This is a genomic window from Rossellomorea sp. GQ25, from assembly GCF_059758515.1.
The window spans coordinates 1,034,936-1,085,783 of sequence record NZ_JCAXEQ010000001.1 but is presented as its reverse complement, the minus strand read 5'-3'; the positions used below and the strand labels follow the sequence as shown (position 1 = coordinate 1,085,783).

Genomic DNA, 50,848 nt, shown 5'->3' with positions numbered 1-50,848 from the left:
ATGTCCAGCTCCAGGGGCTAGAGGCTCGAGGTCATTTCTGAAAAATCCCCAAGGCAAAAGGCGCCTTCAGGAATTTCCCAGAAATGCTTGTCGCCTCAGGACGAGCCCCTTCCGCTTTTCTAAATGTCCTGCTCCGGCGGCTAGCCCCTCGAGGTCATAAGTCAAATCAACCAAAAAGGCAAAGAACGCCTTTCCGGTTGATTCGTCTTATGCTTGTCGCCTCTGACCAAGCCGCCTCCGCTTTTCTTGCTGTAAAGTATTTTTTCTTGAAAGGTTTTAATTGTAGTATTGCATTATAGAGAGTTGTGTGATAAATTATTAAAGTATCTTTATGATAATAAGCGAAATGTGGAACTGAAATTAACTTCAGCTTCTTGTTAGTGAGGAGGGAATATATTATGGCAAAACAATGCGTAGTAACAGGCCGTAAAGCTAGCTCAGGTAACGCTCGCTCTCACGCAATGAATGCGAACAAGCGTACTTGGGGTGCAAACCTGCAAAAAGTTCGAATTCTTGTAGACGGAAAGCCTAAGAAAGTATGGGTTTCTGCAAGAGCGTTGAAATCTGGTAAAGTTGAACGCGTATAATACTTAAAACGAGAAGACGTCTAGTTGCTAGGCGTCTTTTTTCTATCTTCTGGCGCAGTGGGGTAAGGTGATCTGCTAGACACATAGAAAATCAGAACATTTCTTGATTAAGTATCTGGAACATGACCAATCCTTTCTCTAAAACATGATTATCATCACTCACCTCACCTGAAGTATAAATGATTAATCTTTGCATAATAAGGAAAAAATAGAGGGCATGACCTAACAAATCACGTAGAGATAATAGTTTATCTTTCAAAAACAGCATACTTATAGTAAAATGTTTTTAGCCAAGCATGTAATTAAAGGGGGAAAACATTCCATGTCCATCGAATTGAAAACGCAGTACGGACAAATTGATATTACGAATGATGTCATTGCAATGATTGCTGGAGGTGCAGCGGTGGATTGCTACGGAATTGTTGGAATGGCTTCAAAGAACCAAATTAAAGACGGGTTCACAGATATCTTACGTAAGGAAAATTTCACTCGCGGAGTGATTGTTCGTCAAGATGAAGAAGAAGTACATATTGATATGTATATTATTGTGAGTTATGGTACAAAAATTTCTGAGATTGCTCATAATGTACAATCCAAGGTTAAATATACTCTTGATAAGACCGTCGGCTTGGCGGTAGATTCAGTAAATATTTTTGTGCAGGGGGTTCGTGTCACGAACCCGTAGTGAGGAGGAAGATTCGTGTCGATTACATCTTTGGAAGGAAAACGTTTTGCTGAAATGGTGATACAAGGTGCCACCCAATTATCTGCGCATGCGCAGCTGGTTGACGCGCTGAACGTTTTTCCTGTTCCTGATGGTGATACTGGAACAAATATGAATTTATCCATGACTTCTGGTGCGAAGGAAGTTCAAAACCAAATTCAAGGTCATATTGGAAATGTGGCTGCTGCTCTTTCAAAAGGGTTATTGATGGGAGCAAGAGGTAACTCAGGTGTTATCTTATCCCAATTGTTCAGAGGCTTTGGTAAAGCGATTGAAGGGAAAGAATCCTTATCAAGTGCAGAATTTGCCAATGCACTTCAAACAGGAGTAGAAACGGCTTATAAAGCGGTTATGAAACCTGTTGAAGGAACGATTCTAACGGTTGCGAAAGATGCTGCCAGAAAAGGTGTTTCTGTAGCTGAATCAGAAAATGATTTCGTAAAGCTAATGCAGGCAATCGTCGATGAGGCTCAGGCTTCGTTAAATCGTACACCTGATTTACTTCCTGTTCTAAAGGAAGTGGGAGTGGTTGATAGTGGTGGTCAAGGACTACTATTCGTATATGAAGGATTTTTAGCTGAGCTAAAGGGAGAAAAGGTTTCAAATCAAGCTTCGTTACCTTCCATGAATGATCTCGTGAGTGCTGAGCACCATAAAACAGCTCAAGATTTCATGAGTACCGAGGATATTGAATTTGGCTATTGCACTGAATTCATGGTCAGGTTTGAACAAGACAAACAATCATTTAATGAAGAAGATTTCCGTCAGGATTTAAGTGGATTCGGTGATTCTCTGCTTGTCATAAGTGACGATGAATTAGCTAAAGTACATATCCATTCTGAACAACCGGGTGATGTATTGACGTATGGTCATAAATACGGAAGCCTCATCAATATCAAGATTGAGAACATGAGACAACAACACAGTAGCATCGTTGGTGAAACAAAGCCAGTGAAAGCGCAAGCTCCTGTTGCACCAAAAGAAGTTGACTTTGCCATTGTAACGGTTGCGATGGGTGAAGGGATTTCCGAGTTGTTCAAAAGCATCGGCGCTACCGCTGTGATCGAAGGTGGTCAAACGATGAATCCAAGTACGGAGGATATCGTGAAAGCTGTTGAAGAAGTGAATGCGAAGAAAGTCATTATCATGCCAAATAATAAAAACATTATTATGGCAGCAGATCAAGCCGCAGAAGTTCTTGAAATGGAAGTAGCTGTTGTACCTACGAAGACAGTACCTCAAGGAATGGCTGCATTACTTGCTTTTAATCCATCAGCCTCTGTTGAAGATAACAAGCAGTTAATGATTGAGGCTTCGAAGCAGGTCAAAACGGGTCAAATCACGTTTGCTGTAAGAGATACGAATATTGATGGTGTTGCGATTGCGAAAGATGACTTTATGGGAATCGCAGAAGGTAAGATTGTTATTTCTGATCATAACCGTCAAACGTCGGCACAAAGCTTATTAGAGAAAATGCTGGATGAAGACTCCGAAATTCTAACCATTCTATATGGTGAAGATGTAACAGAAGAGGACGTGCATTTATTAAAAGAGTATGTAGAAGAGCATTATGAAGATGTTGAAGTGGAAGTTCATAATGGTAAACAACCACTTTACTCCTATATATTCTCAGTTGAATAAGGAATAAAGGAAGGGGGCAGCTCTATATGGAGTTTGTCCCCTTCAATTATGTTAGAATGGTTGTATAGTTTGGATGTTAAGTGAGGGGGAAAAGTCATGAAATACAAAAGTGTATTTGATATTATTGGTCCTGTTATGATTGGTCCATCAAGCTCACATACGGCTGGTGCTGCCAGAATAGGAAGAGTGGCGAGAAACCTGTTTCGCAGGGAACCGAAATGGGCGACGATATCCTTTTATGGATCATTTGCAAAAACGTACAAGGGTCATGGAACAGACGTAGCCATTGTAGGTGGAATCCTCGATTATGATACATTTGATGAACGAATTATCGAATCAATCAATGTAGCAAAACAAAAAGGGATAAAGATCAAGTTTCAAGAGGAAGATGCCATCACGGATCATCCGAATACGGCTCGTATCCGGATGGGAGATGACAAAGGAGAAATTGAATTAGTGGGTATCTCCATTGGTGGAGGGAAAGTTGAAATTATCGAACTTAACGGATTTGAGCTCAAATTGTCAGGTCATCATCCTGCTATACTGGTCGTTCATGACGACAGATTTGGGGCGATTGCATCTGTATCCAATGTCATTGCCAAACATCAATTGAACATCGGGCATATGGATGTTTCGCGTAAAGAAAAGGGTCAGATGGCATTGATGACAATTGAAGTAGATCAGCTGATTGATGAAGCTGTCATCAATGAATTAACGTCACTGCCCAATATTACTCAAGTTACCCGGATTTCCGATTGATCAATTACTATAATGATAGCGTTTACATTCAGACGAGGAGGTCATTTTAATGTTTCGAAATGTAGCAGAGTTAGTTGAACTTGCTGAAAGTCAAAATAAGAAAATTTCTGATATTATGATTGAACAAGAAATAGAATTTACAGGCAAAACCTTTGAGGAAGTATACAGTCAAATGGAGAGAAATCTTGAAGTGATGGAACAGGCTGTAGCCAGAGGGCTGGAAGGTGTGAAATCACATTCAGGTTTAACAGGCGGGGATGCTGTGCTTTTACAAAAATATATTGAGAAAGGCCGCTCACTTTCTGGGGACACCATCCTGGATGCAGTAAGTAAAGCGGTAGCAACCAATGAAGTGAATGCTGCAATGGGAACGATTTGTGCGACGCCAACTGCAGGGTCAGCAGGGGTTGTTCCGGGAACATTGTTCGCTGTTAAAAATAAGCTGAATCCTACAAAAGATGAAATGATCCGCTTCTTATTTGCGTCTGGAGCGTTTGGGTTTGTTGTAGCGAATAACGCTTCCATCTCAGGTGCAGCTGGTGGATGTCAGGCTGAGGTTGGATCTGCCAGTGGAATGGCTGCAGCAGCGATCGTTGAAATGGCAGGGGGAACACCCAGTCAATCCGCTGAGGCCATGGCAATTACCTTAAAGAATATGTTAGGTCTTGTGTGTGACCCGGTTGCGGGACTCGTTGAGGTACCCTGTGTGAAGCGGAATGCAATGGGAGCTGCCAATGCGATGGTTGCGGCAGATATGGCACTTGCAGGCATTACGAGCCGTATTCCATGTGATGAAGTGATTGACGCCATGTACAAAATCGGTCAAACAATGCCGGTGGCTCTCCGTGAAACGGCTCAAGGAGGGTTGGCTGCCACCCCTACAGGCAGGGAGCTTGAAGCGAAAATCTTTGGGGTTTCCCTGAATAAACGTGAAGACTCATAACGAAGGACTAACGATCCAGGTCATCAAGGGGATTGGTGAAGAAACAGCTGTACAGCTGAATGCAATGGGGATTTATTCTGTTCTGGATTTGTTAGAATACCTGCCTTACAGGTACGAGGATTACAGGCTTCGAGATTTGGAGGAAGTAGCCCATGATGAGCGTGTCACAGTGGAAGGGAAGGTCCATTCAGAACCTGCATTAATGTATTATGGGAGAAAAAAATCGCGTTTAACCCTAAGAATATTGGTTGGAAGAAATTTAGTACAGGCCGTATTTTTTAATCAGCCGTATTTAAAGAAGAAAATAAACCTTCACGATACGGTGACTGTGACAGGGAAATGGGATAAGAATAGGCAAATCATAACAGTTCAGTATTTTCATTCTGGACCCCACGGGAAACAGGGTGACTTTGAACCTGTTTATTCATTAAGAGGCTCTATTAAAAACAACATACTAAGAAAATTCATTAAAAAGGCTTTTCAGGACTACAGTTATTTGTTGACGGAGAACCTGCCTCATCATCTTATGGAGAAATATAAGCTGTCCAATCGAGATGAGGCTCTTTATCAACTTCATTTTCCAGATTCCGCTGGTGACATGAAACAGGCAAGAAGACGATTTGTGTATGAGGAGTTCTTGTTGTTTCAACTGAAAATGCAGGCTCTTAGAAAATTTGAGAGAGAACATTCATCTGGTGTGCAGCAGCATTATGATTTAGATAAGGTCAAAGCGTTTGTTGACTCTTTGCCGTTTCCTTTAACTGATGCACAAAAGCGCGTGGTAAATGAAATTTCAGCAGATATGAAGTCCCCTTATCGTATGAACCGCCTTTTACAGGGTGACGTTGGTTCCGGGAAGACTGTCGTATCGGCTATTGCATTATACTCCAGTGTAACAGCAGGATATCAAGGGGCTTTAATGGTCCCTACAGAAATTCTCGCAGAACAGCACGCAAACTCTCTGAGTGAATTGTTGGAACCTGTGGGCCTTTCTGTTGCCCTGTTAACAAGCTCGGTAAAAGGAAAAAGAAGACGGCTTTTATTAGAAAAATTAAAAGACGGAGAAATTGATATACTTATTGGAACACACGCACTTATTCAGGAGGATGTTCAATTTAAGCATCTTGGCCTGGTTGTAACCGATGAACAGCATCGCTTTGGGGTAAATCAAAGACGTGTACTCAGGGAAAAAGGGGAAAGTCCTGATGTATTATTTATGACAGCAACTCCTATTCCACGGACTCTTGCCATTACGGTGTTTGGTGAAATGGATGTAAGTATAATCGACCAAATGCCAGCAGGGAGAAAGGCGATTGAAACTTACTGGGCTAAAGCGGATATGTTATCAAGGGTGCTTTCGTTTATGGACAAGGAATTAGATCAAGGCAGGCAGGCCTATGTGATTTGTCCGCTGATTGAAGAGTCGGACAAACTGGATGTTCAAAATGCGATAGATGTTTACAATCAATTGCTGCACTACTTTGAAGGACGTTACAACGTAGGGTTGATGCATGGAAGGCTTCACCCCGATGAGAAGGATGAAGTGATGAGGGAGTTTAGTGCAAACCATCTTCAAGTACTTGTATCCACCACGGTTGTCGAAGTGGGTGTGAATGTTCCAAACGCTACTTTCATGCTGATATATGATGCCGAACGCTTTGGGTTGTCTCAGCTTCACCAGTTAAGGGGAAGGGTTGGACGAGGCGAACATCAATCCTATTGCATTCTTCTTGCCGAACCGAAAACCGAGGTTGGAAAAGAACGAATGAAGATCATGACGGAAACCAATGATGGATTTGTTCTGAGTGAAAAAGACCTTGAACTAAGGGGTCCAGGCGATTTCTTTGGAAGAAAGCAGAGCGGGCTTCCTGAGTTTAAAGTGGCAGATATGGTGCATGACTATCGTGCGTTGGAAGTTGCGAGAGATGATGCTGCAGGCTTAATTCAATCCGATCATTTCTGGAAGGATCCCGAATATGAACCGCTCAGGGAGTATTTATCCGGGGCGGGGATATTAGAGGGTGAAAAGCTAGACTAGACAGGCAGATTGTGAGATTATTTCTTGCAATCTGCTTTTTTTGATTATATACTACTATTAGTACCTAGTACTAATACTGGACGGTGTTGATATTGAGACTTTCAAAGAAAGAAAGACAGGGAAACCTTACAGACACGATAAAGGAAAATCCTTTCATAACAGATGAAGAATTAGCTGAACGTTTTCGAGTAAGTGTGCAGACAATCAGGTTGGATCGTATGGAATTATCGATCCCTGAACTTCGTGAACGGATTAAATATGTGGCAGAGAAGTCATTTGAAGATGAAGTGAAATCATTACCTATTGAAGAGATTATTGGAGAAATTATTGATATAGAGTTAGATCAGAGCGCGATTTCCATTTTTGATGTGAAACAAGAACATGTTTTCGTTCGAAATAGGATAGCGAGGGGGCACCATTTATTTGCTCAAGCGAACTCTCTTGCTGTTGCCGTTATTAATGATGATCTAGCGTTGACTGCCAAGTCAACGATCCGATTCACTCGACCTGTAAAGGAAGGTGAGCGTGTTGTTGCAAAAGCGAAAGTGATACATATGAAAGATCAAAAGGATCGAACAACTGTAGAAGTTCAAAGTGTAGTCGGTAGCGAACTCGTTTTCATAGGTGAATTTGAGATGTATCGCTCTAAAAATTCTGCAAAGGATGAAGCGTAGATGAAGTTAGCCGTAGATGCAATGGGCGGAGATCATGCTCCTAAAGAAATAGTTCTTGGTGTAAAACGGGCATTAAGTGAATTTAATGATATAGAAGTGGTTTTATACGGAGATGAAAACCAAATCAAACAGTACATCACACCAGTTGATCGATTGACAATCGTTCATACGGATGAAGTGATCGAGGCAACAGACGAACCTGTAAGAGCCGTCAAACGCAAGAAGAATGCATCGATGGTGCTGATGGCACAAGCGGTCAATAATGGAGAAGCGGATGCGTGTATTTCAGCAGGGAATACAGGTGCCCTTATGACAGCTGGATTGTTCATTGTAGGCAGAATTGATGGAATTGAACGACCTGCCTTGGCACCTACGCTTCCAACATTGGATGGTAAGGGATTTCTTATGCTCGATTTAGGTGCAAATGTAGATGCCAAGCCTGAACATCTGTTGCAATATGCCATCATGGGGAGCATATATGCCGAGAAAGTAAGAGGTATCAACAATCCTCGCGTAGGTTTATTAAACATCGGGACTGAAGATAAAAAAGGGAATGAATTAACCAAGAAGACCTTCCAATTATTAAAGGACGCTCCTATTCATTTTATTGGAAATGTAGAGTCCAGGGACTTACTTGAAGGTCCTGCGGATGTGGTCGTAACCGATGGATTCACCGGCAACATGGTGTTGAAGACGATTGAGGGAACGGCTCTTTCTGTTTTCTCTATGCTTAAAAAGACGTTCACAGCGTCAACAAAAAATAAATTGGCTGCAGGATTAGTGAAAAATGATTTAAAGCAAATGAAAAATATGCTTGATTATACAGAGTATGGAGGCGCGGGCTTAATTGGTCTGAAGGCACCGGTGATTAAAGCCCATGGCTCTTCAAATGAAGTTGCCCTATATAATGCCATGAGACAAGCCAGAGAAATGGTGAAACACAATGTCGCCAATACCATTAAAGATGCTATCAAGGGGAGTGAAGAATAAAATGAGTAAAATTGCGTTCATTTTTCCTGGACAAGGTTCTCAAACTGTTGGGATGGGAAAAGAATTAGCTGACAAATACCCTGAAGTACAAGCGTATTTCACTAAAGCGGATGAAAGATTGGAATCGGAATTAACAAGTGTTATATTTGATGGACCGCAAGAAGAGCTTACTCAAACGACAAATGCTCAGCCAGCTCTATTAACAACGAGCATCGCGATTCTAGATCGTTTAAAAACAGAAGGTATTACAGCAGATTATACGGCCGGACATAGCTTAGGTGAATATTCCGCCTTGGTAGCGGCGGGTGCCCTCCGCTTTGAAGATGCGGTGTATGCTGTTCGTAAAAGAGGGGAATTCATGGAAGAAGCGGTTCCGAGTGGAGAAGGCACGATGGCTGCTGTTCTGGGTATGGCAAGAGAACCACTCAAAGAAATTACCGATCTTGTAACGAAAGAGGGAAATCCAGTGGGGCTGGCAAACTTAAATTGTCCTGGTCAAATTGTGATTTCAGGTACGGTGAAAGGAGTGGAATTTGCTTCAGAGAAAGCCAAAGAAGCTGGAGCAAAGAGGGTCATTCCACTTCAAGTGAGTGGTCCGTTCCATTCTCAATTAATGAAACCTGCTGCAGATCAGTTTGTTACAATTTTGGATTCAATAACGATTGAAGATGCAGCTGTACCGGTCATTGCGAATGTGACGGCAGAACCTGTGACTGATCGAGAAGAAATCAAGCGTTTATTAATCGAACAATTATACTCACCTGTTCAATGGGAAGATTCTGTTGAGAAACTGCTTGAATTAGATGTGGATACGTTTATTGAAGTTGGACCTGGTAAAGTACTTTCAGGCTTAGTGAAGAAAGTGAATAGACGGGTGAAAACTTATGCTGTTCAAGATGAAGCATCATTGGAACAAACCATCCAAGCGTTAAAGGAGGAAGCTTAAATGAATTTAGAAGGAAAAGTTGCCCTTGTAACGGGAGCATCCCGGGGAATCGGAAGGGAAATTGCTCTTGAGCTTGCCCGCAAAGGCTGTAATGTAGCCGTCAACTATTCTGGTAGTGAAGCGAAGGCAAATGAAGTTGTCGATGAGATTAAAGGTTTAGGCCGGGAAGCCATTGCCGTACAATGTAATGTATCAGATAGTGATGCTGTTCAAGCGATGGTGAAGGAAACGATTGGCGAATTCGGTTCAGTTGATATTCTTGTTAATAATGCTGGAATCACGAAGGATAATTTATTAATGAGAATGAAAGAAGCAGAATGGGATGATGTAATCAACATCAATCTTAAAGGCGTTTTCCTTTGTACCAAGGCTGTTACACGCCAAATGATGAAGCAAAGAAGTGGTAGAATCATCAATATTTCTTCGATTGTCGGTGTGAGTGGAAACCCTGGACAGGCCAACTATGTGGCTGCTAAATCTGGTGTAATCGGATTAACGAAAACTACAGCCAAAGAATTAGCACCTCGTGGCATCACAGTGAATGCAATCGCTCCGGGTTTCATTTCCACGGATATGACGGATCAGCTTCCGGAAGATGTACGTAATGAAATGTTAAAGCAAATCCCTTTAAGCCGCTTTGGTGATCCTCAGGATATTGCGAAGGTGGTAACGTTCGTTGCATCTGAGTCTGCTTCTTATATGACAGGGCAAACTCTTCATATCGATGGTGGAATGGTCATGTAATGGCAAATAAATAATAATTTATAGATTGTTTTCGTGGATACTCTTTTCATTAGAGGTCAAAATGCTCTATAATACTTGAGGGGAGGTGACAAAAATGGCAGAAGTATTAGATCGTGTAACAAAAATTATCGTAGATCGTCTAGGTGTAGATGAATCTCAAGTAACTCTTGAAGCTTCTTTCAAAGAAGATCTAGGAGCTGACTCCCTTGATGTAGTTGAGCTGGTTATGGAACTTGAAGATGAATTTGACATGGAAATCTCTGACGATGATGCTGAAAAAATCGGCACAGTAGGTGATGCTGTGAACTACATAAAAGCAAAAGCTTAATCGTTAGATTGAATTTCAAGATAAGCACATGCTGATCTTTTATTCAAAACCATTTAAAACTTGGTAGAGGTCTCACTTCTACCAAGTTTATTTGTGTTCTAACATGCGCAAGAAACTTTTGCGTAATTGCTTTTTTTAGCATAAACTTGATAAGTAGAAAAAAGAGAACATATATAGCAAGGTGGAGTGCCTTATGCGGAAGCAAAGTAGAAACAAAATATCCAAACATAAAAATGATAGTAAGTTTAAAACGTTTCAAGGTGAAATCGGAATACAATTTGATGATGAAAAACTACTTAAACAAGCTTTTACTCATTCATCCTATGTGAATGAGCATCGTCGTAAGCCTTATGAAGACAACGAACGCTTAGAATTTCTTGGAGATGCCGTTTTGGAATTAACGGTTTCTCAATTCTTATTCAAGAAGTACCCAATGATGAGTGAGGGTGAACTTACGAAGTTAAGGGCAGCCATAGTATGTGAGCCTTCCTTGGTTAAGTTCTCGATAGAAATGAATTTCGGTGAACTCATCTTACTTGGTAAAGGTGAAGAAATGACAGGCGGTCGGGAAAGACCAGCATTACTCGCAGATGTCTTTGAGGCGTTTATCGGAGCGGTATATTTGGATCAAGGGTTAGAAACAGTGATTTCAATCCTTGAAAAAGTTGTCTATCCAAAAATTAACGTCGGTGCTTTTTCTCATGTGATGGATTATAAGAGTCAGTTACAAGAGCTGGTCCAACGAGGCAGTGCAGGGATGATTGAATACAGCATCCTTGAAGAAAGCGGGCCTGCCCATAACCGGCAGTTTATTTCCCGAGTCAGTTTAAATGACGAAGAATTAGGTATTGGAAAAGGCCGATCGAAGAAGGAAGCTGAACAACAAGCCGCACAGAAGGCTCTTGAGAAGCTAAAACAAAAGCTAGACGCTAAATAGGGGGAAAGAAGATGTTCCTCAAACAACTAGAAGTAATGGGGTTTAAATCTTTTGCAGAAAGAATATCCGTGGAGTTTGTCCCGGGTGTTACAGCTGTTGTGGGACCAAACGGCAGTGGAAAAAGCAATATTATAGACGCGATTCGCTGGGTACTGGGTGAGCAATCAGCGAAAAGTCTGCGTGGATCAAAAATGGAAGATGTTATATTTGCCGGGAGTGATTCAAGAAAAGCCCTCAACATAGCAGAGGTAACCCTTGTCTTAGATAATGAAGACGGTACCCTTCCGATCGATTACAGTGAAATCAGTGTTACAAGACGAGTGTATCGCTCTGGAGATAGTGAGTATTTACTTAATAAGCAACCTTGTCGATTGAAAGACATCATTGAATTATTTATGGATTCGGGTTTGGGGAAAGAAGCGTTCTCCATTATCAGTCAGGGGAAAGTGGAGGAAATCCTAAATAGTAAGCCTGAAGAACGAAGAACCATATTTGAAGAGGCAGCCGGGGTATTGAAATATAAAACACGGAAGAAAAAGGCGGAGAATAAGTTATTCGAAACACAGGAAAATCTTAATCGTGTGAATGACATTCTTCATGAGTTGGAAGGGCAGGTAGAACCCCTTAAAATTCAAGCTTCGATGGCACGTGATTATTTGGAGAAAAAAGAAGAGCTGGAGAAGTTCGAGGTCGCATTGACGGTCTATGATATTGAGGATTTACATAAGCAGTGGGAAAAGCTCAGTGAAGAATTTGAACATCATGGAAAAGAAGAACTGGCCTTTTCCACGCGCATACAAAAGAAAGAAGCCGTTCTAACCCAAACCCGTGATAAAATTGCGGCTCTTGATGAGTCGATTTCAAATCTTCAGGAAGTGCTTCTGGCTACAAGTGAAGAATTAGAGAAACTTGAGGGTAGAAAACAAGTTCTAGTGGAACGGAAGAAAAATTCGTCTTCCAACGAAACTCAAATAAAACAATCGATAGAAGAAGCAGAGGAACAAATTCAACAACTGTCTTCTGAAAAAGAGAAAGCAGAAATGGAATTCAAGTCTATCGATTCAGACGTTAAGGAACTAAAAGAGCTCCTCATAGCGAAACAGAATCAATTTAAGCATTACAATGAAAATATTGAAGATGTAATAGAATCCTTTAAAAGTGATTACATTGAAAAGCTGAATCAGCAGGCTTCAGCCAAAAATGAAATTCAGTACCTTGAGCAGCAGCTGGAGCAACAATCCAATCGAAGTGGCCGATTAGAAGCAGAAAATGAAAAATATGTGGTTCAGCGTGATGAATTGCACCTGAGCCACAAAGAACTTTCGAAAGTGCTGCAAGAACAAAGAGAGATAATCGATGAGCACATATTCTTCTACCGTGAGGAACAACAAAAGCTTGAGTCGGTGAAGGCAAAATATGAAAAGCAAGAAAAAAACCTATATCAAGCTTTCCAATTCCTGCAACAGGCAAAATCCCGGAAAGAAATGCTTGAGGAAATGGAAGATGATTATACAGGTTTCTTCCAAGGTGTAAAAGAAGTCCTTAAAGAACGTAACGGTCAGTTAACTGGTGTTCAAGGAGCGGTTGCGGAACTGATAACCGTACCTAAATCATATGAAACGGCTATGGAGACAGCTCTGGCAGCCTCCATGCAGCATATCGTGGTTGATACTGAAGAAGATGGCCGAAAAGCCATTGCTTTCTTAAAGAAGAACCAATATGGCCGTGCTACTTTCTTACCGATGAACGTGATCAAAGGGAAATCGATACCAGATAGTCAAAAAAATATGCTTAAGGGGCATCCTTCCTTTATAGGAGTAGGAACAGATCTTTTGAATTATGATCAGCGCTTCCAAATGGTGATTTCGAACCTGGTTGGAAATGTAATCATCACGAAGGATTTAAAGGGAGCAAATGAAATCGCAAAGCTTATACAATATCGCTACCGTCTCGTAACTTTGGACGGAGATGTGGTAAATCCTGGTGGGTCCATGTCCGGTGGTACCGTGAAGCAGAAGAAAAATTCGCTTCTCTCCAGAAAAAGTGAGCTTGAAGAAATGAAAGCAAAGCTTGCAACGATGGAAAGTCAGACTGAACAGCTTCAATCTCAAGTGAAATCACTGAAAGAAGAAAGCAGCTTCAGAGAGAAGAAGCTGGAAGAAATGAGAGTGAAAGGAGAGCGTTTGCGACTCAAGGAGCAAGAGCTTCTTTCCCAACTTCGTGAAAATGAATTATCCCAACAAAATCTGGATGAAAGGCTTTCCCTATATGACTTGGAGAAAAAAGACTTTACGTCGGTTAAAGAAAAGCATGATTCCAGAACGAAAGAATTAAGAACATCTCTCGATGAGATAGGGGAAGAGATTACAAGGCTCGATCAAAAGATTAGCGAGCTTACTCTCCAAAAGAATAGTGAACGAACGTCCAAGGATGCTTTATTGAACGAAATCAGTGATATAAAAGCAAACCTGGCCGCACGAAACGAGCAATTGGTTAACTGTCGTAATCAATTAATTCGTGTGCAGGAAACGATCATCGATACAAACAAGCGAAAGGCGACTTTACAAGATGATTTGGAGTGGCTGCAGACTGAAATGAAGGATAATTTTTCAGGAGAAGAGCAGCTTGGGAAGAAGGCTGAAGAGTGTGCGATTCAAAAATCAGAAACTTTAAATTTGATTTCTTTACGACGGAAAGAGCGCTTAAATCTTCAACATGGGGTTGAAGACGAGGAGCTCAAGTTGAAAGAATTAAAGCGTCAGCATAAAGGGTTGGTAGGAGCTTTAAGGGACGAGGAAGTGAAAATCAATCGTCTGGATGTTGAACTGGAAAATCGACTTGATCATTTACGTGATGAGTATATGCTTTCGTTTGAAGCGGCTAAGTCGGACTACCCCTTAACGATTGAGGTCGAAGAAGCGAGAAAGAAAGTAAAACTTGTGAAATTGGCCTTGGAAGAACTGGGAACCGTCAATCTCGGTGCCATTGATGAATATGAACGAGTTAAAGAACGGTACGAATTTTTAGTAGAGCAAAAGAATGATTTAACTGAAGCGAAGGACACACTATATCTGGTCATTAATGAAATGGATTCAGAAATGATCAAACGTTTTGATCAAACCTTCACGGCGATTCAAGTGGAATTTGAAGGTGTATTTAAAGCATTGTTTGGAGGTGGACGAGCTCAGTTAAAGCTGACAGATCCAACTGATCTCCTTCATACGGGTGTTGATATAGTAGCCCAGCCTCCAGGAAAGAAGCTGCAGAACCTTGGGCTGATGTCCGGGGGAGAACGAGCCTTAACAGCTATTGCCCTGCTATTTTCAATACTCAAGATCCGACCTGTCCCATTCTGTATACTGGATGAGGTAGAGGCGGCTCTTGATGAAGCAAATGTACAGAGGTTCAGTCAATATTTAAAGAAATTCAGTGACGAAACACAATTCATTGTCATAACCCATCGTAAAGGAACGATGGAAGAAGCCCACGTGCTTTACGGTGTAACGATGCAGGAATCCGGTGTGTCCAAATTAGTATCAGTCAGACTTCAAGAAACAAAGGAATTGCTTGAAACTTAGGTAAGGGGTGTGAAAGGTTGAGTTTTTTTAAGAAGCTTAAAGATAAATTTACACAATCGAGTGACAACGTATCAGAGAAATTTAAAGATGGACTAAGTAAAACGAGAAATAACTTTACATCAAAGGTCAATGACCTGGTTGCGAGATACCGCAAAGTGGATGAAGAATTTTTTGAAGAGCTGGAAGAAATCCTGATCGGAGCGGATGTTGGTTTTGATACGGTCATGGAAATGATAGACGAACTAAAGCTTGAAGTAAAGCGGAGAAATATTCAAGACACTGAAGATGTTCAATCAGTCATTTCAGAGAAGCTCGTAGAAATCTACCAAGGTGATCATGAAGAGGACACCAGCCTGAACATTCAAGACGACCAATTGACGGTTTTGTTGTTTGTCGGAGTGAATGGTGTAGGAAAGACGACGACCATCGGAAAAATGGCTCATATGTTCAAGGAACAAGGTAAGAATGTGGTACTTGCAGCAGGTGATACATTCCGTGCAGGAGCAATCGAACAGCTTGAAGTATGGGGTGAGCGTGTAGGAGTTCCAGTCATTAAACAAGCTGCAGGAAGCGATCCGGCAGCGGTTATGTTTGATGCTGTTCAATCTGCCAAAGCGAAAAAAGCAGACATTCTTATTTGCGATACAGCAGGAAGATTACAAAATAAAGTGAATCTGATGAAAGAGCTTGAAAAAGTGAAGCGGGTGATTGAAAGAGAAGTTCCAGGGGCTCCTCATGAAGTTTTACTCGTTCTCGACGCGACCACAGGTCAAAATGCCATGGTGCAAGCGAAAACCTTTAAAGAAGCAACAGATGTCTCAGGAATCGTCCTGACGAAGCTGGATGGTACAGCAAAAGGTGGTATCGTGCTGGCGATCAGAAACGAGCTCAAAATCCCTGTGAAATATGTAGGTTTAGGAGAAAAAATGGATGACCTCCAGCCGTTCGATGCTGAAAAGTATGTATACGGCTTATTCTCAAACCTGGTTGATAAAGAAGAAGAATAGCTTCAAGAATCGATAGGGTAGCCTGATGGAAGACTTTAAGAAGTCATCTTCCAGGTTACTCTTCTTTTGTGTAGAGAATATGAATGCTGTTTGGGATTTTCTCTATGAAAAATCCATAAGTATCCTTGACAATCACCCGTAAACACTGTATTCTTCATATGTAAAGGTTTTTCACTTAACAAGGAGGGATATCCGTGCTGGAGAAAACGACCAGAATGAATTATCTCTACGATTTTTATCAATCTTTGTTAACTCCTAAGCAGAGTAGCTATATGTCCCTCTATTATTTGGATGATTTCTCTTTAGGAGAAATCGCTGAAGAGTATAATGTCAGTCGACAAGCAGTGTATGATAACATTAAACGAACAGAGGCCATGATCGAGGAGTACGAAGAAAAGCTTTTATTATTTAAAAAATTTCAAGAACGCAACGAGATTCTTGATCAACTCAGACAAAAAATAGAAGAACCATCAATCGATTCTTCTCATTGTTTAAAACTCATTGATGATCTTGAAATATTGGATTAGGAGGCGGCATGAATGGCATTTGAAGGATTAGCCGACCGACTGCAAGGTACAATACAAAAAATCCGTGGAAAAGGAAAGATTTCAGAAGCGGATGTTAAAGAGATGATGCGTGAAGTTCGTCTTGCTCTTTTGGAAGCAGACGTTAATTTTAAAGTGGTGAAGCAATTCGTCAAGAAAGTAAGTGAACGGGCTGTTGGACAAGAAGTCATGAAGAGTCTTACACCAGGACAACAGGTCATTAAAGTTGTTCAAGAAGAGCTTACAAGTTTGATGGGTGGCGAACAAAGTCAGATTGCCGTAGCTAAGCGTTCTCCAACTGTCATTATGATGGTTGGTTTACAAGGTGCAGGTAAAACGACGACCACTGGAAAGCTTGCGAACCTGCTTCGAAAGAAACATAACCGCAAACCACTATTAGTGGCTGCTGATATTTACCGTCCCGCTGCCATCAAGCAGTTGGAAACCATCGGGAAGCAATTAAGCCTACCTGTGTTTTCACTGGGAGATCAGGTGAGTCCGGTTGAAATTGCGAAAAGAGCCATCGAAAAGGCAAAAGAAGAACATCACGATTATGTTCTGATTGATACAGCAGGTCGACTTCACATTGATGAAAACCTAATGGGAGAGTTGAAAGAAATTAAAGAACTCTCAAATCCCGATGAGATATTTCTTGTAGTGGATGCCATGACAGGTCAAGATGCGGTTAATGTTGCCCAAAGCTTCAATGAAGATCTTGGTATATCAGGTGTTGTGCTGACAAAACTTGATGGTGATACACGAGGCGGGGCCGCATTATCCATCCGTTCAGTCACTGAAAAACCAATTAAATTTGTTGGGATGGGCGAGAAGATGGATGCTTTGGAAGCATTCCATCCTGAGCGTATGGCGTCAAGGATTCTCGGTATGGGAGATGTTTTATCCCTCATCGAAAAGGCTCAGGCCAATGTAGATGAAGAGAAGGCCAAAGAACTTGAACAAAAAATGCGTACCATGTCTTTCACTTTTGATGATTTCCTGGAGCAATTAGGTCAAGTAAGGCAAATGGGCCCACTTGATGAGTTACTGAAAATGATGCCTGGAGCAAACAAAATGAAGGGCTTGGATAAGATTCAAGTCGATGACAAGCAAATCAGTCATGTTGAGGCAATCATCCAATCGATGACGAAGGATGAGAAAATCCATCCGGAAACCATCAATGCTTCGCGTCGTAAAAGAATTGCGAAAGGGAGCGGAACATCTATTCAAGAGGTAAACCGACTTCTGAAACAATTCGAGGACATGAAGAAAATGATGAAACAAATGAGCGGCATGCAAGGAAAAGGTAAGAAAAAAAATGGGGTGAAATTCCCATTTATGTAAGCAATTCGTTCGATTTTTCACAAGAAAAATTGAACTGTTAAGAAAAAACACTTTACAAACAAAATACACATTTGATATTATACTAACTTGTGTGAAACTATTCGGAGGTGCTTTAATTATGGCAGTAAAAATCAGATTAAAACGTATGGGAGCAAAAAAATCTCCTTTCTATCGTATCGTAGTTGCAGATTCTCGTTCACCACGTGATGGACGTCAAATCGAAACAGTTGGAACTTACAACCCTGTTGCTAAACCAGCTGAAGTGAAAATCGATGAAGAGTTAGCTCTTAAATGGTTATCTAATGGTGCTAAACCATCTGACACAGTTCGTAACCTATTCTCAAAACAAGGCATTATGGAGAAATTCCACAATGCTAAAAACAGCAAGTAATCGATTAGATCGATGAAAGATCTTATTCTAACGATTGTGAAACCTTTAGTTGACCATCCGGACGCTGTCCACATTGAAACGGATGAAGGGACGAACGGCTTAACATATAAGTTATCTGTTCATCCTGAGGACATGGGAAAGGTTATTGGGAAACAAGGGCGAGTAGCTAAATCGATTCGAACTGTGGTATACGCTGCAGCAGGATCTTCACAACAGAAGAAAATCTTCTTAGAGATAGTGGAGTAAGGAAGCTGACATTTAGCTCTTTACTCGAAAGGGTCCTAAGACCCTGAACACCGACTCTATAGAATCAGGGGACTGACCCACAAAGGTTAATATATAGCCTTAAGATGTCAGTCCCCTTTTTCATAGGCTAAAGACCTGCACAATCCAACAACTCCCCCAAGAGAACACCCTAAGGATTTAGTACAACAGCGTGGGGTGAATAGAAGGAGGAGGAAGAATTTTTGAATGTGATACATACGATTACGATTAAACAGGTGTTAACAGAAAAGAGTAAGGATTTGTTAATGAAACGATATGAAAATCAAAAGTTTCATTTAGCCAAGGAAAGCGATCAGTTACAGTTCGAAATGAAAAAGATCGAACGAGGTAAGAAATACCCGTCACATAAATTAAATCAGCACTTCGAAAGGGAATTGAATGAGCGGGCTGAAAAGATCAAGCTCTTGGATTTCCAAATCGAGCAGTTAAATATCCTTCCTATTGGAAGCGAGCTAAAGGAAAAGGAAGTCCAAGGTATGGTGGACATTCAAGTTGGTGACAATTGGGAAGAAGAAGCACTTTCTAAGACAATTGTAATAGAAGATGGTATTGTGAAAGAAATTCGTTGATGTAAGAGGTGAAAGCGATGGAAAAGTGGTTTAATGTTGGTAAGATTGTCAATACTCATGGAGTTAAAGGAGAATTAAAGATCGTTTCTACGACAGATTTTCCTGAGGAGCGATATCAAAAAGGGAACACACTTTATTTGTTTCAAGGTCAAAACCAAGAACCGATCAGTCTCGTGATCAAATCTCATCGAAATCATAAGAGCTTTGATTTATTGACCTTCGAGGGGTATGAAAATATCAATGAGGTTGAGAAGTTTAAAGAAGGTATCCTGAAGGTACAGGAAGACCAATTGCAGGAACTGGAAGAAGGAGAATACTATTTCCACGAAATCGTTGGCTGTAAGGTCTTAACAACTGCCGGGGAAGAGCTTGGGACCATAAAAGAGATTCTAAGCCCGGGAGCGAACGACGTATGGGTTGTGAAGGGGCAAAGAGGGAAAGAATACCTTATCCCTTACATAGAGGATATCGTGAAGACGATCGACATAGAGAAACAGCTCGTTACGATTGAACCGATGGAAGGCTTGTTATCATGATGAGAATTGATGTCCTGTCTATATTTCCATCCATGTTCGAAGGGATCTTTGGTGAATCAATCCTCAAGAAGGCTTACGAAAAAGAAGCCGTAAGCTATAATGTGATTAACTTCAGAGAATACGCTGACAATAAACATAATCAAGTTGATGATTATCCTTACGGTGGAGGAGCCGGAATGGTATTGAAGCCACAGCCTATCTTTGATGCGGTCGATGCATTAAAGAATGAGCAACTATCAAAGCCAAGGGTCATCCTGATGTGTCCACAAGGGGAACGCTATACACAGCAAAAAGCAGAGGAACTTGCGAAGGAAGATCATCTCGTATTTATATGCGGTCATTATGAAGGCTACGATGAGCGGATCAGGGAGCATGTTGTAACGGACGAAGTATCGATTGGAGACTATGTATTAACGGGTGGAGAACTTGGCGCCATGGTTGTCATCGATAGTGTAGTTCGCCTGCTTCCTGGAGTACTTGGGAATGAGGATTCACCCATTCAGGATTCGTTCTCATCAGGACTCCTGGAGCATCCCCATTATACCCGGCCGTCGGACTTTAGGGGGATGAAGGTACCAGAGGAGCTGATCTCAGGGAATCATCGTCTGATAGATGAATGGAGAGAGAAAGAGAGTCTGAGAAGAACCTTTGAAAGAAGGCCGGATCTATTAGAAAGCTATACGCTCACAGATCGACAAAAAGCATGGGTAGAGGATTGGAGAAAGTCTAAATAGGCTATTGCATCCTGGTAGTCTGTGTGATATTATATTCTTTGTGGCTTGAGGGGTTATCCCCTGTTGTCATTGATCCCGATGTTCCGCTGCAATCTTTCGCTTTTGTAAGAGCATCTGTTGGAAGGAGTTGAAAAAGATGCACAAATTAATCGAAGATATTACGAAAGAACAACTTCGCTCTGATCTACCATCTTTCCGTCCTGGTGATACAGTACGTGTACACGTTAACATCGTTGAGGGTACTCGTGAACGTATTCAGGTATACGAAGGAGTAGTAATCAAACGCCGCGGTGGCGGTATCAGCGAAACATTTACTGTTCGTAAAATTTCTTACGGTGTAGGTGTTGAACGTACTTTCCCAGTACACACACCAAAAATCGCTAAATTAGAAGTTATTCGTCGCGGTAAAGTCCGTCGTGCGAAACTTTATTATCTGCGTAACCTGCGTGGTAAAGCGGCACGTATTAAAGAAATTCGATAAGAACGTAAGAAAAGGAGCTTGGAGACAAGCTCCTTTTCCTTATTCTACAAGCTCTTTTGTTAGCAATAAAATGAAACGTCCTGCAGACGGCCCGACTATTTTAATGAAGCCACCTTTTTTTAATGAGAAATACAAGAATTTCTAGTAGAATAGAAAAAGATAGAAAAATACATTGGGTGGTGGAGATGTGGTTAAAGAGAAAAATGAGTGGTGGGAGTGGATGAAGGCGCTGTTGATCGCGGTAGGTTTAGCTGCAATTATCAGATTCTTTTTATTTGCACCCATTGTTGTCGATGGATTATCAATGATGCCTACTTTACATAATGGAGATCGAATGATTGTAAGTAAATTAGGGGAGCCGGAGCGATTTGATATCGTCGTTTTCCATGCACCTGAACAAAAGGACTATATCAAACGCGTCATCGGGCTCCCGGGGGATGAAGTAGAGTACAAAAATGATACATTATATATTAACGGAAAAGCGTATACTGAACCATATTTACAGAAGTATAAAGATCAATTAAATAAAGGTGTGTTAACAGAAGATTTCACTTTAAATGATATCATTGAAAAAGACACTGTTCCTGAAGGGGAAATCTTTGTGATGGGTGACAATCGCCGTTTCAGCAAAGATAGTCGTCACATCGGTACAGTTCCACTGGAAGAAGTGATTGGTGATACAAAAGTGATCTATTGGCCTGTTAAAGATATAGGTTTCGTGAAATAATAGAAAAAAGTTGTTTGGAGGTGGTCATATGACAATACAATGGTTTCCAGGGCATATGGCTAAAGCTCGTAGACAAGTTACTGAGAAGTTAAAACTTGTAGACATAGTGATTGAATTAGTAGATGCGAGAATACCGTTATCGTCAAGAAATCCAATGATAGAAGAAATTATTGGACAAAAGCCGCGACTTGTTTTGTTAAATAAAGCAGACATGGCTGATACAAATAGAACAAATCAGTGGATTTCTTATTTTAAAGAGCGAGGAATAACAGCTCTTGCTGTAAATGCACAGGCTGGCAAAGGACTTCAAGCCATCGTTCAAGCCGCTAAAGAAATATTAAAAGAAAAGTTCGACCGCATGAAATCAAGAGGAATGAGACCTCGTGCCATAAGAGCCATGATTGTCGGTATTCCTAATGTAGGAAAATCCACATTAATCAATCGCCTCGCTAAGAAAAATATAGCGAAAACAGGAAATACTCCTGGAGTGACAAAAGCCCAGCAATGGATCAAAGTAGGGAAAGAGCTTGAACTACTCGACACGCCGGGTATTTTATGGCCAAAGTTTGAAGATCCGCAAGTTGGATATAAACTGGCATTGACCGGTGCCATTAAAGATACCATCTTGAATTTACAGGATATCGCCGTTTATGGTTTGCGATTTCTTGAAGAGCACTATCCAGAGCGATTAGAAGAGCGCTACGGCCTCGAAGAAATACCTGAAGAAGTAGTGGATAGCTTCGATAAAATTGGAGCTAAGAGAGGCTGTCTGATGGCTGGTGGAGAAGTGAATTATGACAAGACATCTGAAATTATCGTCCGTGACATTCGAAATGTACAATTAGGACCCATGACCTTTGATATCATTGGAGAGACTGAGCGAGAAAGCGAATAAAAAAGAGGCTGTAAAAAGAGGGAATCTCTTTTGCGCAGCCTCTTTATTTATGTGAGGTACATCCGATATATATAGGAGGAGCATTGTGAATACAATACATATGACCATTAAAGAAATAAGAAAAATCATCAAGTCTGCTTCTGCTCATGATCCGATTCTTGAAGAATTGAAGAAGGACGAAAGAATTGGTGTCCAAAAACTATTACAACAGGTTGAACGCGAGCAGATGAAACGAAAGAAGGAAAGAGAAGAATTTGCCGTCCTTACTCAATATGAAAGTGAACTTAAACAGCAAGGATTCACCCTCATTGCAGGAATCGATGAAGTAGGTAGAGGTCCTTTAGCAGGTCCTGTGGTAGCGGCTGCCGTCATTCTGCCCCATGACTTCTATTTGGCGGGATTAAATGATAGCAAGAAGATAACAGAAGCAAGAAGAGAAGATTTCTATGAATACATCAGGGAACACGCAACATCTGTTGGAGTAGGAATGGTACATGCTGATGAAATTGATTCCATAAATATTTATCAGGCTACAAAAAAGGCTATGAGTGAAGCGATCGTCAGCCTGCCGGTTCAGCCTGAGTATTTATTAATCGATGCGATGAAAATTCAATCGCCCTTTCCGAGTCAGTCGATCATTAAAGGAGACTCGAAAAGTATATCCATTGCCGCAGCATCCATCATTGCCAAGGTAACACGTGACCGCCTGATGAAGGAGTATGCCAGTACCTATCCTGGATATGCGTTTGAGAAGAATGCAGGATATGGAACAAAGGATCATTTAGGCGGGTTAGAGAAATTAGGAGTGACGCCCATTCATCGAAAGAGCTTTGCACCGGTGAAGGAGCTTCTATAGATTAGTAGCCGTTTGGATCGTACTTAATAGTGTAAACAATGAAACGAATTTGATTTACAATGAACGGGAGACAGGGATATGACCCATATTCATGGTACTACTAGTAATCAGCCCCTCGACCAAAAGCCCTTTTCCATTCAAAGTGGAAAAGTTCTATATATCAGCGTTCATAAGCTGTTAGGAGAGGGAAATGCAGAGGTGTCAGCAAATGGACAACGGTTTATTGCAAAACTTGAAGCACCAATGGAAGCTGGAGAACGTTATTGGGTAGAAGTGAAACAATCTGAAAAAGGAGTAAATCTCCATCTAATCCCAAACCGTGCGCAAGCTGGAGGAGATAATGGGAAGCATACAGCAGCAGATCTTTTACAGCATTTTTCCATATCAACTAAAGGGAAAGAAATGAACGAATTTGTTATGGAGCTAATGAAAAAAAATATTCCCATATATAAAGAAATGTTATTATTTGGTGAGAAACATTTGATAGGGAAAGATTCATCAGAAAGTGTGAAAACCCTGGTTGAAATGGCTAAGAGGAACATGCCGCTTTCTGACAGGATCTTTCTTTCAATGAGATCGGGAACTTCAACAGCCAGCATTTTATCCATGTTAAATGAGCTGGCTTCAAAGTTAATCGGAACGGGAAGGGACACGGCCACACTTCATTTACTTACTGGGATCCAGAAACCGTTGAATAGATTGGCCACAGAAAAACTTGTGAGTAATGCATTATCTAATTTAGTTGATCCTTCCCAAACCTTCTCTAATCGATTAGGCCATTTCGATCTATTGAAATCACTAGGAGTCTTTCCGAAAGGAATTCCCATGAATCAATGGAAGAAAGGGTTAAAGACAACGGTTTTCGAAGAACTGAAACAGTCCTCACACGGGCAGTGGGAAAGAGAGATAGAGCTTCTAAGAAGCCGATTGGCAGATTTTCCAGGTGCTGCTCCCGTAAAGCTTCGAAATGAACTGCATCAGCTTCTATCATCGACTACTGGCAGGGGTCCGGGATTTCCTAAACTATCTGGTACTCATATCGATAAATGGATTAATATTATATGGAGTTCGGAGACTGTACTAAATGGAGAACCTTCCTTCCTGGCAGCTAAAGAGCTGATGGGAGTAGTGGGAGAGGGGAAGTGGCGGTCTATTGAGATGAACTATATGAGGCTCTTGCAATCTTATGGAAGAGGCACACCAGCATCGAACATGGAACAGCTGTTTCAAAAACTTCACCTACAGATAGAACAAGAACTCACTCAGACCATTCGGGGAGAAGAACTGGCAAGGGTGTTGAAAAAAGTAATGGGAACGTTTGGGATTAACTTTGAAGCTCAGTTACAAAAAAACGGACAAGAACTTCAAATTCATCCAACACTTAAGCAGCATCTCATTGGGTTAAGTCAAAATCACCCACTCTCCGATATTCGAATGCTAGCCGATGATCTTGTTCTGAAGATGAACCACCAAGTGCTTCAATCACAGGAAAGTTCTCCTTTTCTAACAATCGTACAACAATTCCCATTTTCTCTATTCGGACAGAGCACCGATATCACCCTTCAATGGACAGGGAAAGAGAAAGAAAAAGGTGTGATTGATGGAGATTACTGCCGGGTTTTATTTTATTTAGAGCTGGATATCATGAAAGAGACATTAATCGATATGCAGGTTCAAAATCGAGTGGTTTCCTTGACCGTTTGGACTGACCACCCAAACGCAGAAAGAATGTCCAGATCTTTTATTCCTGGATTAAAAGAGGGTCTGGAGAAGCTGAACTATCAACTATCTATGGTAAAGGTGAAAGCTCCGGATAAACAAGTCAAGCTTTCTGATAAAATCATGGAAGAACGCTTTAAAACGTTTTCGGGAGTTGATTTAAAGATATGAAAAACCCTCATGAAAGAAAAGAAGTGATTGCATTAGGCTATAATCAAAGTAGTGAATCAGCTCCAAAGGTCCTTGCTAAAGGGAAGGGAATCATTGCTGAAAACATTTTAGTTCAAGCAAAAGACCATCAAATACCGGTACAAGAAGACAAGAGCTTACTCTCACTTCTTGGGAACCTGGATATTAGAGAATCAATACCAGAAGAATTATATGGTGCTGTAGCGGAGGTTTTTGCTTTCATCTATCGATTAGATCGGGATGTAGCGGGGAAGGGATAATTTCTTTGTTAATCTAATATACTCCATGTCGCTAAACGGTGTGAGCACGTATTTGAATAGCAAATTATATTTTTTAAGAATAATAATTTCAAGGATAAACCTTCCAAGAACAATGGAACATATGGAGTAATTCTACTATTTTATGTTCAGAATTTTAAAATTAATATAATATTTTTAGCATAATGGTAGACAGATATACTGTCATTTTATACAATGAAAGCGCAGTCTATTTTTTGAAGAGTTTGATAGGAGGATGGAAAATGAATATCCATGAATATCAAGGTAAAGAAATCCTCAGAAATTACGGGGTATCCGTACCAAATGGTAAAGTGGCTTTTACAGCTGAAGAAGCAGTAGAAGCGGCGAAGACATTAGATTCCAGCGTGTATGTAGTGAAGGCTCAAATCCATGCAGGTGGTCGAGGTAAAGCTGGCGGAGTAAAAATCGCAAAAAGCCTGGACGAAGTGCGTACATATGCAGATGAGTTAATCGGTAAAACTTTAGTAACTCACCAAACAGGTCCTGAAGGTAAGGAAGTAAAGCGCTTACTTATTGAAGAAGGCTGTGATATTAAGAAAGAATATTACGTAGGTCTAGTATTGGACCGCGCGACTTCCCAAGTTGTCCTGATGGCTTCTGAAGAAGGCGGAACAGAAATCGAAGAAGTAGCAGAACAAACACCTGAAAAAATCTTTAAAGAGTATATTGATCCAGTTGTTGGATTAACAGGTTTCCAAGCGAGACGTATTGCATTCAATATCAATATTCCTCAAAAACTTGTTGGAAAAGCAGCTAAGTTCATGATGGGTCTTTACAACGTGTACATCCAAAAGGATGCTTCGATTGTCGAAATCAATCCTTTAGTTGTCACAGGTGATGGAGACGTAATGGCATTGGATGCGAAGTTCAACTTCGATTCAAACGCTTTATACCGTCAAAAAGATGTGATTGAATTACGCGATCTTGAAGAAGAAGATGCGAAAGAAATCGAAGCTTCTAAATATGACCTAAGCTATATTTCCTTGGACGGAAATATCGGTTGCATGGTTAACGGAGCCGGTCTTGCCATGGCAACGATGGACATCGTAAAGCATTACGGCGGAGATCCCGCTAACTTCCTTGATGTTGGGGGCGGTGCTACAGCGGAAAAGGTAACAGAAGCATTTAAAATCATTCTTTCTGATGAAAACGTTAAAGGTATTTTCGTCAATATCTTCGGTGGAATCATGAAATGTGACGTTATTGCAACAGGTGTTGTAGAAGCAGCAAAGCAAATCGGTCTTCAAGTTCCACTTGTGGTTCGTCTTGAAGGAACAAATGTTGACTTAGGGAAAGAAATCCTTAATAAATCAGGATTGAATATTATTGCAGCTGAATCTATGGCGGACGGCGCACAAAAAATCGTTGAGCAAGTAGGCTGAGAAAGGCGGGGGACTAATGAGCGTATTTATTAATAAAGATACCAAGGTTGTTGTACAAGGGATTACAGGATCAACAGCTCTTTTCCATACGAAGCAAATGCTTGAATACGGTACACAAATCGTGGCAGGTGTAACACCTGGAAAAGGCGGAACTGAGGTTGAAGGCGTACCTGTTTTCAATACAGTTGAAGAAGCAAAGAAAGCAACTGGCGTAAATGCATCCGTCATTTATGTTCCTGCTCCGTTTGCAGCAGATGCAATCATGGAAGCGGTAGATGCTGAGCTTGATTTGGCAATCTGTATTACAGAACATATCCCGGTATTGGATATGGTGAAGGTTAAGCGTTATATGGAAGGCAAGAAAACACGTCTTGTAGGACCGAACTGTCCAGGAGTCATCACTCCTGAAGAGTGTAAAATCGGGATCATGCCTGGTTACATCCATACGAAAGGACATGTAGGGGTTGTTTCACGCTCTGGTACACTTACTTATGAAGCAGTTCACCAACTTTCACAAGCGGGAATCGGTCAGTCAACGGCAGTCGGTATCGGTGGAGACCCTGTGAACGGAACAGACTTTATCGATGTATTGAAAGCATTCAATGAAGATGAAGATACGTATGCCGTCATCATGATTGGTGAAATCGGCGGTACTGCTGAAGAAGAAGCTGCTGAATGGGTTAAAGCCAACATGACTAAACCTGTAGTAGGATTCATTGGAGGACGTACAGCACCTCCAGGAAAACGTATGGGCCATGCAGGTGCGATCATTTCAGGCGGTAAAGGAACAGCTGATGAGAAGATTCGCGTTATGAATGAATGCGGAATTCAAGTTGCTCCTACACCTTCAGATATGGGCGAAACATTAATAAAGGTTCTTAAAGAAGAAGGAATCTTAGATAAATGTAAAACTCATTAATCATGTTTTGAGACTGATGGCATTCAAGCTATCAGTCTCAGTTTTATATTCTCTATTAAACAAAATTCAGGAGGTTATAAATGAAAGAACGTCGTCATATTCTATTTCATATTCATCATTGTCGAGGAATTGGATTGAAAGGTACAAAAAGATTACTAGAATCGCTCCAGAAATTACACTCTATCTTTGATTTATCCCCTTCCACGCTTCAACAGATTACCCTTTCTACCACTGTCAATTCAGAACTCTTCTATAGAGATCTTCATTCATTTAATTCAGACCGATACAAAAAACTTTATTCAGAAAATGATATAGACTGGATCACAATTATGGACGAAGATTACCCTGCTCTACTGAGAAACGTATATGATCCCCCCTTTCTTCTCTTTTTAAAAGGAAACAGGAATCTCCTTCATGGGCCAAAGAAATTGGCCATTATTGGTTCGAGAAATGCCACCTCTTATACTGATAAAGTTCTTCGCGATATGATTCCAAAGCTGGTGAAGAAAGAGGTAGTCATTGTAAGTGGACTAGCGCAAGGTGCAGATACGGTGGCTCATAACGAAACGATTCAATCAGGTGGCCAAACGATAGGTGTCCTTGGTGGAGGTTTCAACCACATTTATCCGAAGCAAAATGAAGGATTAGCCCATCGTATGATGAAGCATCAGCTTCTCCTCTCTGAATATCCCCCTTATATTAAACCTGAAAAATGGCAATTTCCTTTTAGAAATAGGATCATCAGCGGTCTTTCCGATGCAGTGCTTATTACGGAGGCAAGAAAAAAGAGCGGGACGTTCATCACGGCTGATTATGCATTAAATGAAGGAAGAGAAGTATTGTGTATACCAGGATCCATATATGAGCCGTTAGCAGATGGAACCAACAATCTAATCCAGGAAGGTGCAAGAATGGTCTTATCAATAGAAGATATTTTTTCAGAACTGGGAGTATAAAGTTAAAACATATGATATAGAATCTTTTAATAAAGCTCTTTTAGGAAGTTTGTTGCTTTCTTAGATAAGAAAGTAGTAGTTGATTTCCACTACAGGATGCTCGCTTTCCACGGGGCTTAGGGGCTCGAGGTCATAAGCCAAGTCTGCCAAAAAGGAAAAAAGCGCCTTTTCAGCAGACTCGACTTATGCTTGTCACCCCTGTGCAAAACCCCTCCGCTTTTCGTACTGTCCAGCTATTCCCGCAGGAGTCGAGCACCTGCAGCGAGAATCAATCTTCGAAGCATGTTTTCGTAAAAGTAATAAATACAAAAAGTTTTAGCAAGCAACTACTTTTAAGGAGAGTATAGATTGATTTCCTTTAGAAAAAAATTCTGTTTCCTAGTTAGATTGTTTTTTGACACCTTTTAGCTCTGTCACGAAATCTCTTAAAGATGGTGAGGGGAACTGCGTAGACTCCACCGGAAGAACGGTCGTGCCGAGACCCCGTTCGGCTAAGCTGAGGAGGCTCGGTCGAACGCTAGCTGCAAGCGAAGCAGTTCCCCTCACCATCCTGTATACACTTATTGACAGAGCTCAGGCAGACTTTCTGTATAAAGCAACAATCTTTGCGAAAAGAGCCTTTAATAAAGAGCGGTTTTTACTAAGAATGTTTGAATAATTACAAGTTATTTATACAAAATGGTTGCAATTATTGTGAAACTGGTATACATTTTGCAACAGGTATCTAAAACTATATATAAGAGAAATAAATCGTTAAAAATAGTAATTATCTACACTGATATCAAGTCCATACCTATGTGAATGAAAGTGTAAACGTTTCCGTTTCACTTGGATCATAAACATTCCAAGGTGCTATAAACAGTGATTATTTCCCTCTTTAAGGAGGCTTATTGGATGGCAGATTATTTAGTAATAGTAGAGTCGCCGGCAAAGGCGAAAACAATTGAGCGTTATTTAGGAAAAAAATATAAGGTCAGGGCTTCAATGGGCCACGTCAGAGACTTACCGAAAAGTCAAATGGGCGTAGATGTAGAAAACGAATTTGAACCTAAGTATATAACGATACGAGGTAAAGGTCCTGTATTAAAAGAATTGAAAACCGCAGCAAAAAAAGTAAAAAAAATCTTCCTCGCGGCTGACCCCGACAGAGAAGGAGAAGCAATTGCCTGGCATTTGGCTCACAGCCTTGACATGGACACCACTTCCGACTGTCGTGTGGTATTTAATGAGATCACGAAGGATGCCATTAAAGAGTCTTTTAAGCATCCACGCGCGATCAATATGGATTTAGTCGATGCTCAGCAGGCACGTAGGATTTTAGATCGATTAGTGGGTTACAACATCAGCCCGCTCCTTTGGAAAAAAGTTAAAAAAGGTCTAAGTGCAGGGAGAGTGCAATCCGTCGCACTAAGATTAATTATTGACCGGGAAAATGAAATCAAAAGCTTTACTCCAGAAGAGTACTGGTCAATAGAAGCTGAATTCACAAAAGGGAACGATACATTCCAGGCATCGTTTTACGGAATGGATGGTAAGAAGGTTGAATTGAAGACCGAAGAAGATGTGAAAGAAGTGCTTGGTAAAGTAAAAGGGAAGTCCTTTGAAATTAACAAAGTAACAAAAAAGGAAAGAAAACGGAATCCTGCTCCTCCATTTACAACTTCTTCACTACAGCAGGAAGCAGCGAGAAAATTAAACTTCCGTGCAAAGAAAACCATGATGCTTGCCCAACAATTATATGAAGGAATTGAGATTGGGAAAGAAGGCACGGTTGGTTTTATTACTTATATGAGAACAGACTCGACTCGTATTTCTGAAGTGGCTCAAAAAGAAGCGAACGAATACATCGTTAATAAATATGGAAATGACTTCGTTAAGCAGTCTGAGCGTAAAGAGAAAAAACAACAAAAATCTCAAGATGCCCACGAAGCCGTCCGTCCAACCAGTACATTAAGGGATCCACTTTCAGTGAAAGAATATCTTTCAAGAGATCAATACAGACTTTATAAATTGATTTGGGAACGATTTGTAGCAAGTGAAATGTCTCCAGCAATAATGGATACGATGAGTGTTGATATTGTAAATGGTTCAGTCATGTTTAGAGCAACCGGCTCTAAAGTGAAGTTTCCAGGCTTTATGAAAGTGTATGTTGAAGGATCTGATGATCAGAAAGAAGAAAAAGACAATCTTCTACCAGCCTTGGAAGAAAACGATAAAGTGAAAAGTGAAAGAATTGATCCAAATCAGCATTTTACTCAACCACCACCAAGGTATACAGAAGCAAGGCTCGTTAAGACCCTGGAAGAACTGGGTATTGGCCGGCCATCCACATATGCTCCGACTCTTGATACGATTCAACGAAGAGGCTATGTAACACTGGATAATAAGCGTTTCATTCCAACTGAACTGGGGGAAATCGTCTTAGAACTGGTGAGAGAGTTCTTCCCGGATATCATTGACGTCGAGTTTACGGTAAACATGGAACGCAGCCTGGATGATATTGAAGACGGCAATGTGAAGTGGGAAAGAATCATCGATCGCTTTTATCAGGATTTTGAAAAGCATTTAGAAAAAGCGGAAAATGAGATGGAAAAAATCGAAATCCGCGATGAACCTGCCGGTGAAGATTGTGAAGAATGCGGACATCCAATGGTATTCAAAATGGGTCGGTATGGAAAGTTCATGGCCTGCAGTAATTTTCCTGACTGCAGAAATACTAAGCCAATCGTCAAGGAAATTGGTGTGAAATGTCCAAAATGTGATAAAGGTAATATCATCGAACGTAAAAGCAAGAAAAAGCGTATTTTCTACGGTTGTGATCAATACCCTGAATGTGACTTCTTATCATGGGATAAGCCAATCGAACGTAAGTGTCCGAAGTGTTCAGAATTGCTCGTAGAGAAAAAGCTTAAAAAAGGGAATCAAATTCAATGTACGAATTGTGATTATAAAGAAGAACCTCAGAAGTAGTGTGAGTTTCCTGTTCATCGGAACAATAAAAAAGATTGATTGTTGAACAATGAACTTATACAATGTAACAAGGGACTGTCCCAACAGGTGATCTCTCTATTACCTGATGGGTCAGCCCTTTTCTGTTTGCATTTAGTCATTTTAGAAATGACAAATTCTCAATATGCTTTTGTCTTTTATATCATTGTGCATTGGTGTACAATACAATTTGGTTAAGATGAAGGATTGATTTACAGGAGGTTTATATAGATGCCAGTAAATGTTATTGGAGCAGGGTTAGCGGGAAGTGAAGCCGCTTGGCAGATTGCGAAGAGGGGAATAAAGGTTAACCTTTTTGAGATGAGACCGATACGTCAAACACCTGCCCATCATACAGATAAATTTGCAGAGCTTGTGTGCAGTAATTCACTTAGAGCGAATGCATTAACCAATGCTGTTGGTGTATTAAAAGAGGAAATGCGGTATTTAGATTCCGTCATCATGTCAGCAGCCGATGCCTGTTCCGTTCCTGCAGGAGGAGCATTGGCCGTGGATCGTCACGAATTTGCAGCCCAGGTCACTGAAAAAGTGAAGAGTCATCCAAATGTCACGGTATATAATGAAGAGGTCACGGATTTACCTGAAGGAATTACCATTGTAGCAACAGGGCCACTTACTAGTGAGAGTCTTTCAGAGAAAATCAGAAAAGTAACAGGAGAAGAACATTTATATTTCTACGACGCAGCTGCACCAATCATTGAGAAAGATTCCATTGATATGGACAAAGTGTATTTGAAATCCCGGTATGACAAAGGGGAAGCGGCATACTTAAATTGCCCGATGACAGAAAGTGAGTTCAATCGTTTCTACGAAGCCCTTATTTCAGCTGAAACAGTGCCTTTAAAAGAATTTGAAAAAGAGATATTCTTTGAAGGCTGTATGCCGATTGAAGTGATGGCCTCCAGGGGGAAGAAGACCATGTTATTTGGTCCTTTAAAACCGGTGGGATTAGAAGACCCTAAAACAGGTAAACGACCATATGCTGTTGTTCAGTTAAGACAAGATGATGCAGCAGGAACACTTTACAATATTGTGGGCTTCCAAACACATTTAAAGTGGGGCCCGCAAAAAGAAGTGCTTCAATTAATTCCGGGTCTTGAGAATGCAGAAATTGTCCGTTTTGGGGTGATGCACAGAAATACCTTTATCAACTCCCCCAATGTTCTAAAGGATACCTATCAACTAAAAGAGCATGAGAACCTGTTTTTTGCCGGGCAAATGACTGGAGTGGAAGGTTATGTAGAATCTGCTGCCAGCGGGCTGATCGCGGGAATCAATGCAGCGAAATTGGCTCTAGGTGAATCACCCGTGGTATTCCCTCATGAAACAGCGATTGGAAGTATGGCAAGGTATATAACGACGGCTAACAAGAAAAACTTCCAACCGATGAATGCTAATTTCGGTCTACTCCCTGATTTGCCAAAAAAGGTCAAAGGCAAAAAAGAGCGTAATGAGCAACATGCCAATCGGGCCTTAGAAACAATTCAGAACTTTGTGAAAAAAGTGTAAAATTCATTGCAAGGGCAGCTGGGTTGTGTTACTATTTAGTAGCCCTTGTGAGGTGTTAAAAATGAAAAATCAATTATATGAACAATTACAATCCTTTACTGAATATATACAAATAGAAAAGCATTATTCTGCTCACACTTTTGAACAATATCGTCATGATATTGAAGAGTTCTACGTATTTATGAAAGAACAAGGTTTAAGTTCATTAAAAGATGTCGAGTATTCTGATGCGAGACTTTTTTTAACTAAGCTGCATGATCATGGACTAATGAGATCTTCCATTTCAAGGAAGGTTTCCAGTTTAAGAAGTTTTTATCGTTACTTAAATCGGGAAAAGCAGCTCACCGATAATCCATTTTCCTTTGTCAATCTTCCTAAAAAAGAACAGCGATTGCCTAAATTTTTTTATGAGGAAGAAATACAAGCATTGTTAGAAGCGTGCGGAGGAGACAAGCCTTTAGACATTCGCAACCGGGCCATCTTTGAACTTCTTTATGCTACGGGTATTCGCGTAAGTGAATGCACAAGCATGAAGCTGAAGGACGTAGATTTAGGGCTTTCTACAATCCTTGTTAAAGGTAAGGGTAACAAAGAGAGATATGTACCATTTGGAAGCTTTGCTCACGATGCTATAGAACAATACATAACAGAGTCCCGACCTAAGTTAATGAAGAATCAAACTCATACCCAATTGTTGGTCAATCATCGTGGTGGAGCATTAACCCAAAGAGGGATACGTCTTATCTTAAATAAGATTATCGAGAAGGCTTCCTTGACCGGAAAAATCCACCCTCATATGTTAAGACATACGTTTGCCACGCATTTACTTAATAATGGTGCCGATTTAAGAACGGTTCAGGAGCTTCTTGGACACTCACAGTTATCATCAACTCAAGTATATACTCATGTATCGAAGGATCAGTTGAGAAAAACATATTTAGCACATCATCCACGTGCTTAGAAGAGTTGGAGGTCAGGATATGGAACAATTCCATGCAACCACTATTTTTGCTGTGCAGCATAAAGGCAAATGTGCGATGTCCGGGGATGGACAGGTGACATTTGGCAATACAGTTGTGATGAAGCATACAGCAAAAAAAGTACGGAAGCTATTTAATGGCAAAGTATTAGCAGGTTTTGCCGGTTCTGTTGCCGATGCATTCACACTATCAGAAAAGTTCGAAGGAAAGCTTCAGGAATTTAATGGAAATCTCCCGAGGGCAGCTGTTGAATTGGCTAAAGAGTGGAGGAGCGACAAAGTGTTAAGAAAGCTTGAAGCGATGTTGATTGTAATGGATGAAAATCACTTGCTGCTAATTTCAGGAACAGGTGAAGTCATTGAACCGGACGATGGGATTTTAGCCATTGGATCCGGTGGTAACTATGCATTATCTGCTGGAAGAGCTTTAAAACAATACGCGGGTGACCATTTATCTGCCAGGGGAATCGCTCAGTCTTCCTTACAAATTGCTGCTGATATATGTGTATATACAAATAACCAAATTATTGTTGAAGAGCTATAAACATTAATCATTAGGTTAAAATTTTTATATTCTTTTACACTATAGGGAAAGTAAGGAGTGTGCCATTTGATGAAGAGTACTGATCACTTAACTCCAAGGCAAATTGTTGAACGTCTTGATCAATATATTGTAGGACAAAAAGACGCAAAGAGAGCGGTCGCTGTTGCATTACGAAATCGATATCGCCGTAGCCTTCTTTCTGATGTATTAAAGGATGAAGTGATTCCAAAGAACATTTTAATGATGGGGCCAACCGGTGTAGGGAAAACGGAGATTGCCAGAAGAATTGCGAAGCTTGTTAGAGCTCCTTTTGTAAAAGTAGAGGCTACTAAGTTTACTGAAGTAGGCTATGTTGGACGTGATGTGGAATCAATGGTGAGAGATTTAGTCGAAACGTCTGTCCGCCTGGTAAAAGAGGAAAAAATGGTAGGGGTTCGTGAAAGAGCAGCTGAAAATGCTGGCCGCCGCTTAGTGGAACTCGTTGTACCATCTAAGAAAAAGTCCAACTCTTATAAAAACCCTTTTGAAATGATCTTTGGTGGTAATCAGACTCAGGGCACTTCGGAAGAAGAGGAAGAAAAGCAAGAAGAGAATTCCCTTCAAGAGCAAAGGCGCAGAGTGGAAACAAGACTTCAAAATGGTGAACTTGAAGAGGAGTTCATCACGATTGAAGTAGAAGAGCAGCAGCCCTCCATGTTCGACATGCTTCAAGGCTCCGGTATGGAACAAATGGGTATGAATATGCAGGATGCTATGAGCAGCTTTATGCCAAAGAAAAAGAAAAAACGTAAATTAAAAGTGAAAGAAGCAAGAGTCGTCCTTACAAATGAGGAAGCTCAAAAGCTTATTGATATGGATGAAGTAACACAGGAGGCAATCGTGCGTGCAGAACAATCAGGAATCATCTTTATTGATGAGATTGATAAAATAGCAAGCAAGAGCTCTGGTCAATCTTCAGCCGATGTTTCGAGAGAAGGGGTTCAGCGTGACATCCTTCCTGTTGTAGAAGGATCTACGATTGTCACAAAGCATGGTTCGGTGAAAACAGATCACGTGCTATTCATAGCCGCAGGTGCCTTTCACATGAGTAAACCATCTGATCTTATTCCGGAATTACAAGGACGTTTTCCAATAAGAGTGGAACTTCAAAAGCTATCTACAGAAGACTTTGTGCGTATACTCGTTGAACCTGATAACGCAATCATTAAACAATATATTGCTTTAATGGAAACTGAAGGTATACAAATTGAATTTTCTGACGATGCTATTCGTAGACTTGCTGAAATTGCCTATGATGTAAACCAGAACACGGATAATATAGGAGCCAGAAGACTTCATACCATTATGGAAAAACTTCTCGAGGACCTTTCCTTTGAAGCTCCTGATATTACATTGGAAACGATTAATATCACACCTAAGTACGTGGATGATAAGTTAGGCGCTATATCTAAGAATAAGGATCTGAGTCAGTTTATTCTATAAGTTTTCACTTTCATTCTATTGGGTAAAGATAGATGAATCAATCAGAATACAAAATTAAATAATAGATACACTTAAGTTGTAGTAGGAGGAAATGTAATGAATTTATTAGGTAAAACAAGAACCATTAATGCTATGCTGCAAAAAGCAGCGGGTAAACCAGTTAACTTTAAAGAAATGTCAGAAACACTTAGCAAGGTCATTGAAGCAAATGTATTCGTTGTAAGTCGCCGAGGGAAATTGCTTGGCTACGCCATTAATCAGCAAATTGAAAATGAGCGAATGAAACAAATGCTTGCTGATCGTCAATTCCCTGAGGAGTATACTCAAAACCTGTTTAATGTGCAAGAAACTTCTCCAAACCTGGATGTTAATAGTGAATATACTGCTTTCCCAGTTGAAAATAGAGAATTCTTCAAAAATGGGTTAACGACAATCGTTCCTATTATAGGTGGAGGAGAAAGACTTGGTACATTAATTCTTGCCCGTCTTGAAGCTAGCTTTGAAGATGATGATCTGATCATGGGTGAATATGGTGCAACAGTAGTAGGAATGGAAATTCTTCGTGAAAAAGCGGAAGAAATTGAAGTGGAAGCTAGAAGCAAGGCTGTCGTGCAAATGGCGATCAGTTCTTTATCATACAGTGAGCTTGAAGCGATTGAGCATATCTTTGAAGAGTTAAATGGTAATGAAGGTCTTCTGGTTGCTTCTAAAATTGCCGATAGAGTGGGAATTACCCGTTCTGTAATCGTCAATGCCCTTCGTAAATTAGAAAGTGCGGGAGTAATTGAATCTCGTTCCCTGGGAATGAAAGGTACTTACATTAAAGTATTAAACAATAAATTCTTAGTTGAGTTAGATAAGCTTCGGACAAACTAAAATTAAAAAAGCTGTTTCCTGTTAAAGGAAACAGCTTTTTTTGTTTACCTTTATTCATGTCGCTTCTGGGCGAAGCTCATCCGCTTTTGTGTCATCCAGCTCCTGGGCTTAGAGGCTCGAGGTCATAAGCCAGCCCACCAAAAAGGCAAAAAGCCGCCTTTCCGGTGGGCATGGCTTATGCTTGTCGCCTCTGGGCGAAGCCCATCCGCTTTTGTGTCATCCAGCTCCTGGGCTTAGAGGCTCGAGGTCATAAGCCATGCCCACCAAAAAGGCAAAAAGCCGCCTTTCCGGTGGGCATGGCTTATGCTTGTCGCCTCTGGGCGAAGCCCATCCGCTTTTGTGTCATCCAGCTCCGGGGCTTAGAGGCTCGAGGTCATAACCCAAGCCCACCAAAAAGGCAAAGTGCGCCTTTTTGGTGGGCTTGGGTTATGCTTGTCGCCTCTGGGCAAAGCCCCTCCGCTTTTGTAGTACAAATGGGCGGAAATGTCTGATTGTTTAGGGAAAATAAGTCGAATGGACTATTGGTAATCATTCATAAGGTATTGTCATATATGGCACGAATAGTACAATAAAGTTACAACAATGTTACGACTATTTTCGACAGTTAAATTAATTAAAATAACAGAGTGAGTTATATGATGACATTCACCTCTTGGCAGGTGATGTTTTCGTGTGTATAAGAGTGAAATAAGGTGAAAGAACCATCTTGAACGCACCTTCGTTGGATTTTATACCTATGAAAAGCGAATCGGTCAATTATATGTATGTGTAACATATATGTAATAAAATTAGTAAAATCCACAATAAATTGGAAGGATTTCCTTGGTAATTTAAGGGTAAAATATAGATTAAAAGTCACGAATTATTTGAATTTCGCCCTCGTTCTTGAAAATTTACGGAATATTCATAGACACTAATCTTGCTAAACATTACAATAAATACTGTTGCATGCTAAATTTGTAAAAAATAGTAGTATCTTGTCAAAAAAACGGATAGAGGTGCCTGAAGTGAAATTATTTTCCAACACTTTCACAACTCTGGAAAGAGGACTGAATTACGCCTCGTTAAATCAAAAAGTGATTTCTCAAAATATCGCCAATGTCGATACTCCAAATTATAAAGCAAAAGAAGTAGAATTTAAGACAATGCTAGACCAATCAGTTCAACAACTTGATGCCAAAAGAACAGATCAACGACATTTCACCTTTCACTCAAGTAGTCAACATCCAGCAGTTAAAACAAAAACAGCTTATCAATATAATCACAATGGAAATGGTGTGGATTTAGATCAGGAAATGTCAGAAATGGCTTCGAATCAAATCTATTTTAATGCCTTAACAGATCGAATAAATGGTAAGTTTAACAGTCTTCAAACGGTTGTAAGGGGTGGTAAATAATCATGGCGATATTTACAAGTATGAATACAACAGCATCTGCCCTTACTGCCCAACGCTTAAGAATGGATGTCATTTCATCAAACATGGCGAATGCAGACACAACAAGAGGAGAAATGGTGGGAGGAGAATGGCAGCCTTATAAGAGAAAATCTGTTGTGATGGTCCCAAAGGAAAATCAATTTTCATCATTTTTAAATAAAGCCATGAACACAAGGGACAATCACAATGTTGGAAGCGGGGTAAAGGTTTCCCGAATCGAAGAAGATGACGATACACCATTTAAAATGGTGTACGATCCAGAACATCCTGATGCGAATGGCGAGGGGTATGTGCAGCTTCCCAATGTTGATCCATTACGAGAAATGGTTGACCTCATATCGGCTACTCGTTCATATGAAGCAAATGTAACCGTATTTAATGCGAATAAAGCGATGTTAATGAAGTCTTTGGAAATCGGTAAATAGAAAGAGGTTATAGATTTATGGCAATACATAATATAGGTTCGATTAATCCTGGAGTTTTTAGTCCGTCAATTGCAAAAAAAAATGTCTCTCCTTCAGAAGCTACGGATAATTTCAGTCAATTACTTAAACAGTCCATTGACGAAGTGAATTCTATGCAAGTTCAATCAGATCAAATGACTGAGAAGCTTGTACGGGGAGAAAATGTTGATCTTCATCAAGTGATGATCGCATCACAAAAGGCAAGCATCACATTGCAAACGACCATGGAAGTGCGTAACAAAGTAGTAGAAGCATACCAAGAAATAATGAGAATGCCAATGTAGTAGACTCATTCAGTCATGTACCGGAGGATTGTAATGAATGAATCGTTTAAGAAATATACAGAACAGATAAAGTCATATTGGGTAAGCAGAACAAAAAAACAGAAAATAAGTATGGGAGCCACCTTCCTGATAACAGTCATTCTGATTACTGTTGTGAGCTTCTTTGCAACAAGAACGACTCTTGTTCCCCTATACAGCAATTTATCACCTTCAGAAACCGGAACGATAAAAGAAAATCTCGATGGTAGAGGAATCCCATCGGAGATTTCCGATGGTGGATCAACCATCATGGTTCCTAAAGAACAAGTAGATACACTGAAGGTTGAATTGGCTGCAGAAGGTATTCCTAACTCGGGTAGTATTGATTACTCCTTTTTTAGTCAAAATGCTGGGTTTGGGATGACTGATAATGAATTTAATGTGTTAAAGCTGGATGCGATGCAAACAGAACTTGCTCAACTCATGAAAGGAATCGAAGGGGTAAAGGATGCTAAAGTCATGATCAATCTTCCAGAAAAGCAGGTATTCTTAAATGATGACATACAACAAGCATCAGCTTCGATTGTATTAAATACAAAACCTGGTTTCACATTTGATCAAAAGCAGATTAAATCACTTTACCATCTGGTTTCCAAAAGTGTTCCTGATCTTCCTACAGAGAATATCGTCATCATGAATCAATTTTTTGAGTATTTCGACTTGGAATCTCAAAATAATTCCATGGGCGGAGGCAACTTTGCTCAACAAATGGATGTCAAGAAAGAAATTGAACGTGATATACAACGTCAAGTTCAGAATATGTTAGGCACATTGATTGGATTTAACAAAGTGGTTGTATCGGTTACAACTGATATAGATTTTACCCAGGAAAACCGTGAAGAAAACCTTGTTACACCAGTGGATGAAGAAAATATGGAAGGAATAGCCGTAAGCGCACAACGAATTACAGAAACTTTCTCGGGAGAAGGGGCAAACCCGGGTGGGACACCTGGAGCCGGTGATGCTAATGAGCCAACAAATACAGGGGATACTTATGGTTCCGGTTCAGAATCAAACGGTGATTATGAACGAATGGAGGAAACGATTAACAATGAAGTCAATCGTATCCGTAAAGAAGTAGTTGAGAGCCCATATAAAATAAGGGACCTTGGGATTCAGGTTATGGTGGAACCGCCAAATCCTGAAGAGATAAATTCCTTGCCACAAGATAGGGTGGATGATATCCGCCAAGTATTATCGACTATTGTACGAACTTCCATTGATAAGGAAGCGAACCCTGAATTAACAGACGAAGCAATAGAAGACAAAGTGATCGTCTCGGTTCAACCATTTAATGGAAAAGTTGATATGGCATCAGAAGAAAAATCTTTTCTTCCCTGGTGGACCTATGTGGTTGGAGGAATACTTCTTATTATCATTCTACTATTGGTATTTTTCCTGATTCGCTCTAGAAAGAAAGAAAAAATAGAAGAAATGGCATACGAAGAAACAAGGGAGCCTGTCCATATACCGGAAATTGAGCCTAAAGAAGAAACAGAAGGAACGATTCGCCGGAAACAACTTGAAAAAATGGCCAAAGAAAAGCCTGAAGAATTTGCAAAATTATTACGTACCTGGTTATCAGAGGATTAGGAGGGATTAATGTGGTGAGAAGAGAGAAAGACTTAACGGGAAAACAGAAAGCAGCCATCCTCCTGATCTCTCTTGGTCCTGATGTATCCGCATCAGTGTACAAGCATTTGTCAGAAGAAGAAATCGAAAAGTTGACGTTAGAGATATCCGGAGTTAAAAAGGTGGAGACTGAAGCGAAAGAGGATATCCTAGAAGAATTTCACCATATCGCCATTGCTCAAGATTATATCTCCCAGGGCGGAATTGGCTATGCCAAAACAGTATTAGAAAAAGCACTCGGATCAGAACAAGCATTGGCGATCATTAACCGATTAACTTCATCTTTACAAGTAAAGCCTTTTGACTTTGCACGGAGAGCCGATGCTGCTCAAATTCTCAACTTTATTCAAAACGAACACCCTCAAACCATTGCATTAATTCTATCTTATCTTGAACCACAGCAAGCAGGCCAAATTCTTTCTGAACTTCCTCAAGAAGTTCAAGCAGATATTGCCAGGAGAATCGCGATCATGGATGGAACTTCGCCGGAAGTGATAAGTGAAGTGGAAGCTATCCTTGAAAGAAAGCTTTCGGCTACTGTGACCCAGGATTATACGCAGACAGGTGGAGTTGAAGCGGTAGTGGAAGTGCTGAATGGTGTAGATCGTTCTACGGAAAAGACCATTCTGGATGCATTAGAAATACAAGATCCTGAATTAGCTGAGGAAATCAAGAAGAGAATGTTTGTGTTTGAAGACCTTGTCACCCTTGATGGGCGTTCCATTCAACGTGTCATTCGCGATTGTGATAACGAAGATCTCCTCCTGTCCCTTAAAGTATCAAGTGATGAGGTGAAAGAAGTGGTATTTAGAAACATGTCTAATCGCATGGTGGAAACGCTTAAAGAGGAAATGGAATTCATGGGGCCGGTTCGATTACGGGATGTAGAGGAAGCACAGTCACGGATTGTAGCGGTGATAAGACGGTTAGAGGATTCCGGTGAAATCATCATAGCCCGTGGTGGAGGAGACGATATTATTGTCTAGAATCATTAAATCCTCCATTGCTCGAACCAATGATGAAAATCAAAGACTGATTTCCCTTAAAAGGGTTAAGACAATAGAGGAATTCAAGCAACATGAAGACAACGACTTTGAAATGAACGCAGCGGGTAGGGAAAATCACATTATAGAGGAAGCGAATGAGAAAGCGGCTCGAATAATCGAAGAAGCGAAAGAGATGACTTTCCATGCTCAAAGTCAAATTGAACGTGAGAAAGAAAAGTGGCTGGTCGAGCGCGAGCAACTCATGCAGGAAGCCTATAATGCCGGATTTCTTCAAGGTGAAGAAGAGGGTAGAAACAAAGGTTATCAAGAATATCAACAGCGATTAATAGAAGCCAATGAAATGATCGAGAGAAATAAACAGCAGTATCAAGACTATATTCAAAATGCAGAGAAGGTCATTGTCAGCTTAGGGATTACATGTGCTGAGAAGATCATGAATCGGAAACTTCAGGAAGAACCCCATCATTTCTTTTCGATCGTGGAACGGGGATTAAAGGAGGTAAGGGATCTACCTCACATTCAAATTCATGTTCATCCGTCTAAGCATAAGCTTTTAGTTGAAAACAAAAATGAGCTTGAAGTCATGTTCCCCACGGATGTTCAGTGCTTTATTTATGCAAATGATGATCTTCAACCTGAGGAATGTTATATAGAAACCAATCAGGGACGTGTCATTGTGAGTGTGGACTCCCAATTAAGAGAGTTAAAGCATAAGCTTCTTCATTTTCTGGAAGGTGATGTTGAATGAAAGCAGCAGATCTCATTCACCATATCCCCAAGATTCCAACTTTCAAAAAGTTTGGAAAGGTAAAACGGGTTGTCGGGTTAATGATCGAATCTCAAGGGCCTGAAAGTTCTGTAGGTGAAGTCTGTCATATTCATATTTTCTCCCGGGGCAAACAAAAAGTGATTTTAGCAGAAGTGGTAGGGTTTAATGGTGAATTAGTGATCCTCATGCCTTATACCAATATGCAGGACATTTCTCCCGGCAGTTTAGTAGAAGGTACCGCAAAGTCATTAGAAATCAAAATTGGACCATCTTTAATAGGGAAGGTGATTGATTCCCTGGGACATCCACTCGATGGAAGTCACTTACCGAATGGCTTAAGTACGACATATACAGAACAAGATCCTCCCAATCCTTTATCTAGACCGCCCATTAACGAAAAAATGGAGGTTGGTGTAAAAGCCATCGACAGCATGCTGACTGTAGGCAAAGGACAAAGGGTCGGTATATTCGCTGGAAGTGGGGTAGGAAAAAGCACACTGCTTGGAATGATTGCCCGAAACACGAAAGCGGATTTAAATGTAATTGCGTTAATCGGTGAGCGGGGCAGGGAAGTAAGGGAATTTATTGAGAGAGACTTAGGAGAAGAAGGATTAAAGCGAACGATTGTAGTGGCAGCCACTTCAGATCAACCTGCACTAATGAGGATTAAAGGGGCCTTTACGGCGACTGCCATTGCGGAATATTTCCGAGATAAAGGAATGAACGTCATGCTCATGATGGATTCCGCGACACGTGTAGCGATGGCTCAGAGGGAAATCGGGTTGGCGGTCGGGGAACCACCGACCACTAAAGGTTACACGCCTTCTGTATTTGCTATTTTACCGAAACTATTAGAAAGAACAGGAACGAATGTACTCGGGAGCATTACAGCATTTTACACCGTGTTGGTAGATGGTGATGATTTAAATGAGCCTATTTCTGACACGGTTAGGGGAATACTCGATGGCCATATTGTGTTAGACCGTCAAATCGCAAATAGAGGTCAATATCCGGCTATCAATATTTTAAAAAGTGTGAGCAGGTTAATGAATCACCTGGCATCTATGGAACATTTACATGCCGCTACTAGAATAAGAGAGTTATTAAGTACTTATATGAACTCTGAGGATCTTATCCAAATTGGTGCATATAAAAAGGGTACTTCCCGTGAAGTTGATGAAGCCATCCAATACTATCCAGGTATCATCTCCTTCTTGAAGCAGGGAGTATACGAACAGGTTACTCTCCATGCAAGTGTTGATGAGCTTATAAAGCTATCGGAAAAAGGTGGATGAATCGAGTGAGTTATCAATACAGGTTTCAACGTATTTTAACGTTAAAGGAAAAAGAAAAAGATGAAGTGCAGGAAATGTACAGAGGTTCCATTGAAAAATTTGAAAAAGTAGCCGAGAAGCTTTATGAGTTTCTGAAAAAGAAAGAACATCTCGAACAACATCAAGAAACTAAATTGCAAAATGGTTTATCTGTACAGGATATCCGTCATCATCAACAGTTCATCACCAATCTTGAAAGAACCATTTCTTATTACCAGGACCTGGTGATACAAGCAAGGAACCGGATGAACTGGTATGAAGAAAAACTTGTAGATATGAATGTAGAAGTAAAGAAATACGAAAAGGTGAAGGAGAACGATCTCCATCGCTTTTTGCAAAGTAATAAACAAGTGGAAAGTAAACAATTAGATGAAGTATCAGTCGTTCAATATATGAAACGGGGAGTTAGGTGATTTCATGGCAAAGGTGATCGAAGAGGAAAACAAAGAGCAGTCCAGTCGTTTACAAAGAGTTGTGTTTATCATCTTCATTCCTCTCTTGTTTACTATAACCTTCGCTCTCGTAATCATGACAGTCGCAGGAATCAATGTATTTGAAAAAGCGCAATCATTCAGCTCAGATATCCCTTTTCTGGCTAATATCCTTCCTTCAAACGAAGCCCGGGAAGCAGACGAATTACATGAGCGAATGGTCTCACTTCAAGCTTCAATCGAAGATCAAGAGGCGAAAATAGCTCAGCTTCAGAATGAAGTAGATAAAAAAGACAGTGATAATGAACAACTGCAAGCTACCATTCAGCAGCAAAAAGAAGAGCTTGAAGAGTTACGGCAGATTGGTGAAGAAAACAAACGAGCCTTTAAAGAGGTAGTTAATACATTTGAATCCATGTCAGCAAAGAGTGCTGCCCCTGTTCTGATGAACATGGATGATGATGAGGCAATGAAGATTCTATCAAGTATCAAACCTGATACTCTAGCTGATATTTTAGAAAAAATGCCGCCGGAAGATGCTGCCAGATACACGGAGCTGCTCTCGACGGTGGAAAGATAGGCTAAGTCATGAGGAGGTGAAAAAGTGGAAATCGGAATAGGTACCCAAGCTCCCAACTCACCCATGGGGATGAGAAAGGAATCGAAGCTTTCTAAGAAAGAAATGGATGGGTTTTCGAAACTTTTAGGATTTGTATCGAGTCATGTTGTTGAAAGGGAAGAAGTAAAACAGCCGGAGACACTATCTCTTCTTGTTAGTCTGAAAGGCATCCTACGTGCAACAGAGCTTGATGAAGTTGGACTATCAAGCGGACAATTAGAAGACTTATCCCGATTAAAAGAATTTGACTTTGACCATATCGCTGAAATAGTTGGTGTGGATAAAGAAACGGTCAAAACACTTTTTTCTGAGCTTCAATCTGCTCTTATTGGGACTGAGCAATCCTCGTCTTCAACTGGTGATATTGCAGAGGATCTTCATGAAAACCTGTTGGGAACGATGCAGCTTCTGCAATCCGCATTAAAAAATGAGGTGGGGGGCTTAAGTGGAAAAGGGCCCATAGAAGAAGTAACCAAACTTGTAAAGGTCATTGAACTTTTGGCAGCTAACCGTGACTTACTTGTGGTGGAAGCATCAAAAGTGTCCGAGTTAAAAGACATGATGAAGATGGTTCAAGCGGGTGTAGATAACTCCCTGGCCAGGGAGTTTAATCAGGGGAAGGATTGGTCCCGGGTATTAAAAGATGCTTTTCAACGCCAAGCACCTGTGCAAACAATGGAAAAGCAGTCCTCAATAGAAGGGGGCACAGTGGAGAAGAAAAGCATTCAACCGATTCAGGCAAACCACATACACTTTGTTCTTCCGAAAACAGAATCCGTTTCCATGAGTCTTTCATCAGGAAATCGCTCCCTTCAATATGAACAATTTGTGAAAGAATTTCAAAATATCCTAAGTAAATCTCAAATGCTGTCACAGCCGAACATGAGTAAGCTGTTAATCAAGCTATATCCAGAGCAACTGGGCTCATTAAGGATCGAACTTCTACAACAAAACGGAGTGATGACTGCAAAAATATTAGCTTCAACGGCAACTGCGAAAGAAATGCTTGATTCTCAAATCCAAGGATTAAAGCATGCATTTACATCACAGAACCTTCAAGTAGAGAAGATTGAAATCTCACAGGCGTTAACAGATGCTGAGCGGCAATCTAAAGGGCAGTCACAACAACAGTCCTCACAACAGCAAAAGCAGAATCAACCCGACCATGGAGGAAGCCAGGAAGAAGAAAGAACTCAATCCTTTAAGGATTATCTCGTAAATACCGAAATATAGGTGATAATATGACGAAAATCGATCCGAGCTTACTTTATTCCACCGTCCAATCAAAACAGCGTGAAGGTGGAAAGGATATTTTGGGAAAAGATGACTTCCTGAAAATCCTGATGACACAATTACAGAATCAAGACCCGTTAAATCCGATGCAGGACAAAGACTTCATCGCGCAAATGGCTACCTTTTCATCATTAGAGCAGATGACGAACCTGACGAAAACAATGGAGAAATTTGTGGATAACCAAAGCCAAACACAATTGATCTCTTACAATCAATTTGTTGGGAAACAAGTGACATGGCATAAAATCATAGAATCTGAAGCGGGCGATGCACCTGAAATACAAGAAGGCCAGGGACTCGTAAAAGGAGTACGTTTTAAAGGTGACTCTGTTGAATTCATCATGGAGGACGGAGCAATCCTGACTCCCGGGAATATTTCACAAGTGAGTACGACGGATACTCCTGAAGCTTCTCTCGTAAATGCATCTTTACTAATAGGAAAGAACGTAACATGGAACAACGAAGATGGAGAGAAGAGCGGAATCGTTCAATCCGTTTCAAAGAAAGATTCACTCATTTGGTTTCATACAAAAGAAGGTGACAAAATTTCCAGTGATAAGTTAATTAAAATCGAATCTTAGGGAGTGGTTGTATGGAAAAGACATTCTTTCATCGTTCACCACAACCTATCGCACCAAATAATAAAACGAAAGCTATTACTAAACCCTCAAGGGCATCATCATTTGCTGCCCAATTAGATAAGGCAATACAACATGTACCTCACATACAGATTAGCAAACATGCAATGGTAAGGATGGAGCAACGGGGAATTTCTATTTCTCCACAAACATGGGAGAAGATAGGGGCGAAAATAAAAGAAGCAAAAACGAAGGGTGTCGGGGATTCGCTTGTGATTCTGAAAGATGCCGCGTTAATCGTAAGCGCTAAAAACAAAACGGTGATCACAGCTTTAGACCGTGACGAAGCACATTCTCAGATTTTCACCAACATTAATGGAACGATATTAATAGATTCATAGGCTGGACCTTTTATGGAGGCCTGTAGCTGTGGACTGATCGAAGCAGCTAATAAGAAAGGGGAAAAATTCATGCTACGTTCAATGTATTCGGGTATCAGTGGAATGAAAAACTTTCAAACAAAACTGGATGTAATCGGAAATAATATTGCAAATGTAAATACGTACGGGTATAAAAAAGGGCGTGTCACATTCCAGGATTTAATGAACCAAACCGTTTCAGGTGCGAGTAGAGCGACTGAAAACCGTGGAGGTCAAAATGCAAAGCAAGTAGGACTTGGGGCATCTCTGTCGTCTATTGATACGATTCAAACTCAAGGAAGTCTGCAGACAACAGGCAGATCCTTGGATGTAGCCATCTCGGGAGACGGATTTTTTGTTGTAAGACAAGGAAATAACGAAATGTTCACCCGTGCTGGAAACTTTTATTTAGATTCAAACGGAAACCTTGTAACAGGTCAAGGAAATCTTGTACAGGGGTATCCGGTCAACGATGACGGTGTAATAAATCAGAGTGGTGCGACTGATATCAAAATTGATACTAATACCACAATGGCACCACAGGCTACGAGCAAGGCGACTTATAATGGGAACTTAAAGTCTAGTGCCGTCGATGGTACCGTAGTCGAGCTTGAAACGAAGGTGAAGGATTCACTAGGTAAAGATATTAGTATTAAGTTAGTAATGGAGAAATCAGATCAGAATGAATGGGAAGTGACAATATCCAGTCTGACCGATGACGTTACAGTCGGCAATGGTCAAGAGACTGTTTTGGAATTTGACGAAGAAGGGAAATTAACTTCTCAAGTGCCTTTCCCTATAACATTAAATAATCAAACTGGTGCAAATCCTACCCAAACGATCAATCTGGATTTCTCCAAGATCACTCAGTTCGATAGCTCCTCCTCTGCTAATGTAGATACTGTTGACGGAAACTCAGAAGGGTACCTTGAAAGCTTCAACATAGGTTCTTCCGGTGAAGTGAACGGAGTATTTTCCAATGGTGAAGTGAGAGTATTAAGTCAACTGGCATTAGCTACTTTTTCTAATCCGGGTGGTTTGACAAAAGCCGGCAATAATCTGTTCCAGGCTTCTAATAACTCAGGTCTTCCGAATCAGGGATTAGCTGGAGAGGGAAGAGGGGCACTTCAGTCTGGAGCCCTCGAAATGTCCAACGTAGACCTATCCGAAGAATTCACTGAAATGATTACGGCTCAGCGTGGTTTCCAGGCAAATACACGTATCATTACAACGTCGGATGAAATCTTACAAGAGCTTGTAAACTTGAAACGTTAATTCGTTAAAAAGGGAGGAAGGGACTGACACCTAAGAGGTTTTACCTTAGGTTGAATCGGAGGATGGATGTCGGTTCTGAAATTTATGATCACGTTAACCAGACTGAATGGAAAGTCGTTTACGTTGAATGCTTTATACATAGAAACAGTAGAAGCTTTTCCGGACACTACGATTCTATTAACAAATGGCAGACGATATGTTGTGAAAGAAACGGTGGACGAGGTTGACTCACTTACACTTTCTTTCTTTCAAAAAGCAAATTTACTCAGCCTGCCCCATGAGGGAGGGAGTTTCAGTTGAAGAGTAAAGCCCTGACAATCATGATGATCTTATTGGTTACGATTACACTTGTCGGTGTGATTGCGTTAGTTGTCATTCTGAAGTTTTCAGGAGATGAAGAAACGAAAGAACCTTCCATTGAAGAAGTGATTGAAAATTCGGTGGACATACCTGAGACGACAACCAATTTAATGAGTAATGACTTCATTCGTATTTCCTTTAAGATTCAAACGGATAGTAAAAAAGCGAAAAGTGAGTTGGAAAAGAGAGATTTTCAAGTGAATAACATCATCATAGAAGAGCTTTCAGAATTGAAAGCAGAAGAACTGCAAGGGAAAAAAGGGAAAGAAATGATCGAAACGAAGGTTAAAGACAAGGTAAACTCCCTTATGCAAGAAGGAATGGTAGAAAAAGTGTATATCACCTCTATGATGATTCAATAAGATAGCTATTATGAGTGTTTGGAGGTGAAGTGGTGGCGAGTGAAATTTTATCTCAAAGTGAAATCGATGCTCTCTTGTCAGCTCTCAATACAGGAGAGATGAGCGCAGATGATTTCAAAAAAGAAGAAGAAGAGAAAAAAGTGAAAGTGTATGATTTTAAGAGAGCTTTACGGTTTTCTAAAGATCAAATCCGAAGTTTAACGAGAATACATGAGAACTTCGCCCGGATTTTGACCACATATTTCTCTGCTCAATTAAGAACTTATGTTCAAATAAATGTTGCTTCTGCTGACCAAATCCCATACGAAGAATTTATCCGTTCCGTTCCGAAAATGACCATCTTAAACGTATATGAATTACCTCCATTGGATGGAAGGATCCTTATGGAAATCAATCCGAATATTGCTTATTCGATGATGGATCGGGTGATGGGTGGAAGGGGAGTCAGCGTTAACAAAGTAGAGAATTTAACCGAAATTGAAACGAGAATTATGAGTCAGCTCTTTGAAAAGGCGTTTGAGAATTTAAGGGAAGCCTGGAGTACTGTGGCTGATGTAGATCCGCTTTTTGCGGAATTTGAAGTAAACCCTCAATTTCTTCAGATGGTTTCACCAAATGAAACGGTTGTGGTTATTTCATTAAACACTACGATTGGTGAAACAAGTGGAATGATTAACATCTGCATTCCACACGTTGTACTGGAACCGATCCTTCCGAAATTATCAGGAAGCTATTGGATGGAAAGCAAACGTAAAGAAAGTAAGCCGGAAGAAACGGCACATCTTGAAAGAAAAATCAAGAAAGCCCAAGTGCCAATGGTAGCTGAATTAGGACGTTCTGATATTTCAATTGAAGAGTTCCTTATGCTGGATATTGGTGATGTAATCGAAATGAACACCCGAATCGATGATCCTTTAACGATCAGAGTGGGTGAAATTCCTAAATTTACAGCTCAGCCAGGGAAGTCAAATAAGAAACTGGCCGTACAAATTTTAGATTCGTTGAAGGGGGGAGACGACGATGATGAGTGATGATATGTTATCACAAGATGAAATTGATGCGTTGCTTCGTGGTTCTGCAGAGCCTGAAGAGGAAACAGAGCGCAAAGAGATAAATAGCAATGATTACATTAGTTCTATGGAAGAGGATGCTTTAGGTGAAATAGGGAACATCTCCTTTGGGAGTTCTGCAACGGCTTTATCCACTTTGCTCAATCAGAAGGTTGAGATTACGACCCCTAAAGTAACGATCATTGACAAAAATTATTTAGAAGAGGAATTTCCTCATCCGTATGTCGCCATTCAAGTTCAATATACTGAGGGATTTTCAGGAGTGAACCTGTTGGTGATCAAACAATCAGATGCATCCATCATCGCTGACTTGATGCTTGGAGGAGATGGAAGGACCCCATCAGGTGATTTGGGGGA

53 protein-coding genes (1 of these 53 only partly in view) are annotated in these 50,848 nt (G+C 40.6%); all 53 read left to right on the top strand.

Annotated features, from left to right (window positions below):
• The first annotated feature begins 398 nt into the window (after positions 1-398).
• A complete protein-coding gene (gene rpmB, locus AC6CIB_RS05775; RefSeq protein ID WP_034755741.1) occupies positions 399-587 on the top strand; it encodes a 50S ribosomal protein L28 in 189 nt (62 codons plus the stop codon).
• Between the two features lie 322 nt (positions 588-909).
• Positions 910-1,272: an Asp23/Gls24 family envelope stress response protein gene (locus AC6CIB_RS05770; RefSeq protein ID WP_034755738.1), complete on the top strand. Its 363-nt coding sequence runs from the start codon at positions 910-912 to the stop codon at positions 1,270-1,272.
• 15 nt (positions 1,273-1,287) lie between these two features.
• On the top strand, positions 1,288-2,952 hold the full coding sequence (locus tag AC6CIB_RS05765) for a DAK2 domain-containing protein (protein ID WP_498278588.1): 1,665 nt from the start codon (positions 1,288-1,290) through the stop codon (positions 2,950-2,952).
• A 96-nt stretch (positions 2,953-3,048) separates the two neighbouring features.
• Positions 3,049-3,711, top strand: a complete 663-nt coding sequence (gene sdaAB / locus AC6CIB_RS05760; RefSeq protein ID WP_498278586.1) for an L-serine ammonia-lyase, iron-sulfur-dependent subunit beta — start codon at positions 3,049-3,051, stop codon at positions 3,709-3,711.
• A 49-nt stretch (positions 3,712-3,760) separates the two neighbouring features.
• Positions 3,761-4,654, top strand: a complete 894-nt coding sequence (sdaAA, locus tag AC6CIB_RS05755) for an L-serine ammonia-lyase, iron-sulfur-dependent, subunit alpha (RefSeq protein ID WP_498278584.1) — start codon at positions 3,761-3,763, stop codon at positions 4,652-4,654.
• Positions 4,641-6,692 (top strand): ATP-dependent DNA helicase RecG, encoded by a 2,052-nt coding sequence (gene recG, locus AC6CIB_RS05750; RefSeq protein WP_498278582.1) that lies wholly within the window; start codon positions 4,641-4,643, stop codon positions 6,690-6,692. The genes sdaAA and recG overlap by 14 nt, the downstream gene beginning before the upstream one ends.
• 92 nt (positions 6,693-6,784) lie before the next feature.
• The gene (gene fapR, locus AC6CIB_RS05745) at positions 6,785-7,366 is read left to right on the top strand and encodes a transcription factor FapR (RefSeq protein WP_498278580.1); all 582 of its coding nucleotides are present in this window, start codon (positions 6,785-6,787) and stop codon (positions 7,364-7,366) included.
• Positions 7,367-8,356, top strand: coding sequence for a phosphate acyltransferase PlsX (plsX, locus tag AC6CIB_RS05740; protein WP_498278578.1), 990 nt, complete (start codon positions 7,367-7,369; stop codon positions 8,354-8,356).
• Between the two features lies 1 nt (position 8,357).
• Entirely contained in the window at positions 8,358-9,302 is a 945-nt protein-coding gene (fabD, locus tag AC6CIB_RS05735; RefSeq protein ID WP_498278576.1) for an ACP S-malonyltransferase, read from the top strand.
• Positions 9,303-10,046, top strand: coding sequence for a 3-oxoacyl-[acyl-carrier-protein] reductase (fabG, locus tag AC6CIB_RS05730; protein ID WP_498278574.1), 744 nt, complete (start codon positions 9,303-9,305; stop codon positions 10,044-10,046).
• A gap of 94 nt (positions 10,047-10,140) precedes the next feature.
• Complete coding sequence (acpP, locus tag AC6CIB_RS05725; protein ID WP_113968250.1) at positions 10,141-10,374, top strand: acyl carrier protein; 234 nt, start codon at positions 10,141-10,143, stop codon at positions 10,372-10,374.
• 193 nt (positions 10,375-10,567) lie between these two features.
• A complete protein-coding gene (rnc, locus tag AC6CIB_RS05720; RefSeq protein WP_498278572.1) occupies positions 10,568-11,311 on the top strand; it encodes a ribonuclease III in 744 nt (247 codons plus the stop codon).
• Positions 11,312-11,322: 11 nt separating this feature from the next.
• Complete coding sequence (gene smc, locus AC6CIB_RS05715) at positions 11,323-14,889, top strand: chromosome segregation protein SMC (RefSeq protein ID WP_498278570.1); 3,567 nt, start codon at positions 11,323-11,325, stop codon at positions 14,887-14,889.
• 17 nt (positions 14,890-14,906) lie between these two features.
• Positions 14,907-15,896, top strand: a complete 990-nt coding sequence (ftsY, locus tag AC6CIB_RS05710) for a signal recognition particle-docking protein FtsY (protein ID WP_498278568.1) — start codon at positions 14,907-14,909, stop codon at positions 15,894-15,896.
• 194 nt (positions 15,897-16,090) lie between these two features.
• Entirely contained in the window at positions 16,091-16,423 is a 333-nt protein-coding gene (locus AC6CIB_RS05705; protein WP_498278566.1) for a putative DNA-binding protein, read from the top strand.
• Between the two features lie 12 nt (positions 16,424-16,435).
• Positions 16,436-17,782: a signal recognition particle protein gene (gene ffh, locus AC6CIB_RS05700; RefSeq protein WP_498278564.1), complete on the top strand. Its 1,347-nt coding sequence runs from the start codon at positions 16,436-16,438 to the stop codon at positions 17,780-17,782.
• A gap of 118 nt (positions 17,783-17,900) precedes the next feature.
• Positions 17,901-18,173, top strand: coding sequence for a 30S ribosomal protein S16 (gene rpsP / locus AC6CIB_RS05695; protein ID WP_032088859.1), 273 nt, complete (start codon positions 17,901-17,903; stop codon positions 18,171-18,173).
• 12 nt (positions 18,174-18,185) lie between these two features.
• Entirely contained in the window at positions 18,186-18,419 is a 234-nt protein-coding gene (locus AC6CIB_RS05690) for a KH domain-containing protein (RefSeq protein WP_498278562.1), read from the top strand.
• Between the two features lie 221 nt (positions 18,420-18,640).
• On the top strand, positions 18,641-19,027 hold the full coding sequence (locus tag AC6CIB_RS05685) for a YlqD family protein (protein ID WP_498278560.1): 387 nt from the start codon (positions 18,641-18,643) through the stop codon (positions 19,025-19,027).
• 17 nt (positions 19,028-19,044) lie between these two features.
• Positions 19,045-19,563 carry a ribosome maturation factor RimM gene (gene rimM, locus AC6CIB_RS05680; RefSeq protein WP_113968241.1) on the top strand — a complete coding sequence of 173 codons (519 nt, stop codon included), beginning with the start codon at positions 19,045-19,047 and terminating at the stop codon, positions 19,561-19,563.
• A complete protein-coding gene (gene trmD, locus AC6CIB_RS05675; protein WP_498278684.1) occupies positions 19,563-20,297 on the top strand; it encodes a tRNA (guanosine(37)-N1)-methyltransferase TrmD in 735 nt (244 codons plus the stop codon). Before rimM ends, trmD begins: the two co-directional genes overlap by 1 nt.
• 136 nt (positions 20,298-20,433) lie before the next feature.
• Positions 20,434-20,778 (top strand): 50S ribosomal protein L19, encoded by a 345-nt coding sequence (gene rplS / locus AC6CIB_RS05670; protein WP_032088854.1) that lies wholly within the window; start codon positions 20,434-20,436, stop codon positions 20,776-20,778.
• Positions 20,779-20,965: 187 nt separating this feature from the next.
• Entirely contained in the window at positions 20,966-21,505 is a 540-nt protein-coding gene (lepB, locus tag AC6CIB_RS05665; protein WP_498278557.1) for a signal peptidase I, read from the top strand.
• A 28-nt stretch (positions 21,506-21,533) separates the two neighbouring features.
• Positions 21,534-22,400 carry a ribosome biogenesis GTPase YlqF gene (gene ylqF / locus AC6CIB_RS05660; protein ID WP_498278555.1) on the top strand — a complete coding sequence of 289 codons (867 nt, stop codon included), beginning with the start codon at positions 21,534-21,536 and terminating at the stop codon, positions 22,398-22,400.
• Between the two features lie 100 nt (positions 22,401-22,500).
• The gene (gene rnhB / locus AC6CIB_RS05655) at positions 22,501-23,256 is read left to right on the top strand and encodes a ribonuclease HII (protein ID WP_498278682.1); all 756 of its coding nucleotides are present in this window, start codon (positions 22,501-22,503) and stop codon (positions 23,254-23,256) included.
• A 78-nt stretch (positions 23,257-23,334) separates the two neighbouring features.
• Positions 23,335-25,146: a TP0910 N-terminal domain-containing protein gene (locus tag AC6CIB_RS05650; protein WP_498278553.1), complete on the top strand. Its 1,812-nt coding sequence runs from the start codon at positions 23,335-23,337 to the stop codon at positions 25,144-25,146.
• On the top strand, positions 25,143-25,424 hold the full coding sequence (locus tag AC6CIB_RS05645) for an EscU/YscU/HrcU family type III secretion system export apparatus switch protein (protein WP_498278551.1): 282 nt from the start codon (positions 25,143-25,145) through the stop codon (positions 25,422-25,424). The genes AC6CIB_RS05650 and AC6CIB_RS05645 overlap by 4 nt, the downstream gene beginning before the upstream one ends.
• A 260-nt stretch (positions 25,425-25,684) precedes the next feature.
• The gene (sucC, locus tag AC6CIB_RS05640) at positions 25,685-26,845 is read left to right on the top strand and encodes an ADP-forming succinate--CoA ligase subunit beta (protein WP_498278549.1); all 1,161 of its coding nucleotides are present in this window, start codon (positions 25,685-25,687) and stop codon (positions 26,843-26,845) included.
• A gap of 16 nt (positions 26,846-26,861) precedes the next feature.
• Positions 26,862-27,764, top strand: a complete 903-nt coding sequence (sucD, locus tag AC6CIB_RS05635) for a succinate--CoA ligase subunit alpha (protein ID WP_044337414.1) — start codon at positions 26,862-26,864, stop codon at positions 27,762-27,764.
• Positions 27,765-27,844: 80 nt separating this feature from the next.
• Entirely contained in the window at positions 27,845-28,720 is an 876-nt protein-coding gene (gene dprA / locus AC6CIB_RS05630) for a DNA-processing protein DprA (RefSeq protein WP_498278547.1), read from the top strand.
• Positions 28,721-29,614: 894 nt separating this feature from the next.
• Positions 29,615-31,690, top strand: coding sequence for a type I DNA topoisomerase (gene topA, locus AC6CIB_RS05625; protein WP_498278545.1), 2,076 nt, complete (start codon positions 29,615-29,617; stop codon positions 31,688-31,690).
• Between the two features lie 249 nt (positions 31,691-31,939).
• Positions 31,940-33,238 (top strand): FADH(2)-oxidizing methylenetetrahydrofolate--tRNA-(uracil(54)-C(5))-methyltransferase TrmFO, encoded by a 1,299-nt coding sequence (gene trmFO / locus AC6CIB_RS05620; protein WP_498278543.1) that lies wholly within the window; start codon positions 31,940-31,942, stop codon positions 33,236-33,238.
• Between the two features lie 61 nt (positions 33,239-33,299).
• The gene (xerC, locus tag AC6CIB_RS05615) at positions 33,300-34,199 is read left to right on the top strand and encodes a tyrosine recombinase XerC (protein WP_498278541.1); all 900 of its coding nucleotides are present in this window, start codon (positions 33,300-33,302) and stop codon (positions 34,197-34,199) included.
• A 19-nt stretch (positions 34,200-34,218) separates the two neighbouring features.
• A complete protein-coding gene (hslV, locus tag AC6CIB_RS05610) occupies positions 34,219-34,761 on the top strand; it encodes an ATP-dependent protease subunit HslV (RefSeq protein WP_498278539.1) in 543 nt (180 codons plus the stop codon).
• A 69-nt stretch (positions 34,762-34,830) separates the two neighbouring features.
• Positions 34,831-36,243 carry an ATP-dependent protease ATPase subunit HslU gene (hslU, locus tag AC6CIB_RS05605; RefSeq protein ID WP_498278680.1) on the top strand — a complete coding sequence of 471 codons (1,413 nt, stop codon included), beginning with the start codon at positions 34,831-34,833 and terminating at the stop codon, positions 36,241-36,243.
• Between the two features lie 96 nt (positions 36,244-36,339).
• On the top strand, positions 36,340-37,119 hold the full coding sequence (gene codY, locus AC6CIB_RS05600) for a GTP-sensing pleiotropic transcriptional regulator CodY (RefSeq protein WP_148968731.1): 780 nt from the start codon (positions 36,340-36,342) through the stop codon (positions 37,117-37,119).
• A gap of 1,007 nt (positions 37,120-38,126) precedes the next feature.
• Positions 38,127-38,516 carry a flagellar basal body rod protein FlgB gene (gene flgB / locus AC6CIB_RS05595; protein WP_498278537.1) on the top strand — a complete coding sequence of 130 codons (390 nt, stop codon included), beginning with the start codon at positions 38,127-38,129 and terminating at the stop codon, positions 38,514-38,516.
• A gap of 2 nt (positions 38,517-38,518) precedes the next feature.
• Positions 38,519-38,980, top strand: coding sequence for a flagellar basal body rod protein FlgC (gene flgC, locus AC6CIB_RS05590; protein WP_498278535.1), 462 nt, complete (start codon positions 38,519-38,521; stop codon positions 38,978-38,980).
• 17 nt (positions 38,981-38,997) lie between these two features.
• Positions 38,998-39,303: a flagellar hook-basal body complex protein FliE gene (gene fliE / locus AC6CIB_RS05585; RefSeq protein ID WP_498278533.1), complete on the top strand. Its 306-nt coding sequence runs from the start codon at positions 38,998-39,000 to the stop codon at positions 39,301-39,303.
• A 33-nt stretch (positions 39,304-39,336) separates the two neighbouring features.
• On the top strand, positions 39,337-40,935 hold the full coding sequence (fliF, locus tag AC6CIB_RS05580; protein WP_498278531.1) for a flagellar basal-body MS-ring/collar protein FliF: 1,599 nt from the start codon (positions 39,337-39,339) through the stop codon (positions 40,933-40,935).
• A gap of 11 nt (positions 40,936-40,946) precedes the next feature.
• On the top strand, positions 40,947-41,960 hold the full coding sequence (gene fliG, locus AC6CIB_RS05575) for a flagellar motor switch protein FliG (protein WP_498278529.1): 1,014 nt from the start codon (positions 40,947-40,949) through the stop codon (positions 41,958-41,960).
• On the top strand, positions 41,953-42,729 hold the full coding sequence (gene fliH / locus AC6CIB_RS05570; RefSeq protein WP_498278527.1) for a flagellar assembly protein FliH: 777 nt from the start codon (positions 41,953-41,955) through the stop codon (positions 42,727-42,729). The genes fliG and fliH overlap by 8 nt, the downstream gene beginning before the upstream one ends.
• Positions 42,726-44,045 carry a flagellar protein export ATPase FliI gene (gene fliI, locus AC6CIB_RS05565; protein ID WP_498278525.1) on the top strand — a complete coding sequence of 440 codons (1,320 nt, stop codon included), beginning with the start codon at positions 42,726-42,728 and terminating at the stop codon, positions 44,043-44,045. The genes fliH and fliI overlap by 4 nt, the downstream gene beginning before the upstream one ends.
• A 5-nt stretch (positions 44,046-44,050) precedes the next feature.
• On the top strand, positions 44,051-44,497 hold the full coding sequence (gene fliJ, locus AC6CIB_RS05560) for a flagellar export protein FliJ (protein ID WP_498278523.1): 447 nt from the start codon (positions 44,051-44,053) through the stop codon (positions 44,495-44,497).
• Positions 44,498-44,501: 4 nt separating this feature from the next.
• On the top strand, positions 44,502-45,095 hold the full coding sequence (locus AC6CIB_RS05555; protein WP_498278521.1) for a MotE family protein: 594 nt from the start codon (positions 44,502-44,504) through the stop codon (positions 45,093-45,095).
• A 24-nt stretch (positions 45,096-45,119) separates the two neighbouring features.
• Positions 45,120-46,367, top strand: coding sequence for a flagellar hook-length control protein FliK (locus AC6CIB_RS05550; protein ID WP_498278519.1), 1,248 nt, complete (start codon positions 45,120-45,122; stop codon positions 46,365-46,367).
• Between the two features lie 8 nt (positions 46,368-46,375).
• Positions 46,376-47,008: a flagellar hook assembly protein FlgD gene (gene flgD, locus AC6CIB_RS05545; protein WP_498278517.1), complete on the top strand. Its 633-nt coding sequence runs from the start codon at positions 46,376-46,378 to the stop codon at positions 47,006-47,008.
• 11 nt (positions 47,009-47,019) lie between these two features.
• Complete coding sequence (locus tag AC6CIB_RS05540; RefSeq protein ID WP_498278515.1) at positions 47,020-47,406, top strand: TIGR02530 family flagellar biosynthesis protein; 387 nt, start codon at positions 47,020-47,022, stop codon at positions 47,404-47,406.
• Between the two features lie 69 nt (positions 47,407-47,475).
• Positions 47,476-48,699 carry a flagellar hook protein FlgE gene (locus tag AC6CIB_RS05535; protein ID WP_498278513.1) on the top strand — a complete coding sequence of 408 codons (1,224 nt, stop codon included), beginning with the start codon at positions 47,476-47,478 and terminating at the stop codon, positions 48,697-48,699.
• Positions 48,700-48,783: 84 nt separating this feature from the next.
• Complete coding sequence (locus AC6CIB_RS05530; protein WP_498278678.1) at positions 48,784-48,999, top strand: flagellar FlbD family protein; 216 nt, start codon at positions 48,784-48,786, stop codon at positions 48,997-48,999.
• Positions 48,996-49,421 (top strand): flagellar basal body-associated protein FliL, encoded by a 426-nt coding sequence (gene fliL / locus AC6CIB_RS05525; protein WP_149155514.1) that lies wholly within the window; start codon positions 48,996-48,998, stop codon positions 49,419-49,421. The genes AC6CIB_RS05530 and fliL overlap by 4 nt, the downstream gene beginning before the upstream one ends.
• 32 nt (positions 49,422-49,453) lie before the next feature.
• The gene (gene fliM / locus AC6CIB_RS05520) at positions 49,454-50,452 is read left to right on the top strand and encodes a flagellar motor switch protein FliM (RefSeq protein WP_498278511.1); all 999 of its coding nucleotides are present in this window, start codon (positions 49,454-49,456) and stop codon (positions 50,450-50,452) included.
• Positions 50,442-50,848: the beginning of a flagellar motor switch phosphatase FliY gene (fliY, locus tag AC6CIB_RS05515; protein ID WP_498278509.1), read on the top strand. Its footprint extends 760 nt past the window's final position; only the first 407 of its 1,167 coding nucleotides appear in the window; it begins with the start codon at positions 50,442-50,444; the stop codon falls past the right edge of the window. The genes fliM and fliY overlap by 11 nt, the downstream gene beginning before the upstream one ends.

Bases quoted from the DNA above. Each gene is read 5' to 3' on its own strand.
- fabD (WP_498278576.1), top strand. From the start codon at position 8,358: ATGAGTAAAATTGCGTTCATTTTTCCTGGACAAGGTTCTCAAACTGTT.
- xerC (WP_498278541.1), top strand. From the start codon at position 33,300: ATGAAAAATCAATTATATGAACAATTACAATCCTTTACTGAATATATA.
- plsX (WP_498278578.1), top strand. From the start codon at position 7,367: ATGAAGTTAGCCGTAGATGCAATGGGCGGAGATCATGCTCCTAAAGAA.
- fliF (WP_498278531.1), top strand. From the start codon at position 39,337: ATGAATGAATCGTTTAAGAAATATACAGAACAGATAAAGTCATATTGG.
- sucD (WP_044337414.1), top strand. From the start codon at position 26,862: ATGAGCGTATTTATTAATAAAGATACCAAGGTTGTTGTACAAGGGATT.
- AC6CIB_RS05540 (WP_498278515.1), top strand. From the start codon at position 47,020: ATGGAAAAGACATTCTTTCATCGTTCACCACAACCTATCGCACCAAAT.
- hslV (WP_498278539.1), top strand. From the start codon at position 34,219: ATGGAACAATTCCATGCAACCACTATTTTTGCTGTGCAGCATAAAGGC.
- rplS (WP_032088854.1), top strand. From the start codon at position 20,434: ATGCACAAATTAATCGAAGATATTACGAAAGAACAACTTCGCTCTGAT.
- rpsP (WP_032088859.1), top strand. From the start codon at position 17,901: ATGGCAGTAAAAATCAGATTAAAACGTATGGGAGCAAAAAAATCTCCT.
- sdaAB (WP_498278586.1), top strand. From the start codon at position 3,049: ATGAAATACAAAAGTGTATTTGATATTATTGGTCCTGTTATGATTGGT.
- smc (WP_498278570.1), top strand. From the start codon at position 11,323: ATGTTCCTCAAACAACTAGAAGTAATGGGGTTTAAATCTTTTGCAGAA.
- dprA (WP_498278547.1), top strand. From the start codon at position 27,845: ATGAAAGAACGTCGTCATATTCTATTTCATATTCATCATTGTCGAGGA.
- AC6CIB_RS05645 (WP_498278551.1), top strand. From the start codon at position 25,143: ATGAAAAACCCTCATGAAAGAAAAGAAGTGATTGCATTAGGCTATAAT.
- hslU (WP_498278680.1), top strand. From the start codon at position 34,831: ATGAAGAGTACTGATCACTTAACTCCAAGGCAAATTGTTGAACGTCTT.
- ylqF (WP_498278555.1), top strand. From the start codon at position 21,534: ATGACAATACAATGGTTTCCAGGGCATATGGCTAAAGCTCGTAGACAA.
- fabG (WP_498278574.1), top strand. From the start codon at position 9,303: ATGAATTTAGAAGGAAAAGTTGCCCTTGTAACGGGAGCATCCCGGGGA.
- flgC (WP_498278535.1), top strand. From the start codon at position 38,519: ATGGCGATATTTACAAGTATGAATACAACAGCATCTGCCCTTACTGCC.
- trmD (WP_498278684.1), top strand. From the start codon at position 19,563: ATGAGAATTGATGTCCTGTCTATATTTCCATCCATGTTCGAAGGGATC.
- rpmB (WP_034755741.1), top strand. From the start codon at position 399: ATGGCAAAACAATGCGTAGTAACAGGCCGTAAAGCTAGCTCAGGTAAC.
- ffh (WP_498278564.1), top strand. From the start codon at position 16,436: ATGGCATTTGAAGGATTAGCCGACCGACTGCAAGGTACAATACAAAAA.
- sucC (WP_498278549.1), top strand. From the start codon at position 25,685: ATGAATATCCATGAATATCAAGGTAAAGAAATCCTCAGAAATTACGGG.
- sdaAA (WP_498278584.1), top strand. From the start codon at position 3,761: ATGTTTCGAAATGTAGCAGAGTTAGTTGAACTTGCTGAAAGTCAAAAT.
- AC6CIB_RS05690 (WP_498278562.1), top strand. From the start codon at position 18,186: ATGAAAGATCTTATTCTAACGATTGTGAAACCTTTAGTTGACCATCCG.
- fliE (WP_498278533.1), top strand. From the start codon at position 38,998: ATGGCAATACATAATATAGGTTCGATTAATCCTGGAGTTTTTAGTCCG.
- trmFO (WP_498278543.1), top strand. From the start codon at position 31,940: ATGCCAGTAAATGTTATTGGAGCAGGGTTAGCGGGAAGTGAAGCCGCT.
- rimM (WP_113968241.1), top strand. From the start codon at position 19,045: ATGGAAAAGTGGTTTAATGTTGGTAAGATTGTCAATACTCATGGAGTT.
- rnc (WP_498278572.1), top strand. From the start codon at position 10,568: ATGCGGAAGCAAAGTAGAAACAAAATATCCAAACATAAAAATGATAGT.
- codY (WP_148968731.1), top strand. From the start codon at position 36,340: ATGAATTTATTAGGTAAAACAAGAACCATTAATGCTATGCTGCAAAAA.
- AC6CIB_RS05555 (WP_498278521.1), top strand. From the start codon at position 44,502: ATGGCAAAGGTGATCGAAGAGGAAAACAAAGAGCAGTCCAGTCGTTTA.
- rnhB (WP_498278682.1), top strand. From the start codon at position 22,501: ATGACCATTAAAGAAATAAGAAAAATCATCAAGTCTGCTTCTGCTCAT.
- flgD (WP_498278517.1), top strand. From the start codon at position 46,376: ATGACGAAAATCGATCCGAGCTTACTTTATTCCACCGTCCAATCAAAA.
- AC6CIB_RS05530 (WP_498278678.1), top strand. From the start codon at position 48,784: ATGATCACGTTAACCAGACTGAATGGAAAGTCGTTTACGTTGAATGCT.
- AC6CIB_RS05770 (WP_034755738.1), top strand. From the start codon at position 910: ATGTCCATCGAATTGAAAACGCAGTACGGACAAATTGATATTACGAAT.
- AC6CIB_RS05650 (WP_498278553.1), top strand. From the start codon at position 23,335: ATGACCCATATTCATGGTACTACTAGTAATCAGCCCCTCGACCAAAAG.
- acpP (WP_113968250.1), top strand. From the start codon at position 10,141: ATGGCAGAAGTATTAGATCGTGTAACAAAAATTATCGTAGATCGTCTA.
- fliI (WP_498278525.1), top strand. From the start codon at position 42,726: ATGAAAGCAGCAGATCTCATTCACCATATCCCCAAGATTCCAACTTTC.
- topA (WP_498278545.1), top strand. From the start codon at position 29,615: ATGGCAGATTATTTAGTAATAGTAGAGTCGCCGGCAAAGGCGAAAACA.
- AC6CIB_RS05535 (WP_498278513.1), top strand. From the start codon at position 47,476: ATGCTACGTTCAATGTATTCGGGTATCAGTGGAATGAAAAACTTTCAA.